This is a genomic window from Rahnella sp. PD12R (assembly GCF_019200965.1).
Lineage (GTDB): Bacteria > Pseudomonadota > Gammaproteobacteria > Enterobacterales > Enterobacteriaceae > Rahnella > Rahnella laticis.
On the sequence record NZ_JAHTMS010000003.1, the window covers coordinates 458,811 to 499,947 of the forward strand.

Below are 41,137 nucleotides of genomic sequence, written 5' to 3' on the forward strand. Positions count from 1 at the left end.
AGATCCTCAATCAGGTTGATGAAATTGTGACTTTGCTGCTTGCCGATGCCACCGCCGGTTTTGAAAGGCTGTACACCTGTTTGTCTGAAGGTCCTCTGGAAAATATTCACGCCCGTGAGATGTTCAACCATTTTCTGGCAGAGGAATTGGGTAAGCGTGAAGGTGTTACCCGTTCAGTGCTGATCAACGTGGCCGCCATGATGGGATGGAAAATCGAAAATTTCAGACCTGAAGGGATTTCCGTGGACCAGTTATGGGCGATTTACACGCAGACTGAAAACACAGAGGCTTCACAATACTGGGATTCCCTCGTAAATGAATCTGAGAAGTCCATGCAGGAACATGAACGATTTCAGTTGCTGAGCGTTGAGGGCAAAAAACTGCCTTTCATGGCGAGGTTAATTCCGGGTTATGTCGGCCTGCTACGTAAGACCGTAGAAGAAATCAGCACGTACCATCCTGTATTGCTGGAGCGGGTTAATCCGCAGTTGCTCAAAACGTTATCCGGGCTACGTTTAGCTTTGGACTGGAGTACAGCTTTTTTTATCGTGTTCTGGGGAATGGTGATCGCTATTGGAATTCGCCATGACGAACATCCGCTGCGCGATGTGTCGATTATTATTTCCGTTCTACTTATCTGTACGTGGGGCAAAAGTGAGCTACAGCGTAATTTCAGACATTCGCAAAACGTTGTGGCGATATTCGAAACTCTGCTTTCGCTGCTCATCTTTGCCGTGTTTGCAAAAATCTTCAGCGGCTTGTATGGGCAACTGCATTTCATGTACGACGACCCGGGACGTGGTCCGGCACTTTTTGGCATGCTTGCCGCTTTCGTACTTTTCCTCATATGGGCAATTTGTCCGCGATACTGGCGCTGGTACAACCTTATCAGCAATAGCCTGACCGCATTTGTCACATTTCCATGGCAGCAGGCAAAAAAACCTGGCGTGATATGGCGCATCGTCATTTGTGCTTTGATGTTATTCCTTTATTCGTGGCTAGTGACCTGGGCGGTGGCATGAACAACCCATACATCTGGTCAGTCTTAGACATCGAACCTACCGACGATCTGAGCGTTATCAAGCGCGCTTACGCCCGTAAACTGAAAACGACGCGGCCAGATCAGGATCCGGAGGGCTATCAGCGGCTGAGGGAGGCGTTCGAGCAGGCGAAAGGTTACGCGGAGCGCCCCTCAAGGAGTGACGTTGTCACGGAAACTCTGAATGAATCCCCCTCTTTCGCTTTACGGATGCCGGTTCACATCGAGCCGTTAAAAGAGCTCACGCCGGATATTGATGATGTTCTGGAGCAGGAGTTAGAGGCGTTAAGGCCGGTGACGGCAATCATCGATCTCTTGATAGAAGATGAAACTGAAGGCCTGAGCCTGCTCAAATCCGTGCTATCCGGTGAGCTTTTGCAAAATCTGCGTCTGCGGGAAGCATTCAGTCAGGAACTGGCCGCGCAGCTGAGTGAGCGCGAAGGTTTGTATTCGGCGCTGCTTATTCGCGTTTCAGAGATCATGGGCTGGGATATTGACCATTATCAGCCGGGTGGTATACCCGCGCATCGTCTGGCCGCGCTTTATCGTCAGATTGAAAATACGGGCGCGAAGTATTACCTGGCTCAGTTACAAAATAAATATCAGAAATCCGCACTGGATCGGCAGCGGTTGAGGTTGCTTACCGTCGAAGGCGCCACGCTTGCGTGGTGGGCAAGGTGGATGCCTGATTTTCTGAAGCCGCTGTATGATGAACTCAGTTATATCAGGATGAATTTCCCTTCACTGTTGCCGAAAATAAACTCTCAGCTGGTGAAAGCGCTCGATGAATCACGAACAGCGATGAGCTGGGGCGCGGTGTTTCTGACTGGTTTCTGGCTTTTACTGACATTGCTTGCGACACGCGAAGACCCTGACAAGTGGCGTGACCGGATCCTGTTGATCGCGATTATCGGCGTTTATACGCAGGGCTACAGTTTTCTGGAAAGAGTTCTGCGTTACCGCCCCTGGTGGCTGAAGGTTGCGGAAGGCGGACTTTCGCTGCTCGCCCTTCTGATTTTAGTGAAAATGCTGTTGGGCTTTTTCGACGCTTTCAAACCAGAATCTGGCCATCTTCAAATGTTGATAACCAATTACGGCGTGATGAGCGTTGTCGGTTTCTGTGTGCTCTGGATGATGGCGCCGAAGACCTGGAAATGGTTTCAGGTTCCGCTTAACACCATGATTATTCTGGTGGTGTTCCCGTGGCAGCTGATGAAAAAATCAGAAGGGATTGTGGGCATAGTGTCATTTGTTTTGTTGCTGGCGATGTATGCCTTTTTGATTGCTTTGGGGATCCGCTGAAAAATAACAGGCTGGCCTCTCCGCCAGCCTGAATTTTTACTCCGCCAGAACCCAGACGCTGACGCTGCCTGCTTCACAGAAGAACTGCGCCGCGCCATTTTCATCGGTTTCGATGATGTCTTCGCGGTGTTCCAGTAAATCGCGCCATTTCTTATGCGCGAAACCGTCGCCCAGTTCGATGGTCTTTTCTCCGCCTTCCCCGTTTGACATCACCACCACGCAGCCCGGATGCTCTTCGGTTCCGCTGCGGCTGAATGCAATACAGTTAGGGTGATCGAGATAATCGGTCTGCACGCCCCACGCGTATGTCTGGCGGGCTTTGATCAGCGTTTCCAGTTGCGGGATCGCAGGCAGTTCGATGGTGTAATTATTGCCGTCATCCCCTTCATCTTCGTAACTTGCGCCAATCAAATCCGGGTAAAACACAATTGGCACACCCTGCTCACGCAGAAGGATTAACGCATAAGCCAGCGGTTTGAACCACGGCTCAACCGGCGCTTCCAGCGACTGTAGCGGCTGCGTGTCGTGGTTGGCGACCAGCGTGACCGCGTGTGACGCGTCGGCGGCGACCAGTGTGTTGTCAAAAATGGTGGTCAGATCGAAATCCGCGCCCTGCTTTGAGGCATGATGGAAGTTCAGCTGCAACGGCGCATCGAACAGCATGGTTTTGCCTTCCACCTGATGGATGTAATTTTGCAGCGTGGGCACGTCGAACGACCAGTATTCTGCCACCAGATACATAGGCTGTTCGGATTCAGCCTGAATATGGTCAATCCATTCCTTATAAAACCAGGCCGGAATATGCTTGACCGCATCCAGCCGGAACCCTGTGCAGCCGGTTTGTTCCATGATCCAGCGGCCCCAGTATTTGAGCTCTTCGCTGACCGCATTATTACGGAAATCAACGTTGGCGCCCATCAGGTAATCGTAATTCCCAAACTCGTCGTCGACCTGATCGTTCCAGCCGCCACCCGTGTAATCGTTGATGATTTTGAAAATGCCGTTTTCATCCGGGTTTTCAATGTGATCGACGCCACTGAAGCAGTGGAAATCCCAGACAAACTTGGAGTACTGCCCGTTTCGGGCGGCAAAGATGAATCGCGTCCAGGCATCGGCTTCGATGATGTCGTCGCTGATATCTTCACGGTCATCCATATTGACGCGGTTCACCTGCACGCGCTCTTTTTCGTCTGCGCCCATTTTATGGTTGAGCACCACATCGAGAATGACGCCAAGCTGATGGTGTTTCAGCGCCTGAACAGCGGCCAGAAATCCCTCTTTGTCGCCGTACTTAGTGGCGCGTGAGCCTTTCTGGTCAAACTCGCCCAAATCGAATAAGTCGTAAGTGTCATAACCCACTGAGTATCCGCCGGAACCGCCTTTATATGCCGGGGGAAGCCATGCGGCGGTGATCCCGATTTCGGCCAGCCACGCGGCTTTTTCTGCAACCTCAGGCCACAATTTGCCGCCATCCGGGTAATACCAGTGGAAGAACTGAAACAACGTAGGATTCTGCATACAGGATTTCCATTAAGATGACCGGGAAATGAAGTATGGAGCAGGAATAGAGAACTGCGAGGTAAAGGACAAAAAAAAGCCGGTCAGGAGGTGACCGGCTTGTGTTTTGCATCAGCGCTGAATCAGTTGATTTCAGGGTGCTGCGCGATCAGGTTCTTCCTTTTTGCTTCGAGTTCAGCAATCTGCGCATCAATATCTTCAATTTTATGTTCGATATTGTCGTGATGCTCCTGAAGGATTTCACGGGCTTCTGCGCGGTCAGACGCGGCTGGCGTTGCGCCTTTCAGCGGACGGTTCGCGGTTTCTTTCATGAAGATACCGGTCACCAGGCCAATGACGGAAATGACCATCAGATAGTACGCAGGCATGTACAGGTTGTTGGTCGCTTCCACCAGCCACGCCACGATGGTTGGTGTCAGGCCGGCAATCAGCACGGAGACGTTAAATGCAATGGCCAGCGCGCTGTAACGGATGTGCGTCGGGAACATCGCCGGTAAGGTGGACGCCATCACGCCGATGAAGCAGTTCAGCAGCACCGCCAGAATCAGTAACCCGAGGAAAATCAGGCCGATCACATCACTGTTAATCAGAATGAAGCACGGAATTGCCAGGATAAACAGACCGATGCTGCCAATGATGACGAAGGGTTTGCGCCCGAAACGGTCGCTCAGCATCCCCATAAACGGCTGCACAAACAGCATACCGACCATGATGGCGATGATAATCAACACGCCGTGGTCTTCAGAATAATGCAGGCTGTGAGACAGGTAACTTGGCATGTACGTCAGCAACATGTAGTAGGTGACGTTGGTGGCGATCACCATGCCGACGCAGATAATCAGCGGTTTCCACTGTTTGGTCAGGATTTCGCGGAAAGAGACTTTCGGCGGCTCGGCAATATCTTTGCGTGAGTCGCTGTCGATTTTATCCACGTGTTGCTGGAATGTCGGGGTTTCTTCCAGCGCATGGCGAAGGTAAATCCCGATCAGACCCAGCGGTGCGGCGATGAAGAACGGAATACGCCAGCCCCACTCGAGGAAGTTCGCGTCACCGACGATGCTGGAAATCAGCACCACGACGCCCGCGCCCAAAATAAACCCGGCGATGGAACCGAAATCAAGCCAGCTGCCGAGGAAGCCACGTTTTCTGTCCGGGGAATATTCCGCTACAAAAATCGCCGCACCGGTGTATTCACCGCCTACGGAGAAGCCTTGCGCCAGTTTCGCCAGTAATAACAGGATCGGCGCCCAGATACCGATGGTGGCATAGCCGGGTATCAGACCGATACAGAAGGTACTGACGGACATGATGATAATGGTGACGGATAACACTTTCTGGCGGCCAAATTTGTCGCCCAGTGCGCCGAAGAACAGACCGCCCAGAGGTCTGACGAGGAAGGGAACTGAGAAGGTTGCCAGTGCTGCAATCATCTGAATGCCGGGATCGGCACCCGGGAAAAACACCTGACCTAAAGCGAAGGCCACAAAGCCATACACACCGAAATCAAACCATTCCATCGCATTGCCCAGTGCAGCGGCGGTAATGGCTTTCTTCAGTTTTTTGTCGTCAATGATAGTAATGTCATTGATTTGCATCGGTTTAACGCGTTTCTTTCTTAATCTCATCTTTTACATCCCTTTTCCAAAATACTCCACTGTGTCAGCGTGAGATATTTTTGTTCGTACCCTTTAACTATTTCAGGTATCAATAATTATTCAGCAAGCCATATCATTATAGAGTGGTTTTCCGCTGAGGCAAAAGGCGGCCATTTTGTGATCAGCTTTACACTTTTGTTTTCCCCTGCCCCCGTTTTATCGCGTCAAGTGGTAATGTGTTTTCAAATTAATGAAACTGTATTTTAATTAATGAAAGGGAAGCCAGAATAGCGGCTAATTTCATGCTACTGATGGGGTGAATCATGGCTAAAGGTTCTCAGATTCAATTCAATTTCCACACCGTTCAGGATCCTCAGACCGGTGCCCGCGTGACGCGTTTAACGCCTCCCGACGTTCTGTGTCATCGCAATTATTTCTATCAAAAGTGTTTTACGCGTGATGGCAATAAGCTGCTTTTCGCCGGCGAATTCGACGGTAACCGCAACTATTATCTGCTGGATCTGAAGATGCAAAAAGCGGTTCAGCTGACGGAAGGTGCAGGCGATAACACGTTCGGTGGTTTTCTTTCACCCGACGATCAGTCGCTGTATTACGTGAAGAATGAGCGCAGCCTGCAATGCGTCACGCTGAAAGATTTCAGTGAACGTACCGTGTATCAGGTACCTGAAGAATGGGTCGGGTACGGAACGTGGGTGGCAAACAGTGAATGTACCCGTCTGGTCGGTATCGAAATCAGCCGCAAGGACTGGACGCCGCTCACCGACTGGACGATTTTCCAGACGTTTTATCACAGCAACCCGCACTGCCGCCTGCTGGGCGTCGATTTGCTCAGCGGAAAATCCCGTGTGATCCACGAGAAAAATGAGTGGCTTGGCCACCCGATTTATCGTCCGTTTGATGACAATACTGTCGCATTCTGCCACGAAGGCCCGCACGATCTGGTTGATGCGCGCATGTGGCTGGTAAACGAAGATGGCAGCAATGTGCGCAAAGTTAAAGAACATGCGCCGGGCGAAAGCTGCACTCATGAATTCTGGGTGCCGGACGGATCGGCGCTGATGTACGTGTCCTACCTGAAAGGCCAGCACGACCGCCATATCCGGCGCTTTGATCCGCAAACCGGGGAAGATATTTCCCTGATGACGATGCCTGCCTGTTCGCATCTGATGAGTAATGAAAGCGGATCATTGCTGGTGGGCGACGGATCCGGCACGCCGGTGGATGTGCAGGATACCGCCAGCCATACAATTGATAACGATCCGTGGCTGTACATTTTTGATGCCGAATCCCGCCGGTACGCACCGCTTGCGGCACATAACAGTTCCTGGCGCGTGCTCGATGGCGATCGTCAGGTGACGCATCCGCACCCTTCTTTCGCGCCGGACGATCGTCATGTGCTGTTCACTACCGATTACGAAGGGCTTCCGGCGCTGTATCTGGCCGAAATCCCGGCAGGCCTGCTCAGTTCATTACGCAAGGACTAAACGACGATGTTTATTTATAAGAAAGATATTCCACTTCAGGATCTGGGCGACGGTGTCGGCCGTCGCGTTCTGGCGCATGGCGGCACGATGATGGCGGTGGAAGTCTCATTTGAAACGGGGGCTATCGGCCCGATGCATAATCATGTGCATGAACAGCTGACGTATGTGCTGTCGGGGCGTTTTAAATTCACCATTGGCGAGGAAACGCACGAGGTTTCAGCAGGCGATACGCTGTATAAAAAACCGTACATAATGCACGGGTGCGTATGTCTGGAAAAAGGCGTGTTGCTTGATACGTTTACGCCGCAGCGCCAGGATTTCCTTTAACCCGTCATCTTTGCCCATTAAAAAACCGGTACTCACTGAGCACCGGTTTTTTATCGCCTGGAAGAAACTGAAGTTACGCGAGGATTTCACGTACGAAGTTTTCGATCTCTTTGTTCTGGCAGTTTTCGAAGAAACATTTCTGGAAACGTTCGCCGGTAACGGCAGTTTTCACCAGTTCCGGATCAATGGCGCGCAATGTGTCGAGATAGTTTTCTTTCACGACGGCGGCTTTCACCTGATTCAGGATCCCCGCGTTGCGAACCTGCGGCTCTTTACGGTCTGCCGGATAACCCTGGCCTTTCACGCCGGTGAAGGCTTTTTCGAATATGAAACGAACGTTAAGCTCTGCGCCCCAGCCAAACCCTTTGGCAAATGGCAGGGACAGCGCGTTACCGTTATTGATCTGCGCGAACAGGAAAGCATCCGCCGGATCGATACAATAACCACAGTTCACGCCCGGATGGATGTTCAGGGACATCAGCGCGCCCTGCCCGGTGCCGCAGCCTGCGACCACAAAATCGACGGCTTTGGAATTCAGTAAAATGCTGGCCATGATGCCCAGATGGATGTAGGTGAGGTGATGATCCTGTTCGTCAGACATGCCGACGTTGTAGACCGGATACTCTTTTTCAGACGCCACGGCGTTCAGTTCTTTCAAAATGATCGCGTTTTTAGCGGCCTGACTGTTTTCCATCATCAATGCAATTTTCATGAGATTTCCTCGTTGTGGCAGCGGATTTCTCCGCTGCGCAAGTTGAATTGTGGCGGGATTAACGCGCCAGCCAGCCGCCATCGACGGCAATTGTGTAGCCATTAATATAGTCAGAAGCCGGAGACGACAGGAAAACGACCGGCCCCATCAGGTCGGACGGTAAACCCCAGCGCCCGGCCGGAATGCGGCCCAGAATTTCTTCGCTGCGCGCTTCGTCGGCACGAAGTTGCTGGGTGTTGTTGGTTGCCATATACCCCGGCGCGATGGCGTTCACGTTGATATTGTGTTTCGCCCATTCGTTCGCCAGCAGACGGGTCACGCCCATCACGGCACTTTTTGACGCGGTATAAGAAGGCACACGGATGCCGCCCTGATAGGAAAGCATCGACGCGATGTTAATGATTTTCCCGCCGGCACCCTGCGCGATGAACTGTTTCGCGACGGCCTGAGACATGAAGAAGACGGATTTGATGTTCAGGTTCATGACGTCATCCCAGTTCTTTTCGCTGAACTCGATGGCGTCTTCACGACGGATAATCCCGGCGTTGTTGACCAGAATATCCAGATGCCCCATTTCCGCGACGGCACGTTCGAGCAGCGCCGGGATCACTTTGGTATCGCTCAGATCGGCGGTCAGGCTCAGGAAGCGACGGCCGGTTGCGCCCACGCGTTCGATGGTTTCCGTCGGTTCAACAATGTTGATCCCCACGATGTCACAGCCCGCTTCTGCCAGACCTACGGCCATACCCTGACCCAATCCGGTGTCACAGCCGGTGACAACAGCCACTTTTCCCTGCAAAGAGAAATTATCCAGAATCATGATGTTTCCTTTTTTCATAAAACGGAGGCGAATACGCGATTCCGTCGGACGTCTTGAATGATGTCGGGCACGGCCCGGCGCCGAAGTAATGGAGCGAGTTTAGCGACAAAATTCGCACAACTCAACAAATTGAAACATCATTTCAATTTATGTGAACTTTGATGTTGTTTTTTGTTGGGTTGATCACGTCCTGACTATTGCAGGCACAGGAGAAGGCAGGCAGATGCCTAAAACGGGTGAAGGAAACAGTGAAAAATGCGCAGCAGAAAGCGTACCGGATCGGTCTGCGTGGGGTTTTAAAGGGATTGGAATAAAAGATGGGGAAGAAAATTCACTGCCCGACGAAAGCCGGGCCAGTGGTACACGCCGTCTCAGAGAGAAGAGAAAGCGGAGAGGAAACTCAGTGCAGGCAGCCCTGACATTCCGTTGCCAGGCTCAGGCCACGGCGCCAGTCGCCCGGCGTTTGTCCGAACTGGCGTTTGAAACTGCGGGTAAACGACTGCTGCGAATCAAAGCCCAGCGAAATCGCCACGCTGACGATAGGTTCGCCACTGCTGGCCAGCATATCGGCAGACTTCTTCAGTTTTTTCTCACGAATGTACTCACCCATCGGCAAACCGGTGTGTTCTTTGAACATCCGTTGCAGATACCAGCGTGAATACCCTGCCCGCTTGGCGACGGTTTTAATATCCAGACGCTCTTCCAGGTTGTGATCGATCCAGTCGATCAGGTCGTGAATGAAATCCTCGGTTCTCATGGACTTTCTCTCCGGCTTTTTTATTGTTCGGCGCCCCCCCGGGGCAGCTCGTCTTTTTATAAAGTGACGCAGTTTTGACTTAAATGCAAGTTTTACTATTGCATTTAATTTATCGTTACGGGATAGTCCACTTCCCCGAAGTAAACGTTCTGTAAAATAGCACAGAAAGTGTAACAGTATTTCTTGCACTTTAGTAGCGGCGTCCCTACAATCCCCTCGAACTAACTGTATCAGACATTGATACATAATTGTGCTGATGAACGGCACAAGCCCCAAAAAAGTCAGATCAGGCAAAGGACGTTACCCGGAGGACAGGCCGGTGTATTGCCTGGCAGCACTTACTTCACTGGAAATAAAAATAATGATGAACCTGCAAAAATCACAGGTTAATGCACGCGGCCGCTCCGGCGGCATGCCTTTGACGTTGCGTCTTTCCGGGATTGCGCTGGTTGTTGCCCTGCTTGCCGGGTGCGATAACAGCGTGGCGCAAAACGCCGCTCCGCCTGCTCCGCAGGTCAGCGCGGCCGATGTTTTAATCAGGCAAATCAGCGAGTGGGATGCCTTTAATGGCCGCGTCGAAGCGGTTCAGAGCGTTCAGCTCCGTCCGCGCGTGTCGGGTTACATCGACAAAGTGAATTATCAGGAAGGACAGGAAGTCAAAAAAGGTCAGGTGTTATTCACCATTGATGACCGGACTTATCGCGCGGCGCAGGAACAGGCGCAGGCCGAACTGGTCCGCGCCCGCAATCAGGCCGGTCTGGCCCGAAGCGAATCCGCACGCACCGAAGCGCTGATCGGTACGCAGGCAGTTTCCAAAGAAATCGCTGAGCAACGCCGTTCTGCCGCGTCGCAGGCGCAGTCAGACGTTCTGGCCGCGCAGGCGCAACTGGACATGGCGCAGCTCAATCTTGATTTTACCCGCGTAACCTCGCCGATTGACGGACGCGCCAGCCGCGCCATGATCACCACCGGTAATCTGGTGACAGCCGGTGATACCGCGAGCGTACTGACGACGCTGGTTTCCCTTGATACCGTGTATGTCTATTTTGACGTTGATGAAGGCACGTTCCTCCGTTACCAGGCGATGGCGCGTGACGGCCAGCGCAGCGATAACCCGCAAAACCGCCTGCCGGTTCATGTTGGTCTGGTTGGCGAAAATGGCTATCCCCATCAGGGCGTGGTCGATTTCACCGATAACCAGCTCAATTCTGGCACCGGCACTATCCGTATGCGCGCCCTGCTTGATAACCGCGACCGCACGTTTACGCCGGGACTGTTTGCCCGCGTGCAACTGCCGGGCAGCGCGCAGTTCAACGCCATGCTGGTGGACGATAAAGCCGTGCTGACCGATCAGGATCGCAAGTTTGTCTACGTGGTGGATAAAGACGGCAAAGCGCAGCGTCGTGATGTGGAACTCGGGCGGATGTCCGGGGGCCTTCGCATCATTCAGAAAGGCCTTGAAGCCGGTGACCGCGTGATTATCGACGGCGTGCAAAAAGTCTTTATGCCGGGAATGCCGGTAAACGCGAAAACCGTCGCTATGGCGGCCAACAGCGTGACGCCTACTCCCGCCGCAGTTCAATAAAAGAGAATCCTGACTCATGGACTTTTCCCGCTTTTTCATCGACCGGCCAATATTTGCGGCTGTTTTGTCGATTTTAATTCTGGTCACCGGGGCGATTGCCATTCCCCTGTTGCCGGTCAGCGAATACCCGAATGTGGTGCCGCCGAGTGTGCAGGTTCGCGCTGAATATCCGGGCGCTAACCCGAAAGTGATTGCTGAAACCGTGGCGACGCCGCTGGAAGAAGCCATCAACGGCGTTGAAAACATGGTGTACATGAAATCAGTTGCCGGTTCCGACGGCGTGCTGGTGACGACCGTGACCTTCCGTCCGGGTACCGATCCGGATCAGGCACAGGTTCAGGTGCAGAACCGCGTGGCGCAGGCCGAAGCGCGTTTGCCGGAAGATGTGCGCCGTCAGGGCGTGACCACGCAGAAACAGTCACCGACGTTAACGCTGGTGGTGCATCTGGTGTCGCCGAACGGTAAATATGACTCGTTGTATCTGAGTAACTACGCCACGCTGAAGGTGAAAGATGAGCTGGCGCGCCTGCCGGGTGTCGGTCAGATTCAGATTTTCGGTGCGGGCGAATATGCCATGCGCGTGTGGCTCGATCCGAATAAAGTTGCGGCGCGGGGTCTGACGGCATCTGACGTCGTGAAAGCGATGCAGGAGCAAAACGTGCAGGTTTCTGCCGGTCAGCTGGGCGCAGAACCGATGCCGAAAGACAGCGATTATTTGCTGTCTATCAACGCGCAGGGCCGTCTGAAAGATGAAGACGAATTCGGCAAAATCATCCTGAAAAGTGGTGACAATGGCGAAATCGTCCGTCTTCGTGACGTCGCACGTATCGAAATGGGTTCCGGCAGTTACGCCCTGCGCTCGCAGCTCAATAATAAGGATGCGGTCGGGATTGGTATCTTCCAGTCGCCGGGCGCGAATGCGATTGATTTGTCCGACGCCGTGCGTGCAAAAATGGCCGAGCTGTCGACGCGTTTCCCGGAAGGTATGACCTGGCGCGCGCCGTATGACCCGACCGTGTTTGTCCGTGATTCCATCAGCGCTGTGGTTCATACGCTGCTGGAAGCAGTGGTGCTGGTCGTGCTGGTAGTGATTCTGTTCCTGCAAACCTGGCGTGCGTCGATCATTCCGTTGCTGGCCGTACCGATTTCCGTGATCGGGACATTCAGCATTTTGTATCTGCTCGGTTTCTCGCTTAACACGCTCAGTTTGTTCGGGCTGGTTCTGGCGATAGGGATCGTGGTCGACGATGCCATCGTGGTGGTGGAAAACGTCGAACGTAATATTGAGGAAGGTTTAGCGCCACGCGAGGCCGCGCATCAGGCTATGCGGGAAGTTTCCGGGCCGATTGTGGCGATTGCGCTGGTGCTGTGTGCGGTGTTCGTGCCGATGGCTTTCCTTTCCGGCGTGACCGGCCAGTTCTACAAGCAGTTTGCGGTGACGATTGCGATTTCTACCGTGATCTCAGCCATCAACTCACTGACGCTTTCCCCTGCTCTGGCGGCGTTATTGCTGAAAGCGCACGGCGCGCCGAAGGATATGCCCTCGCGGCTGATTGACCGGTTATTTGGCTGGCTCTTCCGGCCGTTCAACCGCTTCTTCAACGCCAGTTCGCATAAGTATCAGAATGCGGTATCAAAAACGCTGGGTCGCCGCGGCGCGGTATTTGGTGTTTACGTTCTGCTGCTTTGCGCCGCCGCATTTATGTTTAAAGCGGTGCCCGGTGGGTTTATTCCGACGCAGGACAAACTGTACCTGATTGCCGGTGTGAAAATGCCGGAAGGTTCTTCACTCTCGCGCACTGATGCGGTGATCCGCAAAATCAGCGCTATGGGCCTGAGTACGGACGGCGTGATTGACGCAGTGGCCTTCCCCGGCCTGAATGCGCTGCAATTTACCAATACGCCAAACACCGGGACGGTATTTTTCGCCCTGAAACCGCTGAGCGAACGTACCCGTACGGCGGCGCAGATTAACGCGGAAATCAACGCAAAAATCTCGCAGATTCAGGAGGGGTTTGCCTTCTCAATTATGCCGCCGCCGATCCTCGGCTTAGGTCAGGGTTCAGGTTATTCGCTTTACGTGCAGGATCGCGCGGGGCTGGGTTACGGTGCGTTGCAAACGGCGATCAATACGATGTCCGGTGCCATCATGCAAACGCCGGGAATGGGCTACCCGATTTCCTCTTATCAGGCCAACGTGCCGCAGCTTGATGCGCATATCGACCGCGATAAAGCCAAGGCTCAGGGCGTTTCACTGGATGAGTTATTCAGTACGCTACAGGTTTATCTCGGTTCGTCGTACATCAATGACTTCAACCGTTTTGGACGTACCTGGAAAGTGATGGCGCAGGCCGATGGCCAGTTCCGTGACAGCGTGGAAGATATCGGCAATTTGCGTACCCGTAACGACAAAGGTGAGATGGTGCCGATTGGCAGCATGCTCAATATCACTACCACCTACGGGCCTGACCCGGTGATCCGTTATAACGGTTATCCGGCGGCTGATCTGATTGGCGATGCTGACCCGCGGATTCTTTCTTCGGCGCAGGCAATGACCGAGCTGACCGCGATGTCGAAAAATCTGCTGCCAAACGGCATGAATATCGAATGGACGGATCTGAGTTACCAGCAATCTACACAGGGCAATGCGGCGCTGATCGTCTTCCCGATGTCTGTACTGCTGGCGTTCCTGGTGCTCGCCGCATTGTACGAAAGCTGGACGCTGCCGCTTGCGGTGATCCTGATTGTGCCAATGACGATGCTTTCCGCGCTGTTTGGCGTCTGGCTGACCGGCGGCGATAACAACGTCTTCGTACAGGTCGGGCTGGTGGTTCTGATGGGGCTGGCCTGTAAGAACGCCATCCTGATTGTGGAGTTCGCCCGCGAACTGGAAATTCAGGGCAAAGGGATTATCGAGTCCGCGCTCGAAGCGTGCCGCCTGCGTCTGCGCCCTATCGTGATGACGTCGATTGCGTTCATTGCGGGGACCATACCACTGATACTCGGCCACGGTGCCGGTGCGGAAGTGCGCGGCGTGACCGGTATTACCGTGTTCTCCGGCATGTTAGGTGTGACGCTGTTCGGGCTGTTCCTGACGCCAGTGTTTTACGTCGCACTGCGCAAGCTTGTTACACGTAAGAAAGTGGTGCTGGAAACGCAGACGGTCTGATATCACTGCACAAAATCCAGACAGCAAAAAGCCGGGAAATCTCCCGGCTTTTTTATATTTGAAATTCACGCTACGGGTATAAATTCTCTCTGCGGTTTACTTAGAGCAGGAAACATTCTCTGCGTATTCTGCTGCCAGATCTTTGGTGCATTTGTACTTACCGCCGCGTTCGAACTCCGCCAGCGCATCCGCAACGGTATGACGGGCTAAGACCTGAAGCGACGCTTCTTCGGCTTCGTTGACGATGTTTTTGAAATATGTACAGGCATTGGCGCTGACCACACAGCGGGCCGGAACATCAGGCCGGGCAGCCCAGAGGCGCTTATCTTCAATGACCGCACAGTAAATATCGCGCAGAGAGATTTCTTCCGCCGGGCGCCCGAGATTAATAGAGCCGGTACGACCGAGAGTGGAGACAATAATGCCGTGCTGAGTCAGCGGCACCATCAGTTTGCGGATAAAACTGGAGTTGGCTTCCAGACCCGTTGCTAAAATCGCACTGGTGCAGCGCTGACCAGCCTTTTGGGACTGAGCGATACAAAACACCATCTGCATAGCTGTCGGAAAGCGATAATCTAACATGTCATTGTCCTGAGAAACCAAGTCTTAGGTAAAACACCGTATCACAGAGAAATAGCCCTGTACGTGATCTGGTCAATAATATACCAAATACTCCGTCGGTTGTACATGCGATTTATCAATAGATTTCAATCATGTAGGGCACAAATCGCTTAATAATCGACCCCGGTTATTTACGGTTTTCACCTCTTTAAATTCAAGCGCTTGAGAGATTTTTCAGGAGGATCAGGCAAGGATTTGTCGGCTTTTTAAACGAATCTTAACCAAAATTTTACCCAGGCAGGAATATGGCTTGAAAAAGGTTGAAGCACCTCAGTTAAGCACGTCATTAATGGTTAAATATCAGGATTGCAACGCTGTAAACGGAGAGTACGCTTTGCGCACACCTTTTTATCACCGGATGATAGCAACATCATGCGATTATTCGCTTGTTTAATAATCACTGGCTTTCTGCTTTTTCAACCCGCCCTGGCAAAACAAAATAACTCTCAGGATAGCGAACTTATAGAACAAGGCGATTATATTAATTCCGACGGGCAAAGCGTCCATAAACCAGCACACAGTAAATCCGGCAACATCCCCGAAGGGGCTTCTGCGCAATGTCGTGATGGAACTTATAGTTTCAGCACACATCACCGGGGAACTTGTTCACGCCACGGTGGTGTTGCGCAGTGGTTGGAATAATAAATATTAATTTAGATTTAAATGTAAAAAACCCATCCGAAGATGGGTTTTGATTGCTCTTAATATTCAGGTTTACGCTAAATAATTAGAACTGGTAGACCATGCCTACACCAACAACGTCATCGGTAGAGATGCCCTGGTTTGTATAGAAGTCATCATCGTTGTCCAGCAGGTTGATTTTGTAATCAACATACGCAGACATATTTTTGTTGAAGTAGTAGTAAGAGCCAACAGAAACGTATTTAACCAGATCTTTATCGTTGTCTTTGCCACCATAACCGTTATTTAGATCCTTCCCTTTAGATTGCAGGTAAGAAACTTCCGGACGCAGGCCAAAGTCAAACTGATATTGTGCGGTTACTTCAAAGTTCTGAGTTTTATTTGCAATGTCGCCAATGTCACCATATTGCGTCATATTACGTGTTTCGGAATACATGGTGGCCAGATAAACGCTGTTAGCATCATATTTCGCGCCAATCGTCCAGACGTCAGCTTTATCACCACGTTGATCAGCTGTCTGATCGTTAGTACGGTCAGAAGAAGCATAAGCTGCACCTGCGCTGATACCCATGCCGAAATCATAAGTCGTGGATAAACCATAACCGTCACCATTCTGGTGGCGAACATCACGACCATTGTTGGTGCCTTCGCCCAATGCATGGTAACCATCCACGCCTTCGTTGTTGTTATCACCATCATTAGCGCCCTGATATTGCACTGCAAAACTCAGACCGTTAACTGCGCCGAAGAAGTTGTTATTACGATATGTTGCAACACCGTTTGCGCGGCCAACCATGAAGTTATCGGTGTAGGTATATGAGTCGCCACCGAACACTGGCAGCATATCGGTCCAGGCTTCTACGTCGTACACTACGCCGTAGTTACGGCCATAATCGAATGAACCATAGTCACCGAATTTCAGACCTGCAAAACCCAGACGGGTTGCGTTACCTGAAGTGCCGTTATTTTCAGTGTTGTTCGCCTGAACGTTATATTCCCACTGGCCGTAACCGGTCAGTTGGTCAGAAATCTGAGTTTCGCCTTTAAAGCCAACACGGACGTAAGTTTCGTCACCATCGTCGCCAGCATTATCAGAGAATTGATGGCGTGCATCGACTTTACCGTACAGGTCAAGTTTATTGCCATTTTTGTTATAAATCTCAGCTGAATGCGCTGCGCCTGCCACCAGTAATGCTGGAATAATAAGAGCCAGTGCTTTTAATTTCATGACGTCATTCCTTTATCATTTAATTGAATACTTGAATTTATTATATGTACTTTATTAATGAGTTGGTGCTCGCACTAATACTACCTATATAGTTCCCTTGTTTTGTAGGGGAATTATTGAATTTGGCTTTATTATTTATTGCTAAATATTTCAAAGGCGTTTAATTATATGTTCTGTGAATACTTAAAGCTAAACCATATAAATAATATATTTCAAATAAGGAATTACTTTGTGGTAAATTAATTCCCGACTTGCAGAATCATCACTGCAATTCAATTTACCCTTCCTTGGTTTTAACTATTCGCATTAACTTGCCGTGATCCCTGTCAACGGCTTTATTGTTGCCCCGCCTGATTGCGGGGCTTTTTTTGCATAAAAAAACCCATAACCGGCGAAAGTTATGGGCTCAACAAATGAGAGAGAACTAAAATTTCTACGACGAGGTCAGAGAGACTTTCCACAACAACCTTCATACCTGATGCTACAGCTATGCTGTCCACACAGCGCAACGGTAACACCAACTATTCAGGGTACAGCTTTGCACTATCAGGAGAAGGTTTGCCCGTTGCACAGTTCGTTCCAGTAACTGAAGCGCAACAAGCGAATATAACGGTCAGGAGCGGCGAAACCACGCCGGGTCTGTGTTCCCCACGTCAATGCCGTAAAGGCATCCTGTCGCCAGAAAACTCTCCAGCAGACGCGATGTGTCCTGCGCCTTTTCTTCAGTCTGATCCTTCACCTTACGATGAGTGATGCGCTGCCATAACGAGCGTTGCTCAGTAGTTTGTGCAGTCGTTGACATACAGGCCTCCGGTTGATCATTGCGTCTGTTTAAAGAAACAGGCAGACATCGTCTGCCGCTGGAATGACTTCAGTTAACCGTTTCTGCACTGTGATTTGAACCAACGATTTATGCTTTGCTTTCTCATTAATAGAATAAAGCAGAATCTCTTCCCTATTCCCTCAGCCAGACACCTTCACAGAACAGTTTTGCACAAGCGAGGCTGTTTTGGTGCCGCTGTGCCGGGCTGGCGGCCTGATGTGCGAGCTGTACCAGCATGCCGGTGAAACACTGCGCCAGAAGTTCAGCCGGAATATCATTACGAAACAGTTTGTCCTGCTGGCTGAACGCCAGATTTTTGGAAATGGCGGCGGTGAGCATCGCCTGAGTTTCCGGCCCTTCCGGGGGTAACAGAAAAACGCTCTGCGTCAGATTGTTATCTTCAGCGAGAAAGTTCAGCAATTTGCGAAAACTCAGCGCCATGCGATCCAAAACCTGATTCTCGGCTACCTGGGGTGCTAACTGTAGCGATTGCGCCAACACGGTCAGGCGTTCTCGGAAAGCGGCACGGTTTGACTCTGTCATTCCAACATCCTTTATTGCGTTCGGTTCATGCATTCTACCCGACTCCGCCTGATATTCTGACGCTTACTGACTAGTAGGGTGAGTACAGTTAATTACCGTGGCTAACATTTGCACATGCAGAGTCAGAGGCGTAAACCAGTACGGAGCTCACGCAAAGGTACCGGGCTGGTCTGGCCGTGCCTTGCGCGCAGCACCTGAAAAGAAACCGAATACATAGAGGATAGTGGTATGTCTAAAAATGGAAAAGTGGCTTTAGTAACAGGTGGCGGCCAGGGGATTGGCCGTGCAATTGCGCTTCGTCTGGCGAAGGATGGATTTGCTGTTGCGGTTGTGGATTACAACGAGGAAACAGCGAAGAAAGTTGCCGAAGAAATTAATCATGCGGGCGGTAAAGCAATTGCTCAGCTGGCTGATGTTTCAAACCGCGAACAGGTTTTTGCCGCCGTTGAGGCAGCAACAAAACAGCTCGGCGGTTTTGACGTCATCGTGAATAATGCCGGGATCGCACCGACAACGCTGATCGAAGACATCACGCCGGAAATCGTCGATAAAGTCTATAACATCAATGTGAAAGGCGTTATCTGGGGGATCCAGGCGGCGGTGAAAGCGTTCAAATCCCTGAGACATGGCGGCAAAATTATTAATGCTTCTTCTCAGGCGGGCCATGTCGGTAACCCTGAATTGGCTATCTACAGTTCCAGCAAATTTGCCGTGCGCGGGCTGACACAAACCGCAGCACGCGATCTGGCTTCACTGGGGATTACCGTTAACGCCTATTGCCCGGGCATCGTGAAAACGCCGATGTGGGAAGAGATTGACCGCCAGGTTTCTGCGGCCGCAGGTCAGCCTGTGGGCTACGGCACGAAGGAGTTTGCGAAAAACATCACCCTGAAACGTCTTTCAGAGCCAGAAGATGTTGCCGCTTGCGTCTCCTACCTTGCTGGCCCGGACTCCGATTATATGACCGGTCAGGCGTTACTGATTGACGGTGGTATGGTCTTTAATTAAAGATATGTTTTTTCCTGCAAGCCTCTCATTCGGGAGGCTTTTGTGTATTTGCAGGTGTGGAAATCAGTGCCGGGCCAGCGGAATGTAATATTCGCAGGTCACACCGTTCAGCGCAGATTCCCGGGAGTATTTTTCCAGATCCGGCTGCATGATGAATTCCAGACCGAGCGTTGGCAGAAATACTGAATACAAATACAGAATGAAGTCATTCAGACGGCTGAGATCATAAGGATAACGGATTTTCAGATAACGGCTGGCGGGCACCAGAATGTCATGGTTGTCGCTGATCTTCACTTCATGCGCGACTGTATAATCCATCTGTAATGCATTGGCGACTTCATCATTCGTATCAGGGCGACAATCGGATAAGCCCCAGACCGGCGCGTGTAATGATTCCGGCGTTTCCAGATAGCGCAACAGTTCGGCACGATGTACGTGATTCTTGGCGTTAAACAGCGCTTCAATCGGATATGAATGCGTTGAAGTCTGGCCCTCGAATGCCATTTGCGGCAATTCTACAATTTCATATTCCGGCTGCGGGAATTCATCCACGGTCAGCGGTGCAGTGATGCCACTCATGGTCCACGACGCATTCCGGCGGTACATTCCCGGCGTTTCAGCAAAGTTCTTTTTGAACGAACGGGTGAACGTCTGCTGAGAATCGTAAGAGTAATACAGCGAAATATCGAGGATCGGCATATTGGTGAGCCGCAAAGCAATCGCGGCCATCGTCAGACGACGGTCACGAATGTATTTGCCCAGCGCAAAACCTGTTTTACTTTTAAACAAACGCTGAAGATACCAGGGAGAATAGCCGGTTTTCTTCGAGGCCTTTTCCATGGTCAGACGATCACTTAAGTTGACTTCGATCCAGTAGAGTAGCTCTTTGATCAAGTCATCATGGAAATCAGGTTTTTGTTCGCTCTGCAAAATGAACTCCCTGTGCTGCGATAAAGTCGCCATAGTTAGTGCGCGACAGATTTTGAAAACACGTTCACGACAATCACGCCCGCGATGATAAGCCCGAGGCCAATCATTGCCGGGGTGTCCAACTTTTGCCCATAACCAAACCAGCCAATGGCGGAGACCAGGACAATACCGACGCCGGACCAGATCGCGTAAGCAATGCCGGTCGGCAGCGTTTTCAGGGTCAGAGACAATAAAAAGATGGCAATCGTGTAACCCAGCAGTGTGACAACGCTTGGCCACAAACGGGTGAATCCTTCAGAACTTTTCAGGCTGCTGGTCGCAATAACCTCGGCAACAATCGCCAGGCCGAGCAGCAAATAAGTTTTAAACATCAGAGGTTTCCTTACAGCCAGCTTCGCTGACGTACAACTCGTTCTGGATAGCGCGGTGTAAATTGTATTCCGCACACTGACTGGTTAACCCGAGCGTATCGAGGCGCGACATGGCATCCATACTGCTGCTCAGACCTATTAGCCGCCAGGATATATGCTCCGGAGATTCGCCTTTGGAGAATTCCCCTTTCTCGCGACCGAATTCAATCGCATCAGATACCAGTTCGTGCCAGTCGGCTACCGACAAGGCAAATGCCGCTTTCATCAGCGGCTCCTGTTCAGTCAGCAACATGGCCTCATGCCAGAGCGGAATGGCCATCAGCGACTGATCATCTTGCGGATCAATCAGCAGCAGGTTGAGCCGTTCGCGGGCGGTCATCTGCTGGCTTCTTTCCAGCAACTGTTCTTTCAGGATCTTCATCACCTGCGTATAGGCTTGCGCGCGAAGTTCTCCTGCGCTGGAAAAATGATGATGAACCTGACCGGTGGCCGCGCCCGCTTCCTGAGCAACACGGCGCACCGTGGTGGCAGCCAATCCTTCATAGCGCGCAACCCGTGCGGCGGCTTCAAGAATGGTTGTCTTGCGCGCTTCTTTACAGAGATAGGCCACTTGAAAAATCCGAAGGTGAAGAGACAGCACAGGATAATGCCAAGACTTGGACGGATGTTCAAGTTTTTTGAGAACGTTCATTCACCTGTGATTATATATAGGTAAATTAACTTGCATTTGATCAGAAATGAGTACCCGCCAAACGGCGGATATTCATCCAGTAGCGGGCGGAATCAGTCAGTCCTACACACGAAACTCGAGGCTGATTTTGTGTCTCCCTGCCCTTTATATTTGGGAAACTGCGGGTACTCGCACAGCGGCATTTCACGACCGGCGGTGGCTTTGTTGGTATCAGTCATGACCTGCTGACCGGGATCGATGCCGTGATCTACCCACTTATCCAGCGTGCCGAGAGAATCCCAGCTCACGCGGAAAGGGCCGCTGCTGTGCGTAAATCCGGGCGCAAGATAGAATCGCGCAAACTGATGCAATTCTTTCTCTCCAAACCGCGCTTTGAGCTTTTCGTAATAAGCCAGCGTATTTCCCGGCGGCACCGCCATGTCTGCCGTGCCGTGCATCAGCAGTAATTTTCCACCGTGTTGAACAAAAGCGCTGATATCTGCATTGTCATCATCAACCTCTGACGCCAGTTCTTTCAGCCGTGCCGCATGTTCCGTGGGATTAAATTGCAGGGAATCATAATCCGGCGAACGCATCACTTCATACCGCACAGCCTGATCGCCCATCATATAAGGGAAGGAAATGATGATGTTCGATGCAGCAGGTTTCGGCTTATCAGCGCCGGAACCGAATACGCTGACCAGTGCAGGGGCATCCGCACCCAGCAAAATCGGCCAGGGTGCAAAGTGATCGCCAGTGGGTAAACTCACGCCCAAAGGCACCGGTTTACTCAGCATTTCCACCAAAGATAATTGTGCATCAGAGAGGCAAAGATCGCCGTCATCCTTGCCATCGTGACAACGTAACCTCTTCGGTTTGAAGGCCGCCCTGCACGCGTTCACATTGGCGACCACGCCGTCGGTCAGCCCGTCCAGCTTGTCACAGGCACCAAAAACGGTATTGGATATCAGCGCGGCCTTCGCCGGTGAAATCCAGGCTCCCGGCGTATTGTAAACAGTCTGTCCGATACGAATGCCTGCCATATGCAGCTCGACAACGTTATAAACCGGATGGATCGCAATAGCACCGTCGTAATCGAGCGGATACCGCTGAATGGCGGCCAGCGCCTCATGCCCGCCCTGAGAGTTGCCCTGAAAATAGAGACGCGACGGTTTTCGGCCATAAGCCTGTTCAATTAGTGCAACTGCCACGTCGTGCGTTTTCTTAATCTGCGCACCTGCGAAATTCTTCCAGGCTTCCTCATTCAGCGTAAATGACGCATCGGATACCCCACCCTGATGGCCGGAATTGCTGCCAAAGGTGGCATATCCTTGTTTCAGGGCGCCGGGTACGGATGCGGGCGCGAGCCGAGCGGTATCCGCCCCTTTTATGGCACCATCGAATCCCCCGCCGCCGAGTTGCAGCGCCTTGCCATTCCAGACGAGGGGCAGATAAAGCTGGAACTGTATATCTGGCGCATTAACGTCAACCGGTTTGATTTGCCCTTCGAGCTTGCAATGGGTTTCCACGGGCTGACCGGCGATCGCGACGGTCGTTATCACGGCTCCACGCGTCGGAAGTCCAATCCTGGAAGCCGGAATACGCGTGTTTTTCAAGGCAACACATTGTGCTTCGGTCAATCCTGAAACAGATGCGGCGGAAACAGTACCGGCGATAAGCATTAACAACAAACCAGGCAGAATCAATTTCATCAGAAGACATATGTCCTAAAGTCGCAATAACGGCAGTGTGTCACTAAATCAGGAATGATTGAACACAGGTCTTTTGTCTTTTACCGTCATACAGGATTTTAGTTACAACATTCTTATATTTTCGAACAACGAAATTCAGCGATAACTTTGACTACAACAATTACCCTCATTCAATCAGGAATGGTGGCCCGCATAAAAAACGGCCACTTTTCGTGACCGTTTGATATTTTTGACAGAAATCTGCCTACGTTTTATCGCTTACGCCACAGCGTAAGTTCTGCAACCGTGTGCTGAAATTTGCGGGCTGTTTCGCGGATAACAAACGGAATATCCTGCGGAACCTGAATCTCCTCAAAGTCGCTGGCCAGCAAACGACGCAAAGCCTGATGCGTTGTCACCGCTTCTCCGTTCTCGCGGAAACCGCCGAGCCAGTTTTGCTTCGGCGTGAATTCTTCCAGCCAGGTATACGGCGAGGACAACATCAGCACCCCGCCACTGCGGATCATTGGCGCGATATCTTTCAGAAAACGTGCCGGTTCGCGCAAACGGTCCAGTAAATTCGCGGCCAGAACCAGATCATACAGTTCGCCCTGCGGCTTCAGGTTACAGGCATCGCCCTGTACAAAACTCACGCGGCCGGTTTGCTCTGCACCGATATTCACTTCTGACAATGAGGCCTGACAATAATCGACCAGCTCACCCTCTTCCGGAATAACATAACGACAGGCTTCGCCGCGAGCCAGCGCTAAAGCAACATCAATAAATCGGGCCGAATAATCCATCCCGACAACAGAATCAAAATATCGTGCCAGCTCGAAACTTGCGCGTCCGGTCGCACAACCTATGTCCAGCGCCCTTCTGCGTAAATCGACATTTTTAACCGCAATATCAACCAGTTGTTCAGCATAGTTGGGTACATTGAAATGACGCGGCCCGTACTGGAAATCCAGATACTGCGCGATCAGACCATCCGTTTCGTAAGGATTCACCGTCTGTGTTTCCTGATGACCGGATATCACATACCGGAAACCGGCGTGCTGGAAAAAGTGACGACGAAACGCATAACGCGAGGATTTCAGCGCTTCATTACCGGTAGAAATCCAGCTTCCACCTTTAATCATCGAATGTTTGCCGTCAAACGTTGGCGTGGAAAAATCATCATAAAGCGGATGCACGCGGAAACCTTCAAAGCCGCTGATCGGCGTGGACGCCCATTGCCACACATTCCCCACAATGTCGAAGAAATGCCCCTGCGCAAAGTGATCGACCGGGCATGACGACGCCCACCAGGCGAGATTGATATTACCCGGCGCAGTTTCCCAATCAGGCTGGTCCCCTTCTACCTGATTTCGCAAAATCATCCATTCAGCTTCCGTCGGTAACTGCACAGATTCGCCCGTTTGTACCGCCTTCCACCGGCAAAATGCTGCCGCTTCCAGCTGATTCACTTCAACCGGCCAGTCCCACGGCATCTCCACTTCTTCGGTCATTAACCGCAGCTTCAGTTGCTCCGGTTCGCTTGCCGATCCGACCCAAAAAGTCGGTATTTCGGCCTGAGCAAAGTCCCGCCACCCGGCGCCTTCTTCATCCCACCATTTTGCGTCCTGATAACCGCCGCTTTCTACAAAAGCAAAATATTCTGCGTTGCTGACCAGCATTTTGCTGGCGCTAAATGCCTGAATTTTCTGTGTTACTGAACCGTATTCATTATCCCAGCCGTAAGTGTCGTCCTGCTTACCGAGCGTGACAACGTCACCTTTAACTGCCAGAGTTTCGTTTTCTGGTACGGTCTGACGGTCATGGCGGGCAATGTTGCATGCTGGCCAGTGCGGCTGCGGGGTGACCCAGCCCACCGGCAACTGACGGATCAGCACGCTGGATGTTTCCAGATGAATACGTTCATGCTCGATGCCCATCAGAATTACCCACGCCGGGCTGTCCCAGCCAACGGGGAGCGTTAGCGGCATCGCATCAATAATGCCGAGAACTTCTTCGCGAACCTTATCGCGATATGCCCGTAAATTGGTGACATTAGGCCAGTTATAATTCTGATCGTCGAGATCGTCCCAGCTCATTTCGTCAACGCCGATCGCCAGCATCGCCTCGATATGGGAATCAATACGCTGCGGGATCAGCCCCGCCGCCATAAGTTTATTGATGTAAAAAGTCGCAGTATGGCCGAAGTAAAAAATGAGCGGATGGCGCAGTGAAATCGCCTTAGTGAAATATGCACGTTCGTCGGTCAGGCAATCAAACAGGCTTTCATAGAGTTCCCATGTCTGAATAAAGTACGCGCGAATTTCCTGACGCTTTTGTTCCGCGGTTCCGGTACTCAGCAGGATTGTCCGGGTCGGGTCGGGTAAACCGGCCATGTTTGATTGTGGTGAATGCATCATAATTTCCTTTATCTTCTGGCAACGACGAACAATATCCAAGTGTAGCAGTTCAACTTTGCAAACCGTGCCAGCAGAGGTTTGGATCGCTGCCCGGTATTTTTACAGATGAAGATGAACAAGCCTGAAATTCATTTAAATGACGTTATCTTTCCATATAAAGCAGCGAAATTTCCGGAAGTTCCAGAAACTCGCCTTCATATTTGTGGCGTAAATCGAAGTAATCCGGGGCGTCAATAATGCCCTTTATATTGTCAGAAAATGCTTCGAGCGCTTGTTTCATCTGCGGTAAATAGTCGTGAGTGTCATAAACCCTGTCGATGCCTTCCAGCGAGTGATTCATAATTTTGCGGGCAACATCGTTGGGAACATTGAGGGACGATAATTTGGAGCGTGCCGTCCTGCGTAAGTCGCGGGTCGTAAAAGCATCGATGCCCAGGCCACGCCCGGCGCGCAACATCCGGCGGATCACCTGCGTAATTGCGCCTCTGGATAACGGTTTCTGTGCGTCTTTCGGGGAAGGAACCAGCCAGACACTGTCTTTCGGGCTGGCATCGAATAAAGCATTGATGCAAATAATCGCCAGCGGCGTCAGAGGCAGACTGTGATCGCGGGCTGATTTGTTTCGGGTGCCCTGTCGCCAGACGCCAATTCGCAAATTAAATTCGTCTTTCCGCGCACGGATCACTTCGTCCGGCCGTCTTGCGGTCAGCAAACACAGTCGTAATGCCCAGCGACTTTGTTCTGAAATATCCCATAAATCAAGACCATGCCAGAACACCCAGATTTCGGCATCGGTCAGCGCTCTTTCACGCGGCGGCGTGTTGCGGCCACCGACGTCACGGCGTTTCATAGAACTCAGCGGCGAATGTGCCAGATAACCCTGCGTTTCTGCCCAACCAAAAAATTGCTTACACAGTGCAAAAACCCGTTTGGCTTCCGAAATTTTCCCTTCGGCCAGCAAAATATTAAACAACCGGTTCAGGCGCAGGCGCGTAATTTTGTTCAGCGGTACATCCCCGATCACCGGCAGCACATGTTTCATCAAAGAAGATACAGCAATTTCCGGACGACGTCGGGTCAGCATCAGCGAAAGCCGGATCCAGATATTGATCACCTGCCGGACCGTCGCATTGCCCTCTTCGTCAAAATCGTCCAGTTCCGCCAGCGGTGTCATTTTGACCTGCTGAAGATAGGCCAGAACGTGGCGGCCTACATTTTCGGCGGCAAAATCCGCTTCGACTTCTGTTACTGAAACCACATTGCCCGCCCGCTGAAATCCATCAGAAAAATCACAGTGCGCAGTTATAGCAAGCCCGCGAAACAGAGGCAAAAAGTTTGTGACTCCAGACCTATTAAGTCTGGAGTCACAGGAAGAATGAATAAAGAAAAATGAAGGAGTTATGACGGAGATTGGCGCCTGAAAGATTGGTCATAAAAACAGCACACATAATGATATAGCGCATATTTTCAACTGAACACATCGTTGTAGCTTATAAATTGGCGAAAATATCTCCCGTTTTGCCACCTGAATACATTAATTTCAATAACGTGCTTTCAGCCCTAAAGAAAATTTTGGTTATGCCGACATCTAAAGAGTTAAACCTCTTTTATCTCCTCCAAATCGCAGTCTGGCCATGGAAATGTCACTATGCGCAATAATCAACCTGTATCACAGCGGGAATATCAGTACCCGGACGACGCTACATTGATGTCAACGACTGACGCCGACAGCCATATTACCTATGCCAATGATGCTTTTATTGAAGTCAGCGGTTTTGCCAGTGAAGATATTATCGGTCAGCCCCACAATATAGTCCGGCATCCCGACATGCCGCCGTCCGCTTTCAAAGATATGTGGGCCACATTGCAGCAAGGTTTTCCCTGGACGGCGCTGGTAAAAAATCGCCGCAGAAACGGCGACCATTATTGGGTTCGGGCAAACGTGGTGCCGATTATTCGTGGCGGAAAAACCAAAGGCTATCTTTCTGTCCGGACCAAACCCACGGCGACCGAAATTTCTGACACTCAGGCGCTCTATGACAAAATGAATCGTGGCGAGCTGAACAACCGCCGGTTGTTCCGGGGTCTGCTGATCCGCACCGGCATCACCCGCCCGTTTTCAATTTTAAAAACGCTTTCGGTTCGCGGACGGATCCGCAGCGGGCTCTTCCTTTTATTCCTGCTTAACTCTCTGGCAATTTCCACACTCACCGCGTTGCCGTCAGCTCAGTTGTATTCTGCATATGCGCTCAGCACATTTTTCATTTTGCTTTTAGGCTTCTGGCTTGAATGGCAAATCACGCGCCCGGTCGAACAACTTTGTCATCAGACATTGCGGGTTGCCAGCGGTGCGAGTCATACGATCACGCCGATGGAACGCGTCGATGAAATCGGGATGACGCTACGCTCGGTTGGCCAGCTCGGATTGATCTGCCGGTGGATGGTGGACGACGTTAACGATCAGGCACACAAAGTCCGCACCGCCAGTGAATCTCTGGCAAACGGAAACGAAGCGCTGAGTCAGCGGACTGAACAGACCGCCGCGAATGTTGGTGAGACTGCCGCCGCGATGAATGAAATGAGTGCGACCGTTGAAAGCAATACGCAAACGGCCGCCGAAGCCGATAAACTTTCGCTGACCGCCAGCGCCGCAGCGGAAAAAGGCAGTAACGCCATGCAGGGAGTCGTCGGCACAATGCAGGAAATCACCGACAGTTCGCAACAGATTGCGACCATCACCAATGTCATTGACGGCATCGCATTCCAGACAAATATTCTGGCACTGAATGCGGCAGTCGAAGCGGCCCGCGCCGGAGAACAGGGAAAAGGATTTGCGGTGGTGGCCGGTGAAGTTCGCAGCCTGGCACAACGAAGTGCAAGCGCCGCCAGCGAAATCAAAAGACTGATCGACACCAGCGTCGAGACCGTTGTGTCGGGATCAAAGCAGGTTGATCAGGCCGGTAAGACGATGGCGGAAATTGTTTATCAGGTGCGAAATGTCTCGTCACTGATCGGGCAAATTCGTAACGCGACAAGCGAACAAAATCTGGGATTACTGGATATCGCCAAAGCCATCGAGGAACTCGACCGGATCACACATCAGAATTCACTTCAGGTTCAGGAAGGCGCGCACGCCTCCACCGGCCTGAAACGACAGGCCGACCGGCTGGTGGAAGCCGTCGGTGTGTTCAGATAGTTTGTAGGAATTCGATCATGTTCAGCACCCGATCCGGAGATTTCGCCGAATTTGGTGCTGGGTTATTTCCTGACTATGTTTCTGACCTCCCACTCTGACACCAGCAAAGCATACAAATATTCACTGCACCATTCCCCTTTCAGAAAGCAGTTTTCCAGGAAACTTCCTTCCCGCCGAAATCCTGCTGACTCGAATAACCGGAAACTGCCGTGATTACGGATATCGGTAACGGCGTACACACGATGCTTTTTGAGATGGTCAAAAAGATACGTCAGCAACAGATTTAATGCGCTCTTCGCGATCCCTTTTCCCTGCCATTTCGGGTCAAGCGTTATGCCCAGTTCCACCTGATAGTCATCGACAAAGTGCAGCCCGAAATCACCCACCATGCCGAATTCAGCGTGTTCGATCGCAATCTGAAACCAGTTATCTGGCGTACCAAAAGGAATTTCATTCATCTGTTCAAACAACAATTCCGCCTGCGGACGGGTGAAATATTCCCAACTCTGATAGCGGGCAACAGCCGGATCCTGGCGATAACGGGTGAAAGCGCCGAGGTCATCATGATGAAAGTGACGCAGACTGAGTAAAGGTGAGGCCAGTAAAGTCATGGAGTTTGCTCGTTAATATAAAAGACAATTCATCTGTTATATCAAAGTGTTATTCATTGTGAAACCGTTTCCGTATCAATAAAAAAGCCGGACAAGGTTTTCCCTGTCCGGCCTGATTTATCACAATTTCCTATCTGTCCGCTGCCGGGCTCAGGCGTTCGCCAGCCTGAACGCAGACACCGACCGGGTCAGATGAAGCACCTGCTCTTCCAGAGAAGCCGCCGCTGCCGCCGATTCCTGCACCAGCGCCGCATTCTGCTGGGTCACGCCGTCAATTTCTGTCACGGCCTGCTCAATTTGACTGATCCCACGGCTTTGTTCATCGGACGCCGTCGAAATATGTTCCATCAGAACATCGACCTGCGTAACCGACGAAATGATTGCCGAAATAGATTCTCCGGTACGGGACACCTGATCCGACCCTTCCTTTATATTGGCAACCGATTCAGAAATCAGACTTTCGATTTCCTTTGCCGCCACCGCGCTTCGCTGCGCAAGACTGCGCACTTCGCTGGCGACCACTGCAAATCCGCGACCTTGTTCGCCGGCGCGTGCAGCTTCAACCGCAGCATTCAGCGCCAGAATATTGGTCTGGAAAGCGATGCTGTTGATGACGCCCGTGATGTCTTCGATCTTTTTGGAGCTGCTGTTAATGCGCCCCATAGTTCCGATCACATCCTGCGCCACCTTCTCACCCGCGCGGGCATTTTTTACTGCTTCGCGCGTCAGACCGCTGGCCCGGCTGACGTTTTCGGTATTTTGCTTAACCGTCGCGCCCAACTCTTCCATGCTGGCGGCAGTTTGTGTCAGCGCCGCGGCCTGTTGTTCTGTACGCGAGGCCAGATCGATATTGCCTGCGGAAATTTCCTGCGACGCGTGCGCGACAGTATGGCTGGTGTCACGTACCTGCCCGATAATTTGGGTCAGGGACTGGCGCATATGTTCCATCGACTGCATCAGTTCTTCAATTTCACTGCGGGAACTGTTTTTAAACGGTACCGGCGTATCGAGATAACCTTCTGCAATTTTGCGGCAATGATCGCGCGAGCTCAGCAGCGGAGTCAGAACGAAGCGCTTGAGTAATAACAACACGCCAATAATGATGATCAGGAACAGCAAACCAAACGCAATCGTCAGCCCGATACCAAACTTAAAATTGCCCTGCGCGTCGCTGTTGAGATTTCTGGCGTACTGCTCATGCAGCGCCAGCACTTTATCGAGCACCACTTCGTACTGATGATCAAGCTGAACTACCGCCGGGATCCGCGCTTTGAACTGCGCCTGATCGCCCACTTTCGCCGCATCAATCAACGGTTCGATCCCGTTCTGACGATAGTTCTGATAAGCCGTGCGGTAAGCCTCCGCCAGTGCATTTTCGCCCGGTAATTTTGGCGCATTAATATATGCCTGAAATGCGGCGTCCGCTTTTCCCATCACTTCACTGACGCCATCCAGAGAAGTAGCAGACGGCTGGCCGCCGTTGTTTTCAATCTCCTTCATATATTCCATTACGCGAACACGCGAGGTACGGCTGTGGTTGATCGGGTCAATGATGGAAAGCACCACGCGGATTTCTTTATTCACGTCATCCAGAGACTGGTTGCTCTGCGTCAGCAACCAGACGTTTGAAATCATACTGGTAAAAAAGAGAGCAAAAAGAACAACTAAAACAAGAAAAGAAGACTTTTTAAGCGACATCGATACATTCTCAAAATGGGGCTGGAGTCTGTTTATCGGCAATTTGCACCAGATGTTTAACATTCTCATCGCCCTATCTGAAATTTACGGCAGGATGATCGGTGTCTGCTAGAGGGGCAAGGGAGTAGTCGACAGACTAAATCTGACTAATCAGAACAAGGCGTTTTCCCTATTTTTAAATGATCTTTCACGCCTGAATTAAGAAATTTGCGATCAACCTCTTTTAAATGATCATTAACAGGGAATTTTCCTGACGATCAGAAATCGCTAAATCAGAGGAAATAAATATAATCACACCAACGAACAATAAATCCTGACAGCATGAATGATTCACCGCGCGAATATTCTTAGGAGAATTAGAGGAAAAATCTTATATTCTCTCTCTTTTCTTACCCTGCACTAAATACAAATTCATTGCGAGTTGTTATATATTTTTTGAGAACAGACAGTCAATTACTAAGAAATTTCTTACGACCTCCTACTTGTAAAGAAATCTACTGAAGCCCGAAACCCTTACCCCATGCGGCCTGCGGGGTTATATGAAGAAAATTCCTATATATCAATAAAATGATCTGGATTTGGCCACACCATAATCAGTAACATTTATTTACATATTTAGTTTTCCTTAAAACACCTAATGTTTCTAAAATGCCGTCAACAGGTACTTATCTGAAATTTTCTTTCCAGATAAATTCAAAAACACACTGCAAAATGTTCCCAAAAATATTTTGTCTCGCTTGTGACCCTGATTTTAGTTGCACACCGACGTGCATAAAAAGGATGTTTTTTTGGCAGGGTTGCCAACCTTTCATTTATTTATGGATTCATTGGCAGCGTTTATCACTCCACAGTAAGGGATAGGCATGTCTAATAGCTTTCAGGAAGAAATACCCAAGGCTCGCGTCAATATTAAACTTGATTTACATACTGGCGGTGCCCAGAAGAAAGTCGAATTACCTTTAAAATTAATGGTAATGGGCGACTACAGCAATGGTAAAGAGACCCGTCCATTGTCAGAGCGTGAAAAAGTTAACATCAACAAAAATAACTTTAACAGCGTTCTGGCCGACTTCAGCCCGTCGCTCAACCTGACCGTGGAAAACACTCTGGCTGGCGATCGCAGCGAAGAGAGCGTCAGTCTCAACTTCAAAGAGATGAAAGATTTCGAGCCTGAACAGGTTGCACGCCAGATCCCACAACTGCGCGCGATGCTCGCTATGCGTAATTTATTACGTGACCTCAAATCCAACTTATTAGACAACGCCACTTTCCGCAAAGAACTCGAAACCATCCTGAAAGATGACAATTTGAGCGATGACCTGCGCGCTGAACTGGCTGCTCTGGCTCCCCAGAACTCTTAACCCTTCCTGAACGGATCAACCCGAGACTATGCTGATGTCTGCTACTGAAAACAGTCAAGAAAGCCGCACAACTGTGCTGGAACGTGCCGACGCAGGAAGTGTTTATGCGTCATTGTTTGAAAAAATTAACCTGACTCCGGTCTCCGCATTGGGAGACGTGAATGCTTTTCAGGATGACCAGGCGATGTCTGATGTCACCACCGATGAGCGTGTTACGGCGGCGGTTCAGGTCTTCCTGGAACGCCTGAAACAGTCCGGTCAAAAAGTTGAACGTCTGGACAAAACCTTGCTGGACGGCCACATCGCAATGCTCGACGAGCAAATCAGCCGCCAGCTGGACGAAGTCATGCACCACCCTGAATTCCAGCGTATGGAATCCGGCTGGCGTGGGCTGAAATTCCTGGTAGACCGTACTGATTTCCGTCAGAACGTAAAAATTGAACTGCTGGACGTTTCTAAAGACGACCTGCGTCAGGACTTCGAAGATTGCCCTGAGATCATTCAAAGTGGCCTCTACCGTCATACCTACATCCAGGAATATGACACACCGGGCGGCGAACCCATCGGTTCTGTGATCTCCAACTACGAGTTTGACGCCAGCCCGCAAGACGTCGCGCTGCTGCGTAATATCTCCAAAGTGTCTGCTGCGGCACATATGCCGTTTGTCGGTGCTGTCGGCCCTAAATTCTTCCTGAAAGATTCCATGGAAGAAGTGGCCGCCATCAAAGATATCGGCAACTACTTTGACCGTGCTGAATACATCAAATGGAAATCTTTCCGTGACTCCGATGACTCCCGCTATATCGGTCTGACCATGCCGCGCGTGCTGGGTCGTCTGCCATACGGGCCGGACACCGTGCCAGTTCGCAGCTTTAACTACGTTGAAGAAGTGAAAGGCCCGGACCACGAGAAATACCTGTGGACCAATGCGTCTTTCGCGTTTGCAGCAAACATGGTGAAAAGCTTCATCAAAAACGGCTGGTGTGTACAGATCCGCGGCCCGCAGGCTGGCGGTGCAGTCACTGATCTGCCAATCCACCTGTATGATCTGGGCACCGGCAATCAGGTGAAAATCCCGTCTGAAGTCATGATCCCGGAAACCCGCGAATTTGAATTCGCCAATCTCGGCTTCATCCCGCTGTCTTACTACAAAAACCGTGATTACTCCTGCTTCTTCTCCGCGAACTCCGCGCAGAAACCGGCTCTGTATGACACGGCTGATGCTACTGCGAACAGCCGTATCAACGCGCGTCTGCCGTACATCTTCCTGCTGTCACGCATCGCGCATTACCTGAAACTGATTCAGCGTGAAAACATCGGCACCACCAAAGACCGCCGTTTGCTTGAGCTTGAGCTCAACACCTGGGTGCGCTCGCTGGTGACTGAAATGACCGATCCGGGCGACGACCTGCAGGCCTCTCACCCGCTGCGCGACGCTAAAGTGACCGTAGAAGATATCGAAGATAACCCGGGCTTCTTCCGCGTGAAACTGTACGCCGTACCGCACTTCCAGGTGGAAGGTATGGACGTCAACCTGTCATTGGTTTCTCAGATGCCGAAGGCGAAAGCGTAAAAGGCCGGAGTGGTAATGAAAATTGAACGTCCCCTGTGGACACGCGGCGTGCTGGTTTCGCCGCAGCAGTTTCAACAACAGGCCTCTCTCGAGGCCTGGACCAACGAATGCATAGCGCAAATGGGCACCCTCCATCCGTGGGGGGTACTCCATGCCACATTTGAGCAGAATGCACTCACACAAGGCCGCCTGAAGGCGGAACGTCTGTGCGTACGTTTTCAAGACGGGACGTTAACTGACACTGATTGTGCCGATTTACTGCCGCCGACATTAACGCTCGCGGCGAATTTGCCTGCGGAAATCTCTGAGGCTGTTGTCATGCTGGCCATGCCGCAGGTTTACGCTAACGGCGGCAACTGCCTGCAACCTGATGAACGCGCCGAACGTCCGGTACGTTACCGTCAGGCATGGCGTGATGTGCAAAATCACTACGGCGATGACAAGAAACAGGTCGCCGTCATGACGCATGAACTTACGTTTCGCCTGGACACACAGGAAAATGGGGATTATCAGGTCTGCCCGGTGGCCCGATTAGTGCGTGACGCCCAGGGACACTGGACGCAGGATATGCGGTTTATTCCTCCGCTGCTTAGCCTGCAAGCCAGCCACTGGTGCAGTGAGCAACTGGAACTGCTGATGGTGCAGTTGCGCGCGCGTCTGGTTCGTCTGATGGGCATGCGCCGCGAAAGTAACGCCCGTATGGCCGATTTTGCCGTCGCAGACGTTTCACTGTTCTGGCTGCTGAACGCGCTTAACGGCGCGGAGCCGGTGTTGAGCAATTTTCAACGTTATCCGCAGGTGCATCCCGAGCGTCTGTATCAGGAACTGGCCCGTCTGGCGGGTAACTTGCTGACCTTCTCGCTTGAACATGATGTCACTGCTATTCCGGTGTATCAGCATGATCGCCTGACGGCCGTCTTCCCGCCACTGTTTGCCTTGCTCAATATTCTGCTGGAAGCCAGCCTGCCTTCACGCGTTGTCGCGATTGAACTGGTTCACGAACCGCGTGTGAATCAGTGGCGCGGTGATCTGCACGATTCGCGTTTGCGCGAAGAAGTGGATTTTTACCTGTCGGTGCGCTCTACCCTTTCTTCTGCTCAGTTGCAAATCCAGTTCCCGCAACTGTGTAAAGTCGGTGCACCAGATGACGTTGGTAACGTGGTGAACGTCGCATTAAGCGGCATTCCGCTACAGCCGCTGAGCCATGTGCCCGCTGCAATTCCTCTGCGTCTGGAAAACCAGTATTTCTCCCTCGATCTCAACCACCCTGCAGCTAAGCAAATGATGGACGCAGGTGCCTGCGTATTCTACGTACCGGGCACACTGGGCGACATCCAGCTTGAACTGTTTGCGGTACTGCGCGCATGAGCCCATCCATGAAAAGAGAAACCCCGACGGTCGATATCGACGCGTTGCTTGCTGACACCTGGCTTCAGGTCATCAGCCTGCGTCAGGGCATGATCAGCGCAGAAGGCGAAGGCCGGATTTTCTGGCAGCGCTGCGTGGCCGATATTGAACGCGTTCAGCAGGCGTTACACGACGCCGACGTCAGCGAGCAAAGTTGTCAGTACATAAAGTACGCCCAGTGCGCCATCCTCGATGAAACCGTCAAGGGCCGCAGCGTGCAAGACGATACCTATTACGTGTGGTGTAACACCCCGCTGCAGGCGCACTTTTTCAATACACTGGATGCGGGAAATCAGCTGTATGAACAAATGCGTACCGTCCTGCGCGAGCCTGCGCAGGACACTGCCGTACTGACCTGTTTTCACCGGGTGCTCATGCTCGGGTTCCTCGGCGGGTACAAAACGGCTGAAGTCACTGAACGCGAACAACTGGTCGATGAACTTTCGGCCCGTGTGCCGCCGTTCAGTTTCACGCCGTCGCGCCCGGTGCTGGCTGTCGGGGCATCACGCAGCCGCCTGAGCGTCTGGTTGCGCTACTGGCCGGTGCGCCTGGGTCTTGCCGCCTGCGTGGTAGCCCTGTTGTGGTGGGGACTTGATCACTGGCTCTCCGGCCTGTTGTCTACCCTGCTACCGGGAGCGGCGCAATGAGTCCGAGGTGGCAACGCAGTTTATGGCTGTGGTCCGGCATTCTGGCGGGAATACTGTGTCTGGTATTCCTGCCTTTCTCACCCGTAATCCGCTGGCTGGCAACCGGAATGGTTATCATCGTGTGTGTGACCGGAATGTGGCGTGCTGGACGTCAGCCTGCTACTGAACTCACCAACTTGTTGTCCGACGGGCTACCGACCGAAAAATACCGCCTGCCGGTAGTGCTGGTATGCGGTAACGCACTGCCGGCACTGTTTGGTACCGGTACCGTACAGCAGACAGCGCAGGGTTGCTGGCTGCGGGTTGATGATATCAGCACGCTTCGTCAGTTTACGCGGCAACTGCTGTGGCAGCGGCCAGAGTGGGCAAAGCAACTGGCAGTGATGGTGTCGGTAGATCCGCAGGCACATGCGGATGAGAAAGCGCTGGCCACGATCTTGTATGAACTGCGCTGGCAACTGGTGCAACTGCGCCGGGACACGCGCCGCGCCGTCCCGTTGTTGTTAGCCAGTACTGTCGCAACCAGCCTGACGGACAGCCCGCTCTGGCTGTCACAACAGCATAATCAGGCAGTCACACTTTGGCCCGCGGTCACCCAACCTGAAACGCTGGCCAACTGGCAGCGGATGGAAGGCAATGCCTGGCAACCTGCGCGGATAAAACAGACGCTGTTATTCAGTCAGCTCAATGACTGGCTGGCGGCGCAGGTCTTGCCCGCGCTGCAGGCCCGTAACGATGACGTTGCCTGCGTCTCCCCGCAGCAGGTGATCCTGCTTCAGGTGCCTGGGCTGAGTTCTCTGAAACTTGCATCACTGTGGCAACACTGGCTGTCCGCACATACCGCGCTGACGCACGCCAGCGGCTGGCATCCGGTGGCGGATGCTGACGGCGCCACCCTGCCGTTCCCTGATTTTGTTCTGGTGGATTTACCCACCGGGAATGGCGTGTCTTCACGTCGCCGGGCACTGCGTCACGGTGTGACGTTACTGACACTGGCCGCCGTGGTTGCTTTGTGCTGCAGCGCCTGGCACAACCGCCAGCTTCTGCATCGTGTGGCCTTCGATATCCGCCATTACTACGACATCGCAATGGACGATTACGTACCCAAAGCAAATGGCGTTGACGTTCTGCGTCAGGATGCAGCTCAGCTTGATGACTGGTTCCGCAACGGCGAGCCGCTGCGTCTCGGTCTTGGGCTGTATCAGGGAGAACGCCTGCGTCTGCCACTGCTGGCAGCGATTAAAAGCTACGTTCCCCCGCCGCCGCCACCGCCGCCCGTTGAGAAAGACACACCGAAAACTGTGCGTCTCGATGCCCTGTCACTGTTTGACACCGGCAAATCCAACCTCAAACCGGGTTCCCTCAAAATGCTGGTGAACGCGCTGGTCGACATCAAAGCCAAGCCGGGCTGGCTGATCGTCGTCGCCGGACACACCGACATTACCGGAGACGCGAAGGCCAATCAGGTTTTATCCCAGAAGCGTGCGGAATCATTGCGCGACTGGATGCTGTCCACCAGTGATGTTTCCCCGACCTGCTTTGCGGTTCAGGGCTACGGCGCAACACGCCCGATTGCAACAAATGACACCCCGGAAGGCCGTGCAGCTAACCGTCGTGTCGAAATCAGTCTGGTGCCGCAGGCAGATGCCTGCAAGGCAACAGCACCCCCCGATTCATCAAATGATTGATGGATGCTTAACCTAGAAATGGAGAACTACCCATGGCAATTCCTGTTTATCTGTGGCTGAAAGACGACGGCGGCGCGGACATTAAAGGCTCCGTAGACGTAAAAGATCGCGAAGGCAGCATCGAAGTGGTTGCGCAGGAACACAACCTGTACATCCCGACCGATAACAACACCGGCAAACTGACGGGTACTCGTATTCACACCCCGTTCCTGTTTACCAAAGAAATCGACTCATCCAGCCCGTATTTGTACAAAGCAGTGACCACCGGTCAGACCCTGAAATCTGCTGAGTTCAAATGGTACCGCATCAACGACGCTGGCCAGGAAGTTGAGTATTTCAACACCAAGCTTGAGAACGTCAAACTGGTGAAAGTCGCGCCAAAAATGCACGACATCAAAGACCCGGCTAAAGAGAAACACAATCACCTCGAAGCGATTGAGCTGCGTTACGAAAAAATCACCTGGACTTACAAAGACGGCAACATCATTCATTCCGATTCGTGGAACGAACGTACCACCGCGTAATCCCCTACAGCAGACGGTTCGCCGTCTGCTGTTTTTGTTGTTTCCAAAACTGCCCTGCTTCCCGGACGGTTTCGTAAACACCAAATAATTCGGACATCGACCTTATGGGCCTGGGTTCCTGCAAAGGAAAGGCTAAGGGCGGTAGCATACCCAAAAAAGGAATTGAGCATGGAACACCAGTCAGCCGTTTTACTTCGTCGTTTGAACCCGTATTGCGCGAAAGCGCTGGAAGCTGCCGCGACCCTGTGCCAGACCCGAGCACATGCGGAAATCACGCCTGAACACTGGCTGCTGAAACTGCTCGAACAAGGCGAAGGCGACATCACCGTGCTGGCACGCCGTTATGAATGGGACATGGACGCGCTCTGGCAAAGCCTGCTGGCCCATCTTGATGCCCTGCCGCGTTCCGTGCGCACCCGCCCGCAACTGTCCGACGACTTACAGACGCTGATGAAATCTGCCTGGCTGGCCGCCTCTTTGCAGGACGACAATCAGACTATCCGCAGCGTGAATCTTCTCGAAGCCCTGCTGACAAAACCTAAACTGCTGCGCTGCGAAGGCCTGTGGCCGCTGTTCAGCCTGAGTGAAGAACATCTTCGCCGCCTCAAACCGATGCTGGATGCGGTGTCAGAAGAGCGTTCAGAACTCCAGCAACAAGAAAGCCTGAACATGCCGGTGTCCTCCCTGAATGAACCCTCTGCCACGCCGAAAGCGGATAACCTCTCCAGCCACTGCCTGAGCGAAGCCCTGCAAGCCGCACTGGATAAGTTCACGCTGGACGTCACCGCGAAAGCGAAAGCCGGGCAAATTGATCCGGTATTTGGCCGCGATAACGAAATCCGCCAGATGGTCGATATCCTCTCCCGCCGCCGTAAAAATAACCCGATCCTCGTGGGCGAACCTGGCGTGGGGAAAACCGCGCTGGTGGAAGGCCTTGCGCTGCGCATTGCGGAGGGCAACGTGCCGGACAGCCTGAAAACGGTCAGCCTGCGCACGCTGGATTTGGGTCTGCTACAGGCCGGTGCGGGCGTTAAAGGCGAATTCGAACAACGCCTGAAAAACGTCATCGACGCCGTCCAGCAATCTCCGACGCCCGTTATTCTGTTCATCGACGAAGCGCATACCATCATCGGTGCAGGCAATCAGGCCGGTGGCGCGGACGCCGCCAACCTCCTCAAACCCGCCCTTGCCCGCGGCGAACTGCGTACCATCGCCGCCACCACCTGGTCTGAGTACAAACAGTATTTTGAACGCGATGCCGCCCTCGAGCGCCGCTTCCAGATTGTCAAAGTCGACGAGCCGGACGACAAGATGGCAAGCCTGATGCTGCGCGGCCTGAAATCGCGTTACGCCGAACATCACGGCGTACACATTACCGATGAAGCGGTAAAAGCCGCCGTCAGCCTGTCGCGCCGCTATATCACTGGCCGTCAGCTGCCGGACAAAGCCGTAGATTTGCTGGACACCGCCAGCGCCCGCGTCCGTATGAGCCTCGATACGTTGCCGGAAGATTTAACCCGTCTGAAAGCGCAAATCACCGCGCTGGAAATGGAAGAACAGGCACTGCTGGAAGATATTGCGCTGGGCAACAAAACGCACGGCGATCGCCTTGAAAAAATTGAACATGAGACCGATCGTCTGAACGAACAGCTCACCACGCTGGACACGCAGTATCACGCGGAGAAAGCCCTGACGCAGCAACTGCTGGAGACCCGTCAGGACATCAGCCGTCAGCAAGAAATCGCAAGCCTGCAGGATCAGCTCAGCCATTTGCAGGGCAACGCGCCGCTGCTGAGTCTGGATGTTGATATGCGCACCGTCGCCACCGTGATTGCCGACTGGACCGGCGTGCCGTTGTCCAGCCTGCTGAAAGACGAACAGACGGATTTGCTGCAGCTTGAAAATCATCTGGGGCAGCGCGTCGTCGGACAGGATCACGCGCTCGTGGATATGGCGCAGCGCCTGCGCGCCGCCAAAACTGGCCTGACGTCAGAGAACGGTCCGCTGGGCGTATTTCTGCTGGTCGGGCCGAGCGGCGTGGGTAAAACCGAGACCGCGCTGTCACTCGCCGACTGTCTGTTCGGCGGCGAGAAATCCCTGATTACTATTAACCTCAGCGAATATCAGGAAGCGCACACCGTTTCCCAGCTGAAAGGTTCTCCTCCGGGCTACGTTGGTTATGGCCAGGGCGGGATTCTGACCGAAGCCGTGCGCAAACGTCCGTACAGCGTCGTCCTGCTCGATGAAGTCGAGAAAGCGCACCGTGACGTCATCAACCTGTTCTATCAGGTCTTCGACCGCGGCTTTATGCGCGATGGCGAAGGGCGCGAAATCGACTTCCGTAATACCGTCATCCTGATGACCGCCAACCTCGGCAGCGACCACATCATGCAACTGCTGGAGGAACAACCTGAATCGACAGACAGCGATTTGCTGGAAATGCTGCGCCCTATCCTGCGCGACCACTTCCAGCCCGCGCTGCTGGCACGTTTTCAGACACTGATTTACCGTCCGCTGGCCGCCACCGCGCTGCGCACCATCGTTGAGATGAAACTGGCGCAGGTCGCCAAACGCCTGAGCAAACATTACGGCCTGCAAACCACCATCGAAGAAAGCCTCTACGACACGCTGGTCGCCGCCTGCCTGCTGCCGGACACCGGCGCGCGCAACATCGATAGCCTGCTCAACCAGCAAATTTTGCCGGTACTCAGCCAGCAACTGCTGAGCCGCATGAGCGGGCAACAGCGCACCACTTCACTGGCGCTGGGCTGGGATGAAGAGGAAGGGATTACGCTGGAATTTGACGGAGAAGGGAAATGAGCGTAGCGGCATCACTGTTTTTCGACCACAGCCACCATAAACTCGCGGTACGCGGCAGCGCGTCAGATATGGATGTCCTGAGTTTTACCGGCACGGAAGGCCTGAGTACGCCCTTCAGCTACGCCATCCAGTTCACCAGCAGCGACAAATCCATCGACCCGAAAATCCTGCTGATGCAGGACGCATCGCTGACCCTGCAGGCACCGGTGGCGCAGGCCTTCGGCGTCTCCGTGTACGAGCCGCAGCGCGTCATTCAGGGCGTGGTCACCGGCTTTAAGCGCCTCTCAACCTCGAAAGATGAAAGCCGCTACGAGGTGTGCCTCGAACCGCGTCTCGCGT

Annotated in this window: 34 protein-coding genes (1 of these 34 running past the window's edge); 17 read left to right on the forward strand and 17 right to left on the reverse strand. The window is 52.4% G+C overall.

Annotation, left to right across the window (positions count from 1 at the left end; genetic code table 11):
• A protein-coding gene (locus KWG64_RS09125; RefSeq protein ID WP_218521694.1) for a hypothetical protein crosses the window boundary here: on the forward strand, positions 1-1,022 show its 3' portion. Its footprint begins 241 nt before the window's first position; the window shows 1,022 of its 1,263 coding nt (coding positions 242-1,263); the start codon falls outside the window, past its left edge; it ends in the stop codon at positions 1,020-1,022.
• Positions 1,019-2,341, forward strand: coding sequence for a hypothetical protein (locus KWG64_RS09130; protein WP_218521695.1), 1,323 nt, complete (start codon positions 1,019-1,021; stop codon positions 2,339-2,341). The genes KWG64_RS09125 and KWG64_RS09130 overlap by 4 nt, the downstream gene beginning before the upstream one ends.
• A 36-nt stretch (positions 2,342-2,377) precedes the next feature.
• Here the strand turns inward: KWG64_RS09130 and amyA are convergent, their stop codons facing one another.
• Both amyA and proP read right to left on the reverse strand, forming a co-directional pair.
• Positions 2,378-3,859 carry an alpha-amylase gene (gene amyA / locus KWG64_RS09135; protein WP_195813428.1) on the reverse strand — a complete coding sequence of 494 codons (1,482 nt, stop codon included), beginning with the start codon at positions 3,857-3,859 and terminating at the stop codon, positions 2,378-2,380.
• 122 nt (positions 3,860-3,981) lie between these two features.
• Positions 3,982-5,484: a glycine betaine/L-proline transporter ProP gene (proP, locus tag KWG64_RS09140; protein WP_195825930.1), complete on the reverse strand. Its 1,503-nt coding sequence runs from the start codon at positions 5,482-5,484 to the stop codon at positions 3,982-3,984.
• Between the two features lie 293 nt (positions 5,485-5,777).
• Here proP and KWG64_RS09145 point away from each other — a divergent pair, with 293 nt between their 5' ends.
• A complete protein-coding gene (locus KWG64_RS09145; RefSeq protein WP_218521696.1) occupies positions 5,778-6,959 on the forward strand; it encodes an oligogalacturonate lyase family protein in 1,182 nt (393 codons plus the stop codon).
• A gap of 6 nt (positions 6,960-6,965) precedes the next feature.
• A complete protein-coding gene (locus KWG64_RS09150) occupies positions 6,966-7,286 on the forward strand; it encodes a cupin domain-containing protein (RefSeq protein ID WP_152328058.1) in 321 nt (106 codons plus the stop codon).
• A gap of 73 nt (positions 7,287-7,359) precedes the next feature.
• Here the strand turns inward: KWG64_RS09150 and KWG64_RS09155 are convergent, their stop codons facing one another.
• From KWG64_RS09155 to KWG64_RS09165, 3 genes are all read right to left on the reverse strand, one after another.
• Positions 7,360-7,998: an RpiB/LacA/LacB family sugar-phosphate isomerase gene (locus tag KWG64_RS09155; protein WP_101079130.1), complete on the reverse strand. Its 639-nt coding sequence runs from the start codon at positions 7,996-7,998 to the stop codon at positions 7,360-7,362.
• A gap of 58 nt (positions 7,999-8,056) precedes the next feature.
• A complete protein-coding gene (gene kduD, locus KWG64_RS09160) occupies positions 8,057-8,818 on the reverse strand; it encodes a 2-dehydro-3-deoxy-D-gluconate 5-dehydrogenase KduD (protein WP_218521697.1) in 762 nt (253 codons plus the stop codon).
• A gap of 400 nt (positions 8,819-9,218) precedes the next feature.
• On the reverse strand, positions 9,219-9,575 hold the full coding sequence (locus KWG64_RS09165) for a helix-turn-helix domain-containing protein (protein ID WP_095925761.1): 357 nt from the start codon (positions 9,573-9,575) through the stop codon (positions 9,219-9,221).
• A gap of 412 nt (positions 9,576-9,987) precedes the next feature.
• On the opposite strand from KWG64_RS09165, the gene KWG64_RS09170 reads away from it, so the two are divergent.
• Together KWG64_RS09170 and KWG64_RS09175 are read left to right on the forward strand one after the other, a co-directional pair.
• Complete coding sequence (locus KWG64_RS09170) at positions 9,988-11,160, forward strand: efflux RND transporter periplasmic adaptor subunit (RefSeq protein WP_229906038.1); 1,173 nt, start codon at positions 9,988-9,990, stop codon at positions 11,158-11,160.
• A 16-nt stretch (positions 11,161-11,176) separates the two neighbouring features.
• A complete protein-coding gene (locus KWG64_RS09175; protein ID WP_218521698.1) occupies positions 11,177-14,329 on the forward strand; it encodes an efflux RND transporter permease subunit in 3,153 nt (1,050 codons plus the stop codon).
• A 96-nt stretch (positions 14,330-14,425) separates the two neighbouring features.
• Here the strand turns inward: KWG64_RS09175 and KWG64_RS09180 are convergent, their stop codons facing one another.
• The gene (locus KWG64_RS09180) at positions 14,426-14,911 is read right to left on the reverse strand and encodes an Rrf2 family transcriptional regulator (protein WP_195825935.1); all 486 of its coding nucleotides are present in this window, start codon (positions 14,909-14,911) and stop codon (positions 14,426-14,428) included.
• Positions 14,912-15,322: 411 nt separating this feature from the next.
• Here KWG64_RS09180 and KWG64_RS09185 point away from each other — a divergent pair, with 411 nt between their 5' ends.
• Positions 15,323-15,592: a DUF3761 domain-containing protein gene (locus tag KWG64_RS09185; RefSeq protein ID WP_195813435.1), complete on the forward strand. Its 270-nt coding sequence runs from the start codon at positions 15,323-15,325 to the stop codon at positions 15,590-15,592.
• Between the two features lie 85 nt (positions 15,593-15,677).
• Here KWG64_RS09185 and ompC read toward each other — a convergent pair whose 3' ends face one another.
• The 3 genes from ompC to KWG64_RS09200 all read right to left on the reverse strand — a co-directional run bounded on the left by ompC (position 15,678) and on the right by KWG64_RS09200 (position 18,186).
• The gene (ompC, locus tag KWG64_RS09190) at positions 15,678-16,820 is read right to left on the reverse strand and encodes a porin OmpC (protein ID WP_218521699.1); all 1,143 of its coding nucleotides are present in this window, start codon (positions 16,818-16,820) and stop codon (positions 15,678-15,680) included.
• Positions 16,821-17,433: 613 nt separating this feature from the next.
• A complete protein-coding gene (locus KWG64_RS09195) occupies positions 17,434-17,622 on the reverse strand; it encodes a hypothetical protein (RefSeq protein ID WP_195813437.1) in 189 nt (62 codons plus the stop codon).
• 153 nt (positions 17,623-17,775) lie between these two features.
• A complete protein-coding gene (locus tag KWG64_RS09200) occupies positions 17,776-18,186 on the reverse strand; it encodes a hypothetical protein (RefSeq protein ID WP_218521700.1) in 411 nt (136 codons plus the stop codon).
• Between the two features lie 228 nt (positions 18,187-18,414).
• Between KWG64_RS09200 and KWG64_RS09205 the strand changes: the two genes are divergently transcribed.
• On the forward strand, positions 18,415-19,194 hold the full coding sequence (locus tag KWG64_RS09205; RefSeq protein WP_218521701.1) for a (S)-acetoin forming diacetyl reductase: 780 nt from the start codon (positions 18,415-18,417) through the stop codon (positions 19,192-19,194).
• Between the two features lie 63 nt (positions 19,195-19,257).
• Here the strand turns inward: KWG64_RS09205 and KWG64_RS09210 are convergent, their stop codons facing one another.
• The 6 genes from KWG64_RS09210 to KWG64_RS09235 form a co-directional block, all read right to left on the reverse strand.
• The gene (locus tag KWG64_RS09210) at positions 19,258-20,124 is read right to left on the reverse strand and encodes a helix-turn-helix domain-containing protein (RefSeq protein WP_218521702.1); all 867 of its coding nucleotides are present in this window, start codon (positions 20,122-20,124) and stop codon (positions 19,258-19,260) included.
• Between the two features lie 35 nt (positions 20,125-20,159).
• Positions 20,160-20,495, reverse strand: a complete 336-nt coding sequence (locus KWG64_RS09215) for an SMR family transporter (RefSeq protein WP_195813441.1) — start codon at positions 20,493-20,495, stop codon at positions 20,160-20,162.
• Positions 20,488-21,105, reverse strand: coding sequence for a TetR family transcriptional regulator (locus tag KWG64_RS09220; RefSeq protein ID WP_195813442.1), 618 nt, complete (start codon positions 21,103-21,105; stop codon positions 20,488-20,490). Before KWG64_RS09220 ends, KWG64_RS09215 begins: the two co-directional genes overlap by 8 nt.
• Positions 21,106-21,278: 173 nt before the next feature.
• Entirely contained in the window at positions 21,279-22,727 is a 1,449-nt protein-coding gene (locus KWG64_RS09225; protein WP_255562130.1) for a tannase/feruloyl esterase family alpha/beta hydrolase, read from the reverse strand.
• Positions 22,728-23,128: 401 nt separating this feature from the next.
• Positions 23,129-25,270, reverse strand: coding sequence for a 5-histidylcysteine sulfoxide synthase (ovoA, locus tag KWG64_RS09230; RefSeq protein ID WP_218521749.1), 2,142 nt, complete (start codon positions 25,268-25,270; stop codon positions 23,129-23,131).
• A 145-nt stretch (positions 25,271-25,415) separates the two neighbouring features.
• On the reverse strand, positions 25,416-26,531 hold the full coding sequence (locus KWG64_RS09235) for a site-specific integrase (RefSeq protein ID WP_255562131.1): 1,116 nt from the start codon (positions 26,529-26,531) through the stop codon (positions 25,416-25,418).
• 390 nt (positions 26,532-26,921) lie between these two features.
• Between KWG64_RS09235 and KWG64_RS09240 the strand changes: the two genes are divergently transcribed.
• Complete coding sequence (locus tag KWG64_RS09240) at positions 26,922-28,469, forward strand: PAS domain-containing methyl-accepting chemotaxis protein (RefSeq protein ID WP_218521703.1); 1,548 nt, start codon at positions 26,922-26,924, stop codon at positions 28,467-28,469.
• Between the two features lie 62 nt (positions 28,470-28,531).
• Here KWG64_RS09240 and KWG64_RS09245 read toward each other — a convergent pair whose 3' ends face one another.
• Together KWG64_RS09245 and KWG64_RS09250 are read right to left on the reverse strand one after the other, a co-directional pair.
• Positions 28,532-29,080, reverse strand: a complete 549-nt coding sequence (locus KWG64_RS09245) for a GNAT family N-acetyltransferase (protein ID WP_218521704.1) — start codon at positions 29,078-29,080, stop codon at positions 28,532-28,534.
• 150 nt (positions 29,081-29,230) lie between these two features.
• Positions 29,231-30,778, reverse strand: coding sequence for a methyl-accepting chemotaxis protein (locus KWG64_RS09250; RefSeq protein WP_218521705.1), 1,548 nt, complete (start codon positions 30,776-30,778; stop codon positions 29,231-29,233).
• Positions 30,779-31,641: 863 nt separating this feature from the next.
• On the opposite strand from KWG64_RS09250, the gene tssB reads away from it, so the two are divergent.
• The 8 genes from tssB to KWG64_RS09290 form a co-directional block, all read left to right on the forward strand.
• Positions 31,642-32,139 (forward strand): type VI secretion system contractile sheath small subunit, encoded by a 498-nt coding sequence (gene tssB, locus KWG64_RS09255; RefSeq protein ID WP_195825945.1) that lies wholly within the window; start codon positions 31,642-31,644, stop codon positions 32,137-32,139.
• Positions 32,140-32,167: 28 nt separating this feature from the next.
• A complete protein-coding gene (gene tssC, locus KWG64_RS09260; protein WP_218521706.1) occupies positions 32,168-33,712 on the forward strand; it encodes a type VI secretion system contractile sheath large subunit in 1,545 nt (514 codons plus the stop codon).
• 15 nt (positions 33,713-33,727) lie between these two features.
• Positions 33,728-35,080, forward strand: coding sequence for a type VI secretion system baseplate subunit TssK (gene tssK / locus KWG64_RS09265; protein WP_218521707.1), 1,353 nt, complete (start codon positions 33,728-33,730; stop codon positions 35,078-35,080).
• On the forward strand, positions 35,077-35,766 hold the full coding sequence (gene tssL, locus KWG64_RS09270; protein WP_218521708.1) for a type VI secretion system protein TssL, short form: 690 nt from the start codon (positions 35,077-35,079) through the stop codon (positions 35,764-35,766). The genes tssK and tssL overlap by 4 nt, the downstream gene beginning before the upstream one ends.
• On the forward strand, positions 35,763-37,454 hold the full coding sequence (locus KWG64_RS09275; protein ID WP_218521709.1) for an OmpA family protein: 1,692 nt from the start codon (positions 35,763-35,765) through the stop codon (positions 37,452-37,454). The genes tssL and KWG64_RS09275 overlap by 4 nt, the downstream gene beginning before the upstream one ends.
• Before the next feature lie 32 nt (positions 37,455-37,486).
• Positions 37,487-37,978 (forward strand): type VI secretion system effector Hcp, encoded by a 492-nt coding sequence (gene hcp, locus KWG64_RS09280; protein WP_101079103.1) that lies wholly within the window; start codon positions 37,487-37,489, stop codon positions 37,976-37,978.
• A gap of 168 nt (positions 37,979-38,146) precedes the next feature.
• Positions 38,147-40,798 (forward strand): type VI secretion system ATPase TssH, encoded by a 2,652-nt coding sequence (gene tssH / locus KWG64_RS09285; protein WP_218521710.1) that lies wholly within the window; start codon positions 38,147-38,149, stop codon positions 40,796-40,798.
• Positions 40,795-41,137: contractile injection system protein, VgrG/Pvc8 family (locus KWG64_RS09290; RefSeq protein ID WP_255562133.1), on the forward strand; the 343-nt coding region annotated here is incomplete at its 3' end. The genes tssH and KWG64_RS09290, both read left to right, overlap by 4 nt.

Coding starts and splice junctions, on each gene's coding strand:
- kduD (WP_218521697.1), bottom strand. CDS start 8,818: ATGATTCTGGATAATTTCTCTTTGCAGGGAAAAGTGGCTGTTGTCACC.
- KWG64_RS09195 (WP_195813437.1), bottom strand. CDS start 17,622: ATGTCAACGACTGCACAAACTACTGAGCAACGCTCGTTATGGCAGCGC.
- KWG64_RS09145 (WP_218521696.1), top strand. CDS start 5,778: ATGGCTAAAGGTTCTCAGATTCAATTCAATTTCCACACCGTTCAGGAT.
- KWG64_RS09130 (WP_218521695.1), top strand. CDS start 1,019: ATGAACAACCCATACATCTGGTCAGTCTTAGACATCGAACCTACCGAC.
- KWG64_RS09215 (WP_195813441.1), bottom strand. CDS start 20,495: ATGTTTAAAACTTATTTGCTGCTCGGCCTGGCGATTGTTGCCGAGGTT.
- KWG64_RS09275 (WP_218521709.1), top strand. CDS start 35,763: ATGAGTCCGAGGTGGCAACGCAGTTTATGGCTGTGGTCCGGCATTCTG.
- KWG64_RS09245 (WP_218521704.1), bottom strand. CDS start 29,080: ATGACTTTACTGGCCTCACCTTTACTCAGTCTGCGTCACTTTCATCAT.
- KWG64_RS09165 (WP_095925761.1), bottom strand. CDS start 9,575: ATGAGAACCGAGGATTTCATTCACGACCTGATCGACTGGATCGATCAC.
- KWG64_RS09155 (WP_101079130.1), bottom strand. CDS start 7,998: ATGAAAATTGCATTGATGATGGAAAACAGTCAGGCCGCTAAAAACGCG.
- KWG64_RS09175 (WP_218521698.1), top strand. CDS start 11,177: ATGGACTTTTCCCGCTTTTTCATCGACCGGCCAATATTTGCGGCTGTT.
- KWG64_RS09180 (WP_195825935.1), bottom strand. CDS start 14,911: ATGTTAGATTATCGCTTTCCGACAGCTATGCAGATGGTGTTTTGTATC.
- KWG64_RS09150 (WP_152328058.1), top strand. CDS start 6,966: ATGTTTATTTATAAGAAAGATATTCCACTTCAGGATCTGGGCGACGGT.
- KWG64_RS09205 (WP_218521701.1), top strand. CDS start 18,415: ATGTCTAAAAATGGAAAAGTGGCTTTAGTAACAGGTGGCGGCCAGGGG.
- tssC (WP_218521706.1), top strand. CDS start 32,168: ATGCTGATGTCTGCTACTGAAAACAGTCAAGAAAGCCGCACAACTGTG.
- ovoA (WP_218521749.1), bottom strand. CDS start 25,270: ATGCATTCACCACAATCAAACATGGCCGGTTTACCCGACCCGACCCGG.
- ompC (WP_218521699.1), bottom strand. CDS start 16,820: ATGAAATTAAAAGCACTGGCTCTTATTATTCCAGCATTACTGGTGGCA.
- KWG64_RS09240 (WP_218521703.1), top strand. CDS start 26,922: ATGCGCAATAATCAACCTGTATCACAGCGGGAATATCAGTACCCGGAC.
- KWG64_RS09250 (WP_218521705.1), bottom strand. CDS start 30,778: ATGTCGCTTAAAAAGTCTTCTTTTCTTGTTTTAGTTGTTCTTTTTGCT.
- KWG64_RS09170 (WP_229906038.1), top strand. CDS start 9,988: ATGCCTTTGACGTTGCGTCTTTCCGGGATTGCGCTGGTTGTTGCCCTG.
- hcp (WP_101079103.1), top strand. CDS start 37,487: ATGGCAATTCCTGTTTATCTGTGGCTGAAAGACGACGGCGGCGCGGAC.
- tssK (WP_218521707.1), top strand. CDS start 33,728: ATGAAAATTGAACGTCCCCTGTGGACACGCGGCGTGCTGGTTTCGCCG.
- proP (WP_195825930.1), bottom strand. CDS start 5,484: ATGAGATTAAGAAAGAAACGCGTTAAACCGATGCAAATCAATGACATT.
- tssB (WP_195825945.1), top strand. CDS start 31,642: ATGTCTAATAGCTTTCAGGAAGAAATACCCAAGGCTCGCGTCAATATT.
- KWG64_RS09200 (WP_218521700.1), bottom strand. CDS start 18,186: ATGACAGAGTCAAACCGTGCCGCTTTCCGAGAACGCCTGACCGTGTTG.
- amyA (WP_195813428.1), bottom strand. CDS start 3,859: ATGCAGAATCCTACGTTGTTTCAGTTCTTCCACTGGTATTACCCGGAT.
- KWG64_RS09185 (WP_195813435.1), top strand. CDS start 15,323: ATGCGATTATTCGCTTGTTTAATAATCACTGGCTTTCTGCTTTTTCAA.
- tssH (WP_218521710.1), top strand. CDS start 38,147: ATGGAACACCAGTCAGCCGTTTTACTTCGTCGTTTGAACCCGTATTGC.
- tssL (WP_218521708.1), top strand. CDS start 35,077: ATGAGCCCATCCATGAAAAGAGAAACCCCGACGGTCGATATCGACGCG.